Here is a 57671-nt window from a genome sequence, read left to right on the forward strand (position 1 = left end):
CGCAAACGGATCCTTGAGACTACAAACATTTGCTGTCACTGAGCCAGATGCGGGTACGGACACGACTAAAATTAAAACATTTGCTGTGAAGAAGGGAGACCGTTACATTATTAACGGACAAAAAACCTTTATCTCCCGCTTCAACAATACGGATTTAATGCTGTTGCTTGCCCGTACCACGCCACTTGACAAAGTCGAAAAGAAAACCCACGGCATCAGCTTGTTCCTGATTGACACGCGAGAAGTTGGAGACGGCATCGAAGCGACGAAAATCTCTACTATGCTAGGCGGAGATACGAATCAATTGTTCTTCAATGACCTTGAAGTTCCTGAAGAATGCTTGATTGGAGAAGAAGGAAGAGGACTCTACTGCGTTATGGACGGGATGGTCGCTGAGAGAATTCTTGTATCCGGATCCGCGCTTGGCAATGGCAAGTGGTTTATCGACAAAGCAGTCAAGTATGCAAACGAACGCATTGTTTTTGACCGACCAATCGGCAAAAACCAAGGTATCCAATTCCCGATTGCGAAGGCGTATATAGAACTTCGAGCTGCGGAGGCGCTTATGTATGAAGCAGCTACCAAATTTGATAACAATCAGCCAGCTGGTGCGGAAGCAAATATGGCGAAATATCTTTGCTCGGAAGCTGCTTATGATGCTGCTGAAGCTTGTATGCAGACGCACGGCGGCTATGCTGCAACAAACGAGTATCACATTAACCGTAAGTGGATGCAAGCAAGAATGATGAAAATCGCTCCAATCTCTTCCAATCTAATTTTAAGTTATGTAGGCCAGCATGTGTTGAAAATGCCAAGGTCATATTAAGAAGGGAAGGCGATGGTTGTGAGTATATTGAAAGAATCCTATGAAATGTTGAAGGTTGAATTTAAAGGGGAATGTAACGAAATTTTGGTTGTTACGTTAAATCGACCTGAAGTGATGAATGCGATGAATACCAAGATGCTCGAGGAAAGACTTTCTCTGTTTCGCGAGCAGGCCTATAACGAAGATTTAAGGTGTGTTGTTATTACAGGCGCAGGTGATAAAGCGTTCAGCACCGGAGGAGATCTAAAGGAACGCAACGGAATGAGCGACGGCACCTGGAAACGACAGCATCATATAATTGAAGATTTAGTACTGTTGACGCGGGATTTCCCAGTTCCTATCATCTCCGCCGTAGAAGGATATGCGCTTGCCGGAGGGTGTGAAATGGCACTGTCAACCGATTTTATCATTGCTTCGGAAACCGCCATTTTCGGCTTATCGGAAGCTTTGAGAGGTATTTTACCGGGTGGCGGAGGGCTGCAAAATCTGACCCGAGCAATTGGGGTACGCCGAGCCAAAGAACTGATCTATACCGGCCGAAAAATTGATGCGACTTTAGCATATGAATGGGGCATGGTCAACCGAGTCGTTTCCAAAGGAAAGTCGCTGGAAACGGCGCTGGAATTGGCAGCAATGATAGCAGATACTGCTCCGATGGCAGTAAGGGCGGCAAAAACCTCAATTAATCAAGGTTCAGAAACAGACTATCATACAGCATACGCGCTGGATATTGCAGCATATAACTTGTTGGTGTCATCGGAAGACAGGTTAGAGGGAGTGGCGGCTTTTAATGAAAAGCGTAAACCTAGATGGAAAAATCAATAAAGACTTAATGACGAGGCTTACTGTTTTTATTACAGAAACATCTTATCATCAGCTTCCTACAGAACTGGTGGAATTAGCTAAGCGAGCTATTATCGATACGGTTGGGGTGGCTTTGGCAGGATGGGGTGAACCCGCCGTAGAAAAGGCCAAAAAGGTATATGTCTCCCAGGAAGGAGGGCAGGGCGGTGACTCTTCCCTTTGGGGACAGTCAGTGAAAGTGGACTGTGACAAAGCGGCAATCATTAATGGGACTGCCTCCCATGTGTTGGATTATGACGATGCCTCGGTTGGTGTCGTCATCCACCCCAGCGCTCCGATTCTGTCGGCGATAGCCCCTCTTGCCGAGAAGCTTGGCAGTTCGGGTAAGGAGGTCATTACCGCCTATGCTATCGGTACGGAAGTCATGATTCGCATTGGGCAAGTGATGGGGATCGGGCATTACAATCTGGGCTGGCATGCAACTGATACGTTGGGCACAATAGGAGCGGCGGCTGCTTGCTCCTATCTCCTACATTTAAATGCGGAGCAATGCTCTCATGCGATCGCCATCGCTGCATCGATGACTGGAGGGTTACAGAAAAATTTCGGTTCCATGACCAAGTCGCTACACGTAGGATTGGCGGCATCCCACGGAATTCAGTCGACAATGCTTGCTGAACAGGGGTTTACTGGGAATCGTAGCATTTTTGGAAAACGCGGCTTCTTCATGGCGTTTAGCGGTGGGGCTGATGAAGATGAGCTACAGAATGCAATGAACTCTATTCGATTCGGAGATCCTTACGATATGGTAGTGGGACTATCCGTCAAAAAGTTTCCTTGCTGTTTTGGCACACACCGCTTTATCCATGGAGCTCTGGAGCTTAAAGAGGAAAATCAGTTAAGCTTAGATGCTGTAGATGAAATTGTGCTTCGAGCGCAGCCTAGGAGTCTATTGCCCTTGGTTCATTCACGTCCCGTGACAGGATTACAGGGAAAGTTTAGTGCTGAATATACCGTACTTGCGGCGATAGCCGATGGACATGTGAGGTTGAGTAGTTTTGATGACGATCAAGTAGAGCGTACTGACATTCAGAATCTGCTTCCTAAGGTCATTGTGTTGGCAATGAAAGAATCGGAGGAAGACAAGCGACTTAATCGAAGATTGCCAGTACAAATACAAATCAAGACAAAAATTGGTCAAACGTATGAAAAAACGGTTCTTCACGCACCGGGTTCTAAAGAAAACCCACTGAACGAAAAAGAACATCGTGAGAAGTGGATCAGTTGTTTAAGCCATTTTGCTCAGTCCTCAATTAATCATGGCGATATAGAGCAGATTGCTGATGAGCTGTACGATCAAGGTTTACGAATTGACGTCTACACATGCTTCAGTGATTGGATAAACGAGATACACAATCAACTGAAGATGCATCCACCAAAACAAATGATTTGATTCCAATAGGGAATCAAATGAAAGGGGTATCATAATGAAAATTGCATTGTTCAACGAGAATCGCGTGGGTGTAATCGATGGCAGCAATGTGATCGATATTACAGAACTAACTGCTTGGAACAACGAGGCGCCTCAAGCCTCCCTAGTCGAGTTGATGGGGAATTTCGATGATATGAAACCGAAAATCGAAGCAGGCATAGGGTCTTGTCATATTTGTCCGATATCGGATGTGTCGTTACGTGCCCCAGTCCCGAATCCAAGCAAAATTATTGCGGCTCCTATTAATTATATACTGCACAAACAAGAGATGAACACCGCTTTAACTGTAGATAGACTTGGCTTTTTCCTCAAATCACCTTCTTCAATAATTGGGCCGGATCAAACGGTACTGCTGCCGTTTAAAGATCGAAGGGTGGATCATGAAGCGGAAATTGCCTTCGTGGTCGGTAAGGAGGCAAAGGATGTCAAGGCAGAGGATGCGTCTAAGTACATTTTCGGATATCTCGCATTAATGGATATTACGGTTCGCGGCAAGGAAGATAGGCCATGGCGTAAATCCTTCGATACTTTTACTCCAATAGGTCCATGGATTGTAACTGCTGAGGAAGTAGAAAACCCAAATCAACTGCAAATGAATTTGTGGGTCAACGATGAAATTAGACAATCGGCCAACACGAGGGATCTCATTTACGATTGCTACAAATTCTTTGAAGCCGCTTCCAGTGTGATGACGCTGCTTCCGGGAGATATTGTAACGACTGGAACACCCGAAGGAGTGGCGCCAATTACAAAAGGAGATACTGTACGCATACACATTGAAAGAATCGGTGAATTTTCCGTACAGGTAGACTATAAACCAGGCATTTAACTATAGTTGAATACCTAAAGTAGTCATTATAAACAGGTAAAGAGAGAGAACAATTGAAAGTTTAATTATTTGAATATTATGACTATGTAATTTATTAAACCTATTTTTAAAATTATAAACGAGTTTAATATTAATTGAATCTTGTAATGTACGTAATTACGAAAGTGGGGTATTAATATGTCGGAACATAAATTGAAACAACAATGGACACCAGAATTACTAGATTTTCACCAGGAGCTAAATGATAAGAATATGGGACCATTATGGGCTTCTGTATTCAGCTCTTCTCAGCCAACTCCGCGAGCGGTACCATATTTGTGGAAAAAGAAGCTGATTCTCGAAATGCTTGACAAGGCTAAGAAACTGTTGCAGGTAGGGACAGGATCCATTGATCGACGAGCGGTGTACTTAATCAATCCGGGTATGAAGCATTTGGAACCTCACGGATGGGGAGGTGCGACACAAACGCTGTACGCAGCTGTTCAAGCACTTAATCCAGGGGAAGTTGCTCCACCTCATAGGCATATGACTTCAGCACTGCGGTTTATTATGGAAGGCCATGGTGCATCTGGGATTGTGAACGGTGTGAAATATCATTTCGAACCGGGAGACTATGTCATTACGCCGGAGTGGTGCTGGCACGATCACATAAATGAAGGAAACGAAACGGTCCTTTGGATGGACTGTTTAGATATCCCATTCACTTCGGCATTGACAAGCTCCTTCTTCGAGATGCATCCACAGGAGCAGCAGCCAATCGAGTTTCCTGATGATTACGGTACAAAGCGTTATGCGGGAGGGATGGTACGGCCAATTTCCGATCGCAAGCCTTCACCTGCACCGTTAGGACGATATAAATGGGATTTGACGAAACAAGCATTGGATGGACAGAGTGAATTGAAGCCTGATCCATTTGACGGGTTCGCCGTGGAATATATCAATCCGTCCACAGGCAAAGACGCGAATGGAAGAGTCGGATCCAGAATGCAGAAGTTGCCGGTTCATTATAAGGGAAAAGCGCATCGTCATACCCACAGCTCAGTGTATCACGTGCACAAAGGCAGCGGGTATACGGTGATGAATGGTGTTCGTTTTGATTGGGAAGCAGGAGATTTCTTCGCACTGCCAGCTTGGACATGGCATGAGCACGTGAATACATCCGAGACAGAAGAGGCATTTTTGTTCTCTACGAATGATTTACCGATTATGGAGGTCTTTGGTTTTGAACGGGAAGAAGATTATGCAGAACACGGCAGTTATCAGGAGGTCAAATCCGTTTTTGAACCTGATTTCTCTGACGATGTAATCTCAATAGAATAATAGAATCAATATCCAATTCAATAGAAGGGGTGATCATGATGGGAGAAGTAAAAGAGGTTATCGTTGTAGGAGGTGGAATAGGTGGTTTAGCTGCTGCAACCGGAATTGCTAAATTAGGAAAAAAAGTAACGTTACTTGAGCAGGCGCCGAAATTTGGTGAGGTTGGAGCGGGATTGCAGGTGGGTCCGAACGGCTTGCGGGCGCTTGATACTTTAGGAGTCTTGGATGAAGTCTATAAGCTAGCGGTATTCCCTCGCCGTCATGTATTCATGGATGCGCTAAGTGGCAAGGAATTATCAGCCGTCCAATTTGGGGATTCATTCAGTGACCGTTTTGGGTACCCGTACATCGTTATTCATCGTTCTGATTTGCATAGCGTTTTGCTAAAGGCTTGCCAATCTTTAGATAATATTTCGTTCTTAACCAATCACAAATTGGAATTTATTGAAGAATTTGCTGATTATGTTGAATTGCGTTGTGAAAATGGAGAGGTACTACAAGCAGAAACAGTGATTGGAGCGGATGGAATCCGTTCGAAGACACGTGCATTACTAAGCCTAGCCAATCCAGTTGTGTCTCAATATGTAGCTTATCGCTTTACTGTTCCGATGTCGGAAATGACGATCAATATTGATTGGGACGAGAAATTAACGTGGATTGGGCCTGGCATACATTTGGTACAGTATCCGGTACGTCATAAGAGTGTCATTAACCAGGTGGCGGTATTCAAAAGCTATAAATTTAATGAGAACACTGAGGATTGGGGGACTGCAGAGGAACTCATTCAAATGTTTGGCGATAGCTGTTCGACCATTAAAGAATCCTTGAAATTGGCGGAAAACGGATTGGTGACAAAGCTGTTCGATATCGAACCGCTGGAAAAGTGGTCGTCGGAACGCGTTACGCTATTGGGTGATAGTGCTCATGCGATGCTACAATATCTCGCACAAGGGGCTTGTCAAGCTCTTGAAGATGCGGTTTGTTTAACAGAAAAAATGCGTACCAATGGCTCAAATGTAGCGAAAGCGTTAGACGAATATCAACAGGAACGCATCCCAAGAACGGCAGAGGTACAGCGAGGGGCACGAACTTGGGGAGACATTAAGCATGCCGAGGATTCAGTTACAAGGCTTCTAAGAGATACAATCATGCTGAATCGTTCTGCAGATGATTACAAATATTTAGACTGGTTATACAAAGAGAGAACACTTTCAACTGTGTAAAACAATGGATGTAGGTGTTCTATCTCAATTATTACAAAGGCTATATTCCTGTATGCATTCTTGGATATAGCCTTTATGTATACTCTTTCTTAAAGAGAAGTTATTTATAAATTCAAGGGGGTGAGCATACATGAAAGCTAATAAATCGAGGAGTCCCTTGGAGGGAATCCGTATTCTCGATCTGTCAACCGTTATTGCGGCCCCTTATGGTGCTACACTTCTTGGTGACTTTGGTGCAGAAGTCATCAAAGTAGAAATGCCTGATGTCGGTGATCCTCTACGTAATCTAGGACCCTATTATAAAGGAGAAGGATTAAGATGGCCAGGCATGGCTCGTAACAAGAAATCGATTACGTTGGATTTGCACCAGGAAGAGGGCAAGGACATTCTGCGGAAGTTGGTTAGTAAATCTGATATGGTGATTGAAAACTTTCGAACCGGTACACTGGAAAAGTGGGGAATTGGCTATGAAGATTTGAAAAAAATGAATCCTAATTTAGTCATGATCAGAGTAACAGGCTATGGACAGACGGGACCTTATTCACATAAAGCAGGTTTCGGTACACCGGCCACAGCCTTCAGCGGATTTACGTATTTGCATGGCTACCCAGACCGCCCACCAATCAGCCCTTCTTTTTCTTTAACGGACTATGTGACGGGGATTTATGTCGCTTTTGCTGCTGTAACAGCCATGTATCACAGGGATTGCCAAGAGCAAGGATCTGGACAATACGTAGATGTCAGTTTATATGAATCTATGTTCAGGATGATGGAATTTTTGGTGGCTGATTATGATCAGACTGCTACTATCAAAGAAAGATCGCCTGGTTTGAGCGGTCATTCAGCACCAGCAGGGAATTTTTTGACCAAGGACGGACAGTGGGTGATTTTGGTTACGAGCTCCGACAAGACTTTTGAGCGTTTGGCAAAAGCCATGAATCGTGAAGATATGCTGAAGGATGATCGCTATTCTACAAACTCGGTTCGTTTGACTCGATTTGATGAAGTCAATGGAATCGTTTCCGATTGGGTGAAAACGAAAACGAAAGATGAACTACAGAATCTTCTCGACGAGTGCGGCGTGCCGATGAGTCCAATCTACAATATCAAGGATATTTTTGAGGATCCCCAGTACCAAGCAAGAGAAAATATTGTTGAAGTGGAACATCCTAGATTGGGAAAAGTTAAAATTCCTGGAATTGTGCCTAAATTTTCTGAAACACCTGGTTCTATCAGGCAAATCGCTCCGGATTTAGGCGAACATAACAATGAAATTCTTACAAAAATCTTAGAGTTGGACGAAAAAACCATTGCTAATTTAAAAGAGAAAAAAGTGATATAAAGGAGTGTTCTGGTTGGTGAGTGAAGCAGGAGTTACGATTACCGAGGTTTGTCCGAGGGACGGTTTTCAAAGCGTAAGTGAATGGATTCCAACGGAAGAAAAGGTCAGAATCATCAATCGCTTAATTGATTGTGGCTACAAGCAGCTCGAGGTTACCTCTTTTGTCCATCCCAAAGCGATTCCGCAATTGAAAGATGCGGATGAAGTATTGAAACAAATTAAACGTTCCGAGCATGTGAAGATGCGCGCATTGGTTCCGAATACCCGTGGTTTGGAGAGGGCAATTGCAGCGGGTGTGGACAAGGCAAAGCTGATGTTGTCCGCTTCCGATTCCCATAGCATAAGCAATGCAAATTGCAAGACGGAAGAGGCTATCCGGAAGTTTGAACCGCTGATTGACCTCGCAGGAAAAAGCGGTATGAAGGTATCGGGATCGATTTCTGTTGCGTTTGGCTGTCCTTATGAAGGTGAAATTCCGGTTGAACGTCTTGTGATGATATGTGAACGGTATCGTTCCTTAGGCATTCAAGAAATTTCACTGGCGGATACAACGGGTATGGCAAATCCATTAAGAATTAAGAATAATGTTCGCGAATTAAGGCAGAGATTTCCGGACTTTACCTTCTCTCTTCATCTACATAATACAAGAGGTATGGCATTCGCCAATGCCGTGGCTGGATGGGAGGAGGGCATAGTCCACTTTGACAGTTCCGCAGGAGGTTTGGGAGGTTGTCCTTATGCACCCGGCGCGAGTGGCAATATTGCTTCTGAGGATTTGATTCATGGATTTGAGGAAATGGGTATTTGTACCGGAGTCTCCTTAAATAAGGTGTTGGATGCAGCCAAAGAAATACATCAGAGTCTTCCACAATACGTGGACAGCTTCCTTCTGAAAGCTGGAAAATGTTCGGATTTATCCGCCAGCCCAGAGGGGCAACAAAAAATTAAGTCATAGTTAGGGATGAATGGGGGATTACGAGTGTACCAGCAAATGTTAAGTACTGGCCATGGATCATTCCGCATTAACAGTCTGCAGTCATTGGACCAAAGTGGATTAGTGAACGTGCTTGATTTGCCATATACGATGAGGATTTTGCTTGAATCGCTCATGCGAAACCAAAGCAGGTTTGGACTTACAGAAAAGGATTTGATTCAGGTAGCTTCAAGAATGGAATCCAATGAAGCGGTTGTAATCCCTATTGTGCCCACACGGGTTATTATGCAAGATGCATCGGGTGTCCCGGCCTTAGTCGACTTGGTTTCACTTCGGCAAAGATTGATGGAGGAAGGAATCAATCCTAGTAACGTGAATCCTATTATTCCCGTTGATTTGGTAATTGATCATTCGGTTCAAGTTGATCATTTTGGATCAGCATCGGCTTTTTCAAACAATCTTAATATGGAATATGAACGCAACCAGGAAAGGTACGAGTTTTTAAAGTGGGCGCAGCAATCATTTACAGGCTTATCCGTCATCCCGCCGGCGAATGGCATCATCCATCAAGTCAATTTGGAATGCTTGACCAAAGTCGTACAAATAATGAATCGGGATCATGAGAGGTTGGCTCATCCTGAAATGGTAATCGGTACTGATTCTCATTCCACGATGGTGAATGCTTTAGGAGTACTTGGTTGGGGCGTTGGAGGAATTGAAGCAGAAGCGGCGATGTTGGGCATCCCAGTTAGTATGCCAGTACCTGAAGTGGTGGGTGTCGAGATAACTGGTAAACTGAATGAGGGAGTTACGGCGACGGATATTGCCTTGACGATGACCCAGCTTCCTCGACAGCACAATGTCGTTGGTAAATTCGTAGAATTCTTTGGTCCTAGTTTGAAGAGGCTTTCACTCCCGGATAGGGCGACTATATCCAATATGGCGCCAGAATATGGAGCAACTTGCGCCTTTTTTCCGGTTGATGAAGAAACGTTAAAATTCTTACGCATGACGGGCAAGCGAGATGAGGAAGTCGATCTTGTGGAGCGATATTGCAAAGAACAAGGACTGTTTCATATATGCGATCCGAGCGGGAATAGAAAGGCTTATTCCGACCTTTTAATATTTGATTTACAGATGGTAGAAGCGAGCGTTTCGGGTCCACGGCGTCCGCAAGATAGAATGCCGCTTCGTGCGGTGAGGAAATCTTTTCCTAAACCGCTTTCTCCTATCGAGTCTGACGGTATGAATACCGAGAGCGTACCATTGAAAGATGGTTCCATCGTAATTGCAGCGATAACAAGCTGTACAAATACATCAAATCCCTTCAATATGGTCGGCGCAGGACTCCTGGCAAAGAAAGCCGTAGAGTATGGTTTAACCGTGCCTCAAACAATTCAGACGAGTTTGGCACCTGGATCGAAGGCAGTCACAGGGTATTTGCAAAAAGCAGGATTGCAGCCTTATTTAGAAAAATTAGGTTTTTATCATGCTGGTTACGGCTGTGCAGTGTGTGTAGGCAACAGCGGTAACCTGGATAAAGAAGTTGAAAAAGCAATTCAGGATCATGATTTGACAGTTGCAGCGGTATTAAGTGGAAACCGCAATTTTGAAGGACGCATACATGCCTTAGTCAAAGCGAACTATTTGGCCTCTCCTCCTTTAGTTATTGCCTATGCCATCGCAGGTACGATGGACATTGATATGGAGTGCGAACCGTTGGGCCGATCTGCATCGGGCAAAGAGGTCTATCTAAAGGATATTTGGCCAAGTTCTGAGGAAATTGCTAGCCTGGTGGATTCTACGCTTTCATCGGATTTATTTAAAGATGCTTATGAAGGTGTGTTCAGAGGCGACGAGAGATGGCAAGGTCTAGAATATGATGATCAACCGATCTTCAGATGGGATGAGAAATCCACTTACTTTAAAGCATCCCCATTCTTCAAAACGGAGATAGATGAGAAACAACTAGGAGATATTCACCAAGCGAGAGTCTTGTTAATGCTAGGTGATTCCATCACTACGGACCATATTTCGCCTGTCGGTCAGATTCCGTATGAGAGTGCCGCCGGACAGTACCTCGTGGAGCAGGGCGTTGAATCAGTTCATTTTAATTCTTACGGTTCACGCCGAGGAAATCACGAGGTGCTTGTCAGAGGAACCTTCGCTCATCTTAGTCTAAAGAATAAACTGATAGATAAGATAGGTGGTTATACTCTCCATGTCCCAAGCGGGGAGCAAATGGATATTTATTCAGCAGCCATGAGCTATCAGCGGGAAAATACGTCGCTAATCATCTTAGCCGGCAAAGAATATGGAACGGGAAGTGCAAGAGATTGGGCTGCTAAGGGGACCTGCCTTCTCGGGGTTAAGGCGGTCATTGCAGAAAGTTTCGAACGCATTCACCGAAGTAACTTGGTCATGATGGGCATTGTTCCTCTTCAATTTATGCCTGGCGAAAACTATGAATCGTTGAAGCTGACTGGTCTTGAGAGTTATTCCATCATAGGCCTGGGCGAGCAGCTTAGTCCGTTTCAACATGTGAAGGTTGAAGCAATAAGACCGGATGGCGCAAAGAGTTCGTTCCAAACGGTATTGCGTTTGGATACCCACATGGAGATTGAGCTTTATTTGAAGAAGGGTATTTTTCACAGTATTATAAACCAATGGGAAGAGAAATTGGAAGTTTAGCTGGCGTAAAGTTCAAAATGAATGACTATGCCGCGCAACCTCAAAATTAACTCTACAGATAATAAAATCTCTAATTCTAGATTGGTCTTGAAGCAAGTATACCTATTTTTAAAAATCAATTATTTGTCCACACCAGATTAGCTGAAATGTTCTTTACACGCTGGAATATCTAAATATGAAACGGAACGAATCGATTGCTATATAATGTTTTCCTGGATGAAGAATTCCGCAAATGAATGATATATAACGATGAATAAACGCCTAGGTTTTAAGCGTTCAATATATAAATAGGATTGCCCAAAAGACTCCTTGTCGAATAATAGGAACGGGGAGTCACGATCCTATCTCTTAATGGAGATAGGCAGGGAAGAGTTGTTGAGTTTGGAATAAAATAAGAAAAAATTCTACTTCTTATTGATGCTGAAAATTAAAACGATGACGTGAAAATAAGTACAAACTTATATATCCTAAGCTACAGAAGATGCGGATGAGCTGGAGCAAATTAATCCGTATGCTTAGTACAAATTATTAGGGATAAAGGATCTTATATTTCTGAACGAAAAAAAGAAAGATTACTAACTCAGGAAGGGAATTTAATATTACTGGTTGTCCTTTTCGGGCAATCTCAGCTCTCTTCATTAGCCTTTGAATATATCGTGTATCTACTATTATATAGTTTAACTTTCAATTTTAATTAATATCAATCGAAAAAAACACTCTACTGACATTCAAGCCATCATCAGAGCGTCTTCGCTATAGATATATAGATACTTAATAATCATTTGCTGAAATAGGCTTTTATTAATACTTTACTAAACTGCTTTCTTGATTGTTGGCAATCCTTTTTTTGATTGTTGATAATCTTTTTTTTTTCTCGCCAACGATAAAAAAGTTTCATCAATGGCATTATTATAATAAAGATGAAAAGTAGCCTGAACGTTTGGAACATTGAAACAAGCGAGACCTCTGCATGAACCGCATCAGCTAATAATACCATTTGATCTAAACCACCTGGGGCTGTGCTTAGGAAACTTGTAGTGAATGTTGTGTCCAATGCATAAGACATTAGGAAACTTGAGCCAATTGTTAAGGCAATGAGTGCGATTGCACTGAAAATACCGCCTAGGAGTACGCGTACTGGTAGCTTAATCATATGTGGCTTGAGCATGAGACCAATATAGGCGCCGATTAGTAACTGTGAGATATTCATGATGATGCTAGGTACTTGTGGCATGCTCAATGGTGTTGTAAGTTGCAACGTAATAAACAATATAATGGGTGTGATGAAGAATGCAACAGGTAAATGGATGCGTTTCATTAAATGAGAGCAACCCCAAGCAAGTGCTATTAATAGTACTAAACCGATCGTTAGCCTAGCGTCAGTTGATGGCTTGCTCATTACTTGGCCAGCAACGATAAATGGTACGGATACAACGACTAATAATAGCCGAATTACTTGGAAATAAGAAATAACCCCAATTTCTTTCACTTTTTCTTCCTCGGCAAATACGACAATTTGACTTAAACCGCCTGGGATCGCTCCAAGTACAGCGGCTTTCAACGGGATTTTCCCCCATTTGCTCGTTAAGTAGGCGATGCCGATTGAGCCGCCGATTAAAATTGCGTTCAAAGCTATCATATAAAATATAATGGAACCCATCATGCCGAATAAATCGGTGTTAAATTTTACACCGATTGAAGTACCGACAATTACGATACCTAAATCACGCATTTGGTCAGACCATTTTAGCGGACCTTTATAAAAAAATTGAGCTAACATGACGACAACAATTGGGCCAAGCATCCATGGAATAGGGATGTGCAGCAGGCTAAAAGTATAACCGCCAATTAAAGATAAGAGTAACACTTTTAACATCCCTTTCAACAGTAACACCCTTTCCTATAGTAATATTCCTATCTACATTTATTACTTAAGAACCACCAGAGTTCATGATGGTGAATGGCTGGTGGTTTATTATTTATGAATTTGCTAATTCTTTTATTTGTGCTTCACGATCTACGTCATCACGGCGACGGTCCCCCCAGTAGGCAGAGCCGTTTTTTAAATATTCATCATACGTCCATTTCACCGGTTCCCAGTCGGGTTCAAAGATCAAATAGCTGTTTGTAAAGATTTCGAGACGCAAACCACTTCCTGGATCTTTTACGTAAATGTACATGGCTTGAGAAATACCATGTTTACCAGGACCTACGAATTGTACATCAGCCTCGCATAAAATATCAGCGGCACGTAGTAAGTCTTGGGAGTTATCTAACCAATAAGCGATATGATGCATTTCGTTTGGTTCTTTTGATCTTAGTGTGGAAATGATTGCCACGTCATGAACTAAGTTTGTTACGGATAACCAACTTGCTATTTGTACATCATCTGGATTGACGAAATATTCACGTAGCTTGAAGCCTAATGATTCTTGTAAATATTTTACGATCACAGCATTGTCTTGAGATGTTTGTAAGTTTACATGGTCGATGCGGCGTGGTGAAACACCTTTTGCCCAAGATTTATATGTTTGGTTTTTAAGCACCGATTTACGAGATTCATCAGCAGGTGTTTTTTCCATATCGTAATACAGTTCAAAGCGGTGACCACTCGGTAATTCGAAGCGGATTGCCTCACCTTGCGACACTTCTTCTCCTGCTTTTATCCAACGTACTTCTGTTCCAGCATCTTCTAATAATTTCGCGAAAGTTGCGATATCCTCAGGACGTTTTGTACGCCAGCCAATGTGATCGATGTAAGAAGTTTCACCAGCTGTAATGGATAATGTATGGTGTTCGAAGTCGCCCCAAGCGCGTAAGTAATGTACACCATCTACAACTTCTGTTTCTTCCAAGCCGATTGTATCTCGGAAGAACATTAAAGATTTTTCAAGATCTGCTGATACTAAAGCTACGTGTCCTAGTTTTGCAATTTCCGGTGCGTAAAGAAATTTTTCCATTTATATTCACCTCATAGTCTTGTTTTTGTAAATAAAGAGGAAAAGGAAAATAGGATTTCAATCTTTATCCATTTTATTTTCCCATGGCTTTTATTACCCTTGAATATTTGTCTGAACGCCGAATAAGTGTCTGCCGTAGCCTAGTATGCCGTCTTCATATAAAGAAGTAATATGTGTGGCGATTGCCATCAAGTCACGAGTGTGCAGTTCTACTGGATGACCTTTTAATAATGCGTGCCCACCTAAAGTCAGTAGGGCCTTTACACCGATTTGTGTACACTTTTCGATAATCTTAGCACGTATTGCTTTATACTTTGCTCCTTCGTATGGACCACCTTTATCTATTTCCATCATCTTGATATATTCATTTAATAAAGTTTTAGCGGAGAGCATTTCAAGCTTTAACTCCGAAAGGACGCGTTGGCTCGTAGGAGAATCTTTTTCATTTATTCCAGAGAAGCGTACACGGCCGGCTGTATGCTTTTCGAACTCGTCGACCACACGCTCTGCACCACCAACAGCCATCGCCGCGAATCCTACATAGAAGCCTGGGTAGAATGGAGTGTTATAGAATAAGTAGTCTTGATCGAAATCTTCATATGACGGCTGGCTCTTTTCGATTATTTTACTGAAGCGTAAAATCGCATCAGGCTTAACGAAAACATTATCAATGATTAATGTGTTACTGCCTGATCCACGAAGACCAAGGGAATCCCAAGTTTTCACTACTTCCAAGTCAGAAACCTTTAATAAGACGCCGACACGTTCGGGTTTGTCGTTGTCTTCGAATTTCATCATTGCGCCAACGCCAACCCAATCACAGTAATTGATACCGCTTACAAAATTGTATTTGCCGGAAATGATGTAACCGTCATTAACTGGTTCTAATTTACCGATGGGGGCAAATACGTCCGCTACAAAGCCACCTTGGTTAATGACTTCATCACGAATGTGCTTTGGATAGTAGCAAACCCAAGAGTTATGCACGGAGAAGAAGTAGGTTAACCATGCAGCTGATAGGTTATGGTAACCAACTGTGCTTACCATATCAACAAATGTATGCCAATCGAGTTGTGGAAAACCAAACTCTTTCGGTAAAATTAAACGGTGAATGCCTTCCTCGCGGATCATTTCCGCGATGCGAGGGGAAATAGTCGAATTTTGATCTGCTTCGATTGCTTCTAATTCTGCGGCTTCACCGATGCGCTTTGCTTTTTGCATAATTTCTTCATAAAGCCCTTTACTGTCCACTACTGTTACCATTTGATCATTCCTTTCATAAATAGTTTATTGTGCTGTAATGGCTTGATCTTTTTCCACTGCCAAAAAATCAATGACAAGTTTGTTCACGATTTCCGGTTGGTCCGTTTGTGCTTGATGACCGCAGTTTTCTATATATTCAAATGATATATTTGGTAATAATTTTTCAAGTTTATATCCTGTCTCAACTGGTGCAACGGTGTCTTGTTTACCCCAAATGAATAAGCCGGGAATTTTCAATTTTGGTAATGTATCTTTCATGCAGTAACGATCCCAAAGCTTTGGTTCTTCGTTCATCCTCGCTAAGTAGGCATCGAACGCCTGATTTGATTCTTTAACGCCTGGGCGGGTTGCCGCTTGATGACGTAGTTGGATCAGTTCTTCAGGAATGACCGTGTCTTCACTTGAATTACGGTACATGAATTTACGTAGGGATTCTTCTGTATAGTCGTAACCTATCACTTCTAAGAATGACCGCAGTTTTCTTTCAGGTACTTCATGCATCGCTTGATAGATGGTATTACTACCAATGTAAACAACTTTATTTACTTTTTCAGGGTGGTCAATGGCATATTTAGCTGCCACGTAAGCACCTTGTGAATTGCCGATAAGCGATACTTCGTCGAGGCATAATGCTTCAATGAAATCATGCACATGATCCACTAAGCTTTGGTGACCATTTACAGGCCATGCATGAGGGCGGGCATCCGTGAAGCCCATTGAAAGTTGATCTATTGCATATGCTCGGAAGCCGGCTTTTGCTAATGCTGGTAACATAAAACGCCAACCCGCTGCGCCGCATGCTCCAGGTCCTGCGCCATGCAGTAATATCACAGCCGGGCCTTCTGTTCCGGCCCAGGAATAATGTGTACGTACACCGTTCGCCAATATGTAACTATTATGAAACCCTTCAAAAATTGTCATCATTCTACCTCCCTTGAACTGAATGGTTATTTTATCTGTTTTGAGTATACCTACTAATGATTTCAAACGTTATACTGATTTTTATTGAAAGAATAGTGTTAATCTTTAAAATTTATTGAAAAATAAATTTCACTTTTGTAATATGATGAATAGATAGTTAAAGGGGATGTGATTTTATTGAGCGAAATTGCATTTGATTCCAGCGAAACGAAGAATATTTTAATGTCGGCCAATGCCTTCCATACTTTAAAGAACAGTTTGTTTAACAATATTGGTTCTCATAAAACAAAAGGCTTTTTATTTCGCTTTGGTAAAGAGTTCGGGATGGAATCAGCAAGAAAGATGCTTCAAAATAAAGACTCGATGAATCCCGTCGGTAAAAGACATTCACGCTTAGGTCACGTGAAAGATGTAATCTTCATGGGGGAAATTGTACGACATCCAGATGGCACGGTTGAATGCAATGATACGTGGGGACAATGGGTAGAATCATTCGAAGCGGCGTTACACCTAAAAAATTATGGTGTATCAAACGAATGTGTTTGTCATATGTTATGTGGTTTTGCAAGTGGTGCATTGACCTATGAGTATGGTCAATCGATTATTGCCGTTGAGTACAACTGCGTCGCAAAAGGGGATCCGTGCTGTGAGTTTAAAGTGCGCTTGGAGAGTGATTGGTTTGAGGAAGAGGAGGAGCTTATCCACCTTTATCAAAACGACAACATTTTATCTGAACTGGAAATGACATATGATGCACTTTTACACAATAAGCAAGTGCTCGAGAACATTTCATTGTTTCATAGTCAGCTCACGCAAAAAGTAACAGATAAGCATTCGATGGATGAAATTGTTCAGGTTGCGTCTGAGCTGTTGAACATCTCGATATTGATTGAGGATATCCATGGCAATGCGTTAAGCCAATTTGGTTTAACGGAAGAACAGCAACTAGCAATAAAAAAAGATAAGGTAAAGTTATCGCATTTTGACGATAAGTATAATGTTTCGCATTACAAAGGAAAAACATTCAAGAAGTTGACGGCACCTGTTCTTATTAACAAAAGGAATTATGCCACTTGTTCATTTTTTTACTTTGACGAAAAGGATATGGATGAAAACGACCACATATTTTTAGAGCGTATTTCCACAGTCGTAGCTTTGTGTATTTTATATGAGGAAGCGCAGTTTGAAGAGCAACAACGGATGCGTAGTTCGTTATTAGAGCGTTTAATCCATAATCGAAAAATTAAAGATATCGAATCGTACTATAAATTTTTACCGTTCAAATTTCAGCCGCCGTTTTCTACAGGTATTATCAGTGTCAAAAAGAAAAAGAAAAATAAAGACATCATCGACATTCATGACCAGTTGACACAGCTGTCAAAGTTGGCAAAAGAATGGGATTTACCTTGTATTTTTGCTGTACTAGGAGAGGAAATTGCGCTACTCAACTCACTAAATAGCGATAAGCAAGGTTGGAAAAATAAACTCACGAAAATTTTTCAAAAGATGGAGAAGCAAAATACCAATTATAAATATTCGATAGGGCTTAGCGGAATATTTAGTAACTTCAAAGATTTCGAACATTCTCTACAAGAGGCGCGTGTTGCACAGCGCTTTCCAAACGAAAAGTTACTAACGGACTACGAAGATTTAGGTATGCTTGGGGATATTGTAAAGAACATGAGCATGGAGCAACTACATGAAATGGCGAAAAAGACGTTAAAAGAATTATATGATTTTGATGATCCGCGTAAAAAAGAACTGTTGTACACGCTTTACGTCTATTTATTAAATAGCCAGCGCTTAAAAGAAACGATGGACGAGTTGACGTTATCAATCGGTGGTATTCAATATCGGATAAAGCAAATTGAAGAGCAACTGCAAATATCATTGAAAAACGCATCCACAGCAGCTTATACATTATTGGTTATTCAGGTTTTGATTTTGTCGGAGAGTTTAAGTTTTGAGGAATTTGCCAGATGAAGAGTGCCCAACGAAAGTAAGAAAATAGACAGTAGGCCAACTCGAGAAGTGAGTGGAGCTACTGTCTATTTTTGGATGATGTTTTGTTGACTTTTATTGTTCTGGAGCGATGCCTAAGTTCATATTCTCTTCTTCACGACGTGCATCTTCTTTTTCCGTTGCTGTAATTTTCAATTTACGTGTGGCAACTAACACAATCGCAGTAATCACATATAAACTAACTATGACTAAGACCCCTAAGTTGAAGCCGGATCGAACGTCATCGCCTGCTTGTGTAATTAAGTACCCGGTAATCCATGGGCCGATTATTCCAGCCATACTTGAAATGGATAACGAAACACCTGTTACACTACCTACTAGATTTTTTGGAATAATTAATGTTTTGATGGCAGTATTCAACGGTAATAAGCAAGTGTTTATGATTAGGCCCAACCCTAGGAATAAACAGGCTAGAACCGGCGAAGCGACAATTGTAGTCATCGCATAAGAAGCAGCACCAACCAGTAATACTGTAATCAATACACGGTCATAAGATTTGATAAGGCTTTTATTTTTCTTGAATAAGTAGTCAGTGAATTTGCCTACACAAATTGCAAAGACTGTTCCTGAAATGCCCATTGCAGCGAAGATCAACCCCATGAGCTGTGGCTCAAGACCGACGATTTGTGTTAAGTAAGTGGGTGCCCATGTAAGGACCCAAGTTGTAATCCACATGGATACGAAACCAACAACTAAAATTGATAATACATAAGGGTTGAAGAATACTTTAAAAATGTGCTTGAACGGTACTTCCTTGTTGGAGGCTAAACTTTTCACGTCTTCAATGAGGGGTTGTTTTGGCTCGTCTCTCATAAAGAAGAAGAGGATTGCCCATGCAAAGCTTGCCACCCCTAATAATGAGAAAGTATGTTGCCAACCAAAATTGGTGATGCCTTTAACTAAAAGAGGTGCAGCTAAGTACGTACCAACTGTTGTACCAGAAGTCATAATAGCTGCAGCGACGCCACGTTGTGAACTAGTGAACCATCGTGCTAAGTGCACGATGCACAATCCGAGCGTACCACCTTCGAAGAAACCTAAGACCACACGTAATAAAATCAAATGTGATAGCGTTTCTACAAAATAAGCGCTTGCTAATGAAATGGTCCATCCAGTAGCAATCATCATTAATAAATATTTTGTGTTGAAACGATACGTCAATGTCCCTAATACAATACTTCCGACCGCATATGCAGCGAAGAAACTACTTCCTACCAAACCAAACTGATCATAAGATAGATTCAGTTCAGACATAATTGGTTCTGCGGCTAATCCTAAAACTGATTTATCCGTATAATTTAAAACAGATAGTAAGAAAAGAAATGCTAGAACAACCCAACGCATAGTTTATCCCCCTTAAATTCCTTTGTTTTCCGCACCCGTAATTTCACGACTTTTCTAAAAAAATTATGGGTAATATCACACTTTCATATCTCTCAGATGTTTGATAGCGCTTTCAAAAAACAAATAGGATAGTCTCACACCTCCATTATTTTTGTTAGCTCTCATTTCTTTCACCATTATATTTTTGAAAAAATAATAGTGAGTTATGGTAAAAATCGGAAATGGATCTTCCATGAACAGAATTTTATTTGAAAAGAAAGAGATTTACAAGGGGAAAAAAGCATGCAGCTAATTCGTATTTGAGACACAACTAAAAAAATAAACACTAAGTTCACATTCTCAATGAGATGTATTTTAGGGGAGGATGTATTGGTACATCTGAATTTTTTTGAAAAAAATTTCACTGAGAATTACTTTTTTGATTTATGTGAATTTTATTGTTTTTATCTGAATTTTCAATAAAAATCACAATATTAATTTTTAATGGACTCATTTATGATTGAATGAATCAGTTACGAATGGGGGAATTAGGATGGATGATCGTTTATTTAGAGATGCAATGGGCAAGTTTGCTACAGGTGTAACCGTTCTTTTAACAGAAAACGAAGGTGAAACTCATGGAATGACAGCAAATGGCTTCATGTCAATTTCATTGGATCCTAAGCTTGTCTTAATTTCTATCGGACATAAAGCAAAATTCTTGGAGAAGGTTTCACAATCCAGGAAGTATACAGTCAATATTTTAGCAGAAGATCAGGAGCAGCATTCACGTCATTTCGCGGGAAGACCTGGTGAAGCGGTAGAATTCGAAACGTTAGCTGAACTACCGGTATTAAAAGGGGCAATCGCCCAAATTGCTTGTGAAGTCGTATCCGAACATGTAGAAGGTGACCATACATTATTCATTGGTAAAGTAGTTGATTTACGCCTTGAGGATAAAAAACCGTTATTGTTCTTCGGTGGTAAATATCATCAACTGAATGCGGTAGAAACAGTCATTTCATAAAAGGAGATTGATCAATGAGTACACACATGATGGCGGATGCATTGCTAGAAGCAGAACGTACAAAACAACCCATTGCACCATTAACTGAAACCTATGAAAACCTTACGGCTGCTGATGCCTATGCCGTGCAATTGGCGCAAATCCGCCAAAAAACGGATAACGGGGCGACAATAAAGGGGCTTAAAATTGGTTTAACAAGTAAAGCGATGCAAGAAATGTTGAATGTATATACGCCGGATTACGGCTTCATTTTAGATACGATGGTTTACGACGAGGCGGATGGTTTAATGGCTGAGTCCTTCATTCAACCAAAGGTGGAATTCGAAATTGCATTTGTCTTCAACAAGGAGGTAAAAGGACCTGACGTGACGGTGCAGGATGTAATCGATGCCACGGCTTATGTTGTGCCAGCAGTGGAAGTGATCGATAGCCGGATTGCGAATTGGGAAATAAAGTTCGAGGATACAGTCGCGGACAACGGTTCTTCGGCGGGTGCCATTTTAGGTGAAAAACGTACCCTACTTGAAGATATTGAAGACATCACGAATATACCGATGACCGTGCATAAAAATGGTGAATTCTTAGATGAAGCAACGAGCGCGGCCGTGTTAGGCAACCCGCTCCAAGCGGTGGTCTGGTTAGCAAATGAAGTGAGTACATATGGGATCTCCATCGAGCCAGGCATGTTTGTCTTATCAGGAGCCCTATCAAAAGCCGTTACCTTTGAAACAGGCGATAAATTCGAAGTGGACTTCGGCCAGCTCGGAAAAGTAAGCGTTAACATTTCTAAGGGAGTGGTTAAAAAATGACGAAGCTTAAAGTGGGGATTATCGGATCAGGAAATATAGGAACGGACTTAATGTACAAAATCGAGCGCAGTCCCGTATTGGAAATGAGTGTGATGGTAGGCATCGACCCGAATTCCGATGGTTTAAAGCGTGCGAAGAATCGCGGGTGTGAAATTATTTCAAACGGAATTGACGGACTCATGGAACGTCTTGATTTAGTGGATATTGTATATGACGCGACTAGTGCGTATGCACACAAGCATAATAGCGATCGATTAACGGCTGCCAATAAAAAAGTAATTGATTTAACACCAGCTGCAATTGGACCATTTACAGTTCCACCAGTAAATTTAAAAGAGCACCTCGATAAACCGAATGTGAACATGGTCACGTGTGGCGGTCAGGCGACGATTCCCATGATTCATGCCATAAATCGGATAGTGTCCGTAAACTATGCTGAAATTGTCGCGACCATTTCAAGCCTTTCAGCGGGTCCTGGTACACGCGCAAATATCGATGAATTCACCAGTACAACTTCTAAAGCGATCGAAGTGGTAGGCGGTGCGAAAAAAGGGAAGGCCATTATCATTTTGAATCCTGCTGATCCACCAATTATTATGCGGGATACCATCCACGCCTTGGTCGAAGAAGAAGGTCATGAGGAAGCCATCACCAAGTCGATTCACGATATGGTAGCGGAAGTGCAAGCTTACGTACCAGGTTATACATTAAAAGTGTCACCGATTTTCGAAGGTAGGAAAGTATCGGTGTTTGTCGAAGTGAATGGGGCAGCAGACTATCTGCCGGCTTATGCGGGTAATTTGGATATTATGACGGCAGCTGCGGTGCAAGTCGGCAATGAAATGGCTCGTCATTTACAGCGTGGGAAGGAGGAGGTCATCTCATGACATTAAATATTTTAGATGTATCGTTACGTGATGGAAGTCACTCTGTCCGCCATATGTTTACAGAGGAACAAGTACGTGCGGCAGCAAAAGGTTTAAATGCTGCAGGTGTGCGCTATTTTGAAGTATCACATGGAGATGGCTTGGGTGGTTCTTCGTTGCAATATGGTTTGTCAGCAACCGATGAACTGAAACTGATTGAAGTGGCTGTATCAGAATGTACCACTTCAGAAGTTGCTGTATTACTGATTCCTGGAATCGGTACAAAGCAGGACTTGGAAAATGCAGCGAACTTAGGGGCAAAAATGGTCCGTGTAGCAACGCACGTAACAGAAGCCGATGTAGCTGCCCAACATATTGAATTAGCACGCAAACTGGATTTGAAAACAGCTGGCTTCTTAATGATGAGCCATATGGCACCTGTTGAAAAAATTGTAGAGCAGGCAAAACTATTTGAAAGTTACGGAGCAGAGATCGTATATGTAACAGATTCAGCTGGAGCCATGTTACCAAAAGATGTAACCGAGCGAATTACAGCGCTGAAACAATCTTTAAAATGTGATATCGGTTTTCATGCCCATAACAATTTATCGATGGCCATGGCTAATACAGTTGCAGCAGTGGAGGCTGGAGCTACTTATATTGATGGTAGCATGCGGGCATTAGGTGCAGGGGCCGGTAATACACAAACAGAAGTAATGGTAGCCGTTTTAGAAAAACTCGGTTTTGAAACAGGCATTGATTTATATACATTAATGGACACGGCGAATGAAGTAATTGCGCCCATCATGCAACAATCACAAGAGATAACTGGCGGTAGTTTAACCTTAGGGTATGCGGGCGTGTACTCAAGCTTCTTATTGCATGCACAAAAGGCGGCAAAACAATTTGGTATCGACGAACGAGACCTTTTAATGAAAATCGGCCAAATGAAAGCAGTTGGTGGGCAAGAAGATTTAATTTATGAAGTGGCACAAAATCTAGCAAGATAAAAGAAAAAGGAGAGAATCGCAATGAAGGTAATCTATGTGAATGCGAATAATTTACAAGAGATTAAGGAATCCGCTCCCCATGTAGCGATGGCACTTGGTTATTTTGATGGTGTGCATTTAGGACATCAAAAAGTTATTCGAACCGCTAAGGAAAAAGCAAAAGCACAAAAATTATCACTAGCGGTTCTCTCTTTTTTTCCGCATCCTAAAAGTGTGTTATTTTCGGATAAAGAAGTTTCCTATTTAGAGCCACTAGAACAAAAGATTGAGAAACTAGAAAGGCTTGAAGTAGATGTTTTTTATATCGTAGAATTCACAAAGGAATTAGCTAAGGTAGAAGCGAACGATTTTTTAGAAGATTATATTATTGGGTTGAATGCTAAGGAAATCATTTGCGGTTTTGATTACACATATGGGGCAAAAGCTCGTGGTACTGTTCATACACTGGCAACCTATGCAGCAATCCAGCAAGTAGGCCTATCTGTTGTCGAAGAACTAAAGTGGAAGGATCAAAAGATCAGTTCGACCTTGATTCGGAGGTATTTAACAGAACGAAAGCTTAGTGAATTACCAAGGCTATTGGGCCGCTTTTATAAAACGAAATATAGTCAGAAGAATGGTCTACTACCAAATTATTCGTTACCGAACGTAGGCAGCTATAAAATATTGATTGAAGATCAACATTCTATTATTGAGTGTGTTGCGACAGTGAAGTGCAAAAAATATATTCAGATCCATCATGAACTGTCGACACTTCCGAATCTATTAACGATACAATGGGTTGATCATGTTGATCGACTAGAAACAATACCAAGCTGAATACTCCTTAAATCCTGTAGCAGAACCATTACTGAAATTGTTCTGCTTTTAATTTTTTAAAAATGAAGCCCCTCTAAAAATGGATATGGCAAATCTCTCTTCACGGACGACTTTCTTCTATTATATATTAACTCCAAATGCTTCGGATTTTCCCAAAAGAATGGCAGTACTTTCTTTTCGCTCATATACCTGCAAGAATTCCACTGTAGTCCAGTAAACTATCGAATTTAATTTTGTTCATCATGTTTTATATTCCATGTTTATGGAGACTCCATACGGGTAAAAATATAAGAGAGACAGGATACTTACACTTGTAGTAAGGGATGAACAGAATATATACATATACTTTTGGCTAGCATTCTGTTTCGACTTATTAAATAACTTTTTAGGAGTGACTACAACTATGAAAAGAAAAAAATTAGCGATTGGTTTAGTTTCTTTGGCATCAGCATTCGCATTATCCGCATGTAATGATGATAATGAGGAGAAAGATACTGACCAAACACCGAAAACGGAACAAAGTACGGATATAAATACGACTAAAGAGGAAACAAATCATATGGATCATGCTAAAGATTCTTCCAATGAGGCAGAGGTTCCTGATGGTTTGAAAGCTGCGGAGAATCCAAAGTATGAAGTGGGAGATAAAGTAACGATTAAATCAGATCATATGGAAGGCATGGATGGAGCCGAAGCAACAATTGTCGGAGCCTATGATACGACAGCCTATTCCGTTACGTATACACCTACAACAGAAGATAAAAAAGTAGAAGACCATAAATGGGTGATTCATGAAGAAATCAAAGATGCTGGAGAAACGCCGTTAGAACCAGGTACTGAAGTGACTCTTGATACCGATCATATGGAAGGTATGGATGGTGCAAAAGGTGTCATCGAGTCTGCCGATACCACTACAGTATATATGGTTGATTACAAACCTACAGATGGTGGCATTGAAGTGAAAAATCATCAATGGGTAACAGAAAGTGAACTTTCATCTAAATAATAATCCTGAGACGTCAAAAGACCTTATCTCTTTATGAGTAAGGTCTTTTTGACGCTGAAGTTCATTTAATCATCAATGTCCTTCAACAAACATGTCCTGCTAATGCGGTACATGTTTTTTTATTTCTTCTAATTATTAGCCAAGTTTAACTGTTTCCTGGAAGTATTTCATGCACAGTGTTTGAAGGAGAAGACATTCTAAAATGGAGTAAAATGCCCTCGGAGAATTTTCTTTATGTAACCTATAAAAGGCGAAGCAAGTAATGAAAAGGAGTGGTAACCAAGGATATCGTCCAATATTAAAATCTTTATCGTATTCATTTATAACAAAATTTTTTCCACCGAAGCGTTTGCCTAAATCAGACAAATGAAAGTTTTAGTACAGTCTTTTAATCAGGGAAAACTGCCAATCAATTAGGCGGTTTTTATTTTAGCTGATATAAAATATTTTGCATTAAGGAAACATTTTGTTGGAATGGCATAAATTATATAAAGGAGAGGATTCATATGAATTGGACAAATCGTACGCAAAAGAAAATCATTGGATATTCCGCCATGTTCAAGAAGCTTGGAATCATCAATGATGATCAATATAAAGATATTATAAGTACAGTTCAATCAAAGGATTAAGCGGTGGGTTTACCTATAATCGTGGCTTTAACAAGATAAATACCCCATCTTTATTAGCGAGAAAGGTGGGGTGGCTGCGGTTACGATTACAAGAGAGATGGGATATGGTATGGTAGAGGAGGCTTTACATTTACTGGGTGATTATCTACCAAGCGGGAGGTTGAGACAAAATAATGAAGCAAAACTTGTATATACATATGCCCTCATTGGTTCTATTACTTTTCAGTTATATACTTATCGGCATCTTGTTTTTTGTTGTCTATAAAAGACAACAAAATTCGCCAAGGGTTTGGAAATGTTTGCTGGTTATGTTCATCGGAATTTTTTCTTTCAGCATTACTTTTAATCTATCAACTGAAGCGATCAAGGTGCCCATTCTACCAATGGGAGTAGCGCTTTTATATTGGTGGTTGAGAAGAAAGAAGAATACAGAGCGTTGGCCGCGGTATCGTCGCTATGCTTGGTTAGGGTTTTGGGTGAACTTCATCTTTTTTACTTTTTCCTTCTTGAATACGCCGCTTGATCATTTGATGTTCCCAAAAGATGAACCTTCGACATATATGCAGGATGTTGCAAAGGCTTCCTTAATCAACACACACCCAACTGCGAAGAAGGTCACATTGAATAATGAGGTGTTGCAAAAACAGGTGGACGAGATGAAACCAAAGAAAATGATAATTGGTCCCTGGTATTATGAAATCAATGAAAAGAACGGGTATAAAGAACGGTTTCCTTATCTTTTGACAGGAACGGTTCCTGAAAAGGGAAGCGGACTTAAAACAGTCATTTATGTAGAAAGAGATGGAAAGGGTTTCCTCATTACACCGAATAAAGGACGCCAGGTTTACTTCCGGTCGGAAGAATCCGTGTTGTCTGGAGGTGCTGGTAAGAATGACTAAAAAAACGAAAACAATCATCTTAGTGATAGTGATTGTCCTTATTGTGGGAGTCCTTTTGATCATTCAATCCCCAAGAGAACCCGAAGCATTTCTTACGGATAAGCAAGTGATTAAACGGATCAATTCTTTTTTTCCTGAAGCAGAACCCAAGGTCATTCAGGACGTTCTTTATTTAGATGATACTCATGTCTTTGTTCCTTTCATCAATGAAAGCAAAGAATACCGGATGAGTTTCTGGGTTTGGAAGGACAATAAATGGAGGGCGGCTTCCGTGGATAATGGGGGCGAGCCAAAGGCTTGGAACGGAAAAAAAGATTCATTCTTCATGTGGAATCTAGACCCAAAGGATGAAATGTCTGAAATCAAGATGTTTATGATAAAAGATAGGAGTTTCATTGTTTCAGAGGATGAGGCGACCTATGAACCCGGTTTAGAAATGATGCACAGTATCATGGTTGAGGATAAATCCTATGGAGTGGAAAAATACCCAGATAGCTGGCTAACTCTTATGGATCAGTATACAGAAGTACAAAAAGAATCCATTTTTGATGGATACTTTGAGGATAGACAAACATTTAAAATAGGTAATAGATTCTATGGCAAGGATGGTAAGGCAGTTTTTCCTACAGTGCCCACCGATGGAATCGGGTATGGAACAGGGAATGATTATTTGGATGTACCCTTCCTATTGTATCTAGAAGAAAGTGAATTGGAAGGTTCATATTGACAGGGGGCTACCAAGAAATGGGTGGCCTTTGCACGTTGTGTAAAAACTAGTATTCTTATATAGTTAAAGGATGAAAGTTTTATAGAAGGAGTGGCTTAGAGGTGCTGGCATCATGAGTTCGACGGTTTTAGCTTTAATTATATTTCTCATTACGTTAGTGTTGGTCATCTGGCAGCCAAAGGGGCTGGGAATCGGCTGGAGTGCCTGCGGAGGGGCAATCATTGCTCTTTTGTTCGGTGTTGTCTCGTTCCAGGATGTAAGTGATGTGACGCAGATTGTCTGGAATGCGACGTTGACGTTCGTGGCCTTGATTATCATTTCGTTAATATTAGATGAAATAGGTTTCTTTGAATGGGCGGCGCTGCACATGGCCCGTTATGCGGATGGAAAAGGTTTCCGTCTCTTTATTTTGGTTATGGTTCTAGGAGCCATCGTTGCGGCGCTGTTTGCAAATGACGGGGCCGCATTGATCTTGACCCCGATTGTACTTGCGATGGTACGGGCATTGAAGTTCGATGATAGAATGGTGCTGCCATTCATCATGGCTAGTGGATTCATCGCCGATACGACTTCCTTGCCATTTGTCATCAGCAATCTGGTGAACATTGTATCTGCTGACTTCTTCGGAATCAGCTTTGGAGAATATGCCAGCCGGATGATTGTCCCGACATTATTCAGTTTAGGAGCAAGCATTCTCGTGCTCTATTTGTTTTTCAAAAAAGAAATACCAGCAACGTATGACTCCGATCATTTGAAGCGGCCGGCTGATGCGGTAAAAGATCCGCGTATGTTCAAGATTTCCTGGTTCGTCCTTGCTGTTCTGCTTGTTGGTTATTTTTCAAGTGAGTTTATAGGTATACCCGTTTCGTTTGTGGCTGGTGCAATCGCCATCGTTCTTTTGATTTTGGCAAGAAGAAGTCCAGCAGTAAAAATTCGTACGGTCCTTCACGGTGCTCCGTGGAATATTGTCTTCTTCTCGATTGGTATGTATGTGGTCGTATATGGACTACGGAATGTAGGATTGACCAGTCTATTAGCTGACGTCATTAAGGCAACGGCCAATCAGGGCTTGTTTTCGGCGACAATCATCATGGGATTCATTGCAGCGGTTCTTTCTTCGTTCATGAATAATTTGCCGACAGTCATGATTAATGCCCTTGCCATAGCAGAAGTTCCAACAACGGCACCTATTAAGGAAGCTCTGATTTATGCCAATGTCATAGGTTCCGATTTAGGTCCGAAAATCACACCGATTGGATCTTTAGCCACGCTTTTATGGCTTCATGTCTTAAAACTCAAGGGAGTCCGGATCACCTGGGGATATTATTTTAAAGTCGGAATTATTCTGACTGTCCCGACATTATTCATCACTTTGTTTGGATTATATATTTGGCTATTGATTCTTCATTAACGAAACTGCCGGTTTACTGGCAGTTTTTCTTTTTAGTTATCAAAATAATTGGTGAAGGAGTGATTCCTTTGAGATAATAGAATAAATGATTCAAAAAGGAGTTACTTAGATGGCAGAGGATTTTAATATTCCGAGTACCAAGGTGGATGAAATCGACAAAAAAATCATTTCGATACTACATGAAGATGCGCGGATTTCTTATACGGATTTAGCAAAGCAAGTGGAGCTTTCAAGAGTGGCGGTTCAAGCGAGAATCAATCACTTGGTGGAAAAAGGAGTGATCGAACGATTTACTGCCGTCATCAATCCAGCCAAGATAGGTATTCATGTCTCTGCATTTTTCAATGTCGAGGTGGAGCCAAAATATTTGGAATCGGTGGCACAACAATTGGAGAATGAGCCTGCCGTAACAAGTTTGTATCATATGACCGGTCCGAGCAAGCTGCATATGCACGGAATCTTCACGGACAATCAGGAGATGGAGCGCTTTCTTAATGAAAAGCTTTATCCAGTGCCCGGGGTAGTCAGCGTCGATTGCCAACTTCTCATTAAACGGTATAAGAGCCGCATGGGAATGAAGCTTTAAGAAAATATTCCAGTTAAAGAAAAAGATTGTCGAGAAATATATTTATCTCGACAATCTTTTTTTGTGAAGCATAATGTCTACAATTCTATTATCCTTACATTTCTTCCACGATTCCTTTAACCAATCCAACGAATTGTGTTCTCACTTTACTTGCGACTTCAATCACTTCATCATGACTTAATGGTTGATCTAAAATTCCGCATGCCATATTCGTTAAGCAGGATATTCCCAACACTTTCATCTTGGCATGAACGGCTACAATGGCTTCCGGGACGGTTGACATCCCTACAGCATCTGCCCCCAACGTACGAATCATCCGAATTTCTGCTGGTGTTTCATACGCGGGGCCACTCCACCAAGCATAAACGCCCTGTTGTAAGGAAATGTTCTGTTCCTTGGCCACTTTGGAAGCAATGTTACGCAACTCAGGATGATAGGTTTGGGAAAGGTCAGGGAAGCGTGTGCCCAAGTCATCATTATTCGGTCCAATGAGAGGGTTTGTACTGACCAAATTGATGTGGTCCGTAATGAGCATTAAATCCCCTGGATTAAAGTCTGTATTAATAGCGCCACAAGCATTGGTAATGATTAATTGTTCGACCCCCAATGCCTTCATGACACGCACAGGAAAAGTCACTTCATCTAATGTGTAGCCTTCATAATAATGAAAGCGTCCCTTCATGGCCACCACAGTTTTACCCTTCAATTGCCCGATTACCAATTCATTTGCATGGCCGATTGCTTCGGATTTTGCAAAGTGAGGAATTTCGCTATATGGGATTTTAAATGGGTTCTCGATTTCGTCAGCAAGAGATCCTAACCCTGATCCTAAAATCATACCGATCTTTGGCTGATTGTCCGTTTTGCTCATAATAAAATCTCTGGTTTCTAATATATCTTGTAATCTTTGCATGCAACATTCCTCCTCGATAAATGAAAATTCAATCATATGTATTATGATTATTCTGAAAAAATAAATAAAAGCAATACACCATAGTTTACTGGGTTTAATCGCCAATGTAAATACAATAAAAGGAATGTTCCAAAAACATTTAAAAGGTGATTCTATAAAAACTCTTTTTCAATAAGAAACGTTTGCCATGCCAGCCATAAAAAAACCACCTTTGAGGTGGATTTTTTTATATGATCGGGAGGATGAACCCTCCATAGGCAAAGGCGAAAATGATGACGAAGGCAGGGTGAATTTTGAATTTACCTAACGCTAGGAAGGCGATTCCAGCGATGATCAAGGAATGGAGATACCCTATCGACCCGACAGCATCAGCAGCCATATTCCAAGTAAGCAAAAGCATCATGATCGCAATCACTGGCTGAACGAGGAGGGACATGCCTTTCACGATGGGAGACTGCTTGTATTTTCGTAAGATTTTCAATAGATATATCAAGGCCACGGCAGAGGGGATGATGGTGCCCGCCAATGCCGCGAAGAATCCTGGCCATCCATATACATCATAGCCAACATAGGCAGCGATCTTTGTGGCAATCGGTCCTGGAAGGGAGTTCCCGAGCGCAAGCATTTGTGAAAATTCAGTATTGGAGAGCCAGCCGAAGCGGGTGACAATTTGGTCGTACATGAGAGGAATCGAAGCAGGCCCCCCTCCGTAGCCTAGAATGTTCGCTATGAAAAAGGCCAAAAATACAGCTACACCAACCGGGATAAAAAGAGCCCCCATTATGCTGATTCCTCCTTCTTTTCCTGTCTCTTATTTTTAATTCTGCTTCTCAATTTGAAATGAAATGCCCCATATAAAAGGAAGATCATGATCACGATTCCAGGATGTAGGGAAACGACCTGAAGAAGGATGAAGGAAATGGCAAAGAATAAGATGCCAAGTACTTTTCCCAATCCTTTAACGGCCTTTTCGCCAAATTCATACGCCATCTGCCCGAGCATAACTGCAACAACAGGCATAACGGCTGCAATCATATTGCTGATCATCGCAGAATTACTGAGGACATTTATGAAGGCGATCAGAAACACCATGGCAAAGGCCGAAGGTAAAATATGAGCGGCGACACTTACGAGAGCACCTGGCCATCCTTTTAATTTATACCCCAGATAGGCGGCCATCTTTGTGGCAATCGGTCCCGGGAGTGTATTGGCAATGGCCAATGTATCGCCGAATTCATCATCATCAAGCCAACGGTAACGGGAAACGGCCTCGTGGCGAATGAGTGGGATAACCGACGGACCGCCACCGAATCCCAAAATCCCTGTCCGCATCATTCCCACGGTTAATTCTCCATATGGGTTTTTCACTTCGAATCCTCCTATTCAACTAAGAATCATTCATTTCCATGTTTATCTATTAATCATAACAAAATATCTTTCAAAATGCTTGTAAAATCTCATTGGAAGTTTCAAATTGTATGGATGTTTATAGATAAACCAATTTAATTGATAATCTAAATGATAAATATATTTCAATTTGTCTATAAAAAGAAAATATAGATTACGCATTGAGAAGAAAAGGTTTATAATACAAATATAGTTAATTGTCAGAAAAATCAAAATTAAAGGAGCGGCTTTATGACAAAATCAATTATCGGAACGAAGAGCATGGTAGTTAGCCCACATTATTTAGCGTCGATGGCGGGAAATCATATTCTCGAAAAAGGAGGTAATGCCTTTGATGCGGCGGTGGCTGTCAGTGCCTGCTTAGGTGTGGTATATCCGCATATGACGGGCCTTGGCGGTGATACGTTCTGGTTGAACTATGAAAGGAAGGAAGGGAAAATACGTGCCTATAATGGAAGCGGCCGTTCTGGGACCAATGTCAGCCATGAAACTTATGTAGGTGAAGCGGCCATTCCCTTTCGTGGCATAAGGAGTGCCATCACCGTTCCGGGAATGGTAGATAGCTGGGATGCTATATTAAAAGAATTAGGTACTTTAACATTAGCTGAGGTTCTTGTACCGGCCATCGACTATGCGGAAAAGGGTTTTCCGATTACGAAGAACCAAGTGGACTATACAAAGCAGAACTGGAAATGGCTTTCAAGAATGCCAATCACGGCGGATATTTATGCTCCAGGTGGAAGAATTCCAGATGTGGGGGAACGTTTTTACCAAAAAGACTTGGCCCGCAGTTTAACCAAGATTGCTGAGCAGGGACGTGATGTATTTTATCATGGAGAGCTCGCTGAATCGATTGTTACGTATATGAAGGAACAAGGTGGACTGTTAATGGCTGAGGACTTTGCTAACCATGAAGGTAACTGGGTCGAACCGATTTCCACTACCTACCGCGACTATACCATTTATCAAGTTCCGCCCAACTCTCAAGGATTCGTCGGTTTGATGGCATTAAATATTCTAGAGAACTTTGACCTGGAAAACATGGAACACGGTTCTGCCGATTATTATCATGTAATGGCTGAGGCGTTAAAAGCGGGGTTCCGTGATCGAAACGAGGTGTTAACGGATCCTGAATTCTTTGATATACCTCTTGAAAAGTTGCTTGATAAGCAATACGCAGCCAAGCTCGCAACAGCCATTCAACTAGCAAAAGCGGAAAAGGTGACAAGTCCTCCAATGGGCAGTGACACAGCCTATGCTGCCGTCGTGGATAAGGATGGGAATTCCGTTTCTTTCATTCAGAGCCTGTATTTCGAGTTCGGATCGGGTGTCGTTGCCGGGGATACAGGTGTGATTCTTCAAAACCGGGGGTCTTTTTTCTCGCTTGATTCCGACCATGTCAATACATTGGAACCCAACAAGCGATCCTTCCATACATTGATGCCGGCAATGGCCTGTAAGGATGGAATACCTAGCATTATTTACGGAACGCAAGGTGGAGAAGGGCAACCGCAGACGCAGACCGCAATCATTACCCGGATGATTGATTTTGGGATGGATCCGCAATCGGCCATCAATGAGCCGCGTTTTGTCTGGGGCAGGACCTGGGGAGAATCAAGTGAGGCGTTACGTATCGAAAGTCGTGCCGAAAAGGATACCATTAAGGAACTCCAAGGAAAAGGACATCTTGTCGAAGTCGTTGAGGAATTTGACGGAGCGATGGGGCACGCACAGGCCATCCAAATCGATGAGCAAGGTTTCCTTAAAGGTGGAGTCGACCCAAGGGGAGACGGGGCAGCGATCGGATCTTGAGAAGAGTGCGATTTGTAACCCTCGATATAACCTGATTTCAATTCATAAACGTATGGCCCCTGCTATTGGGGCCATACGTTCTTTATTATCCTTTTGATAGGTCACTAGCCATATAGTAATGAGTATTCAATAAAAACTCTCACTCTATGAAATATAAATGGATAAGATTCTGGTCTAGACCCTAGAGATTAAACAACTTTAGTCTAGTGATAAAAGTAATTTAGGTAAATAATACCATGTTAAACTTCGGTAGATACCTTTAAATTTACGTTCCTATCATATCCAAGACGGCAATAGTAAGCTCATTTTCGCTATTTTCCCACTTATACGGAGATTAATGTTGGGAATGTGTCGAAGAGTAAGGGTAAAATGGTTGATTTAATGGAAAATATTTATTGAAAGTTCAGAAGATTATAAACATATAAGACTATATACAACAATATGTAATATTAAGTAATATTATGTAAATACATTCTTTATTGAGAACAAATTAATCTTAATAAAGAATACCCAGGAGTGAATGTGCTCCTAGATTAGTATTGTAAGGTTGCTTCAAGAGTACTCATACGAGTTAGAAAATAAAAGGAAGGAGATTGATTTTACTTAATATTGCGTAGTGGACGACTTGTAACATGAAGATGGATACTAAAGATTTTGAGAAAGTAAAATAGAGATGCGGGGGGAAATGAAGTGGGTATGAAGAAAAAGTTAGGTTTAGGTATTGCATCAGCAGCATTAGGACTATCACTAATTGGTGGGGGTACATATGCTTATTTCAGCGATCAAGAAGTAACGAATAATACATTCGCAGCCGGTACATTGGATTTGTCCATTAATCCACAAACCATCGTCAATCTTGATAATATGAAACCGGGTGACTCGAAAACAACTGAATTTAAATTGACGAATAATGGTTCGTTGAAAATTAAAAACGTCAATCTGAAAACAGCGTATTCGGTTGTCGATGCGAAGGGTGACAACGGTTCAGAAGATTTCGGGAAGCATATCCGAGTGAACTTCTTGTGGAATTGGGACAAAGAGAATGAACCTATTTTTGAGACAACACTGCAAGAATTGAAAAATATGGATCCGGATCTTGTTAAAAAGAGTGTTCTAGACCCTTTCTTTGCAAAAAATGGTGGGCTTGAACCGGGTGCTGAAAACGATCTTTGGGTACAGTTTGAATTTATTGATAATGGAGCAGATCAAAATGTATTACAAGGTGATCAGCTTAAACTAGACTGGACATTTATCGCTAATCAAACCGTTGGTGAAGCTAAGTAAGATTCTCTTATCACTATGAAAATAATTGGCCACTAAATATATGTATGAGGGAGATGGGATAATTGAAAGTAAATAAGAAAATGGCTTCTTCCACTTTAGCTCTTTCCGTTTTTTTAGGGACGTTCGGTACAGGTGGATCACTTGTAGGTGCTCAGGACACTACTAAATATAATGATGAATATAAAACTCCTTCTTTTATCGGTGAAACTTGGTCCGCAAAAGGAAAAAGTGACTTAAGCAAGAGGGAAATCGCCTATTCTTTCCTTAATGAAAATAGTAAGAAGTTTAAACTAAAAGGTGATATGAAAAAAAACTTTAAAGTAATTGAAGAACAAGCTGATAAAGAGTTCGGAACTCATCACTTTAGAATGATTGAACAGTATAAAGGAGTTCCAATATACGGAGCGGATTCTACGATAGCCATTGACGAAAATAATAATGTTACATCGTTCTTCGGTGAAGTTGTGCCTAATCTTGAGAATGAAAATATCAAGACAGAGGTTGCCATTTCTGAAACGGAGGCAATTGAAGTAACAAAACAGGATATTGAAAAGGAAATTGGCAAGGTAGATCAGTACGATGGTGACATTTCCGTTGAACAGTATATTTATGAATTCGATGGAGCTTTCCATAATACTTTTCTAGTTAAAGCTTCTACCATTGACCCTGAGGTTGGATACTGGCATTATTTCGTTGATTCTACTAATGGGAAAATTGTAGATAAATATAATGGTGCCCAAGACGTTACGGCATTTGGTAATGGCGTATTTAATAACAAGCAGATGTTCGAAGCGCAATTTGCTAATGGGGTGTATGGTCTCACTGATGTGACGCGTGGAAAAGGCGTTATCACCAATGATGCAAAGAACGGCAACAGACTAGTAACAAGCCTTCTTAAAATGTTTAAAGATGGTGCTTCTGTAGATGCACATGCAAATGCACAGAAGACATATGATTATTTTAAAGGCACATTTGGTCGTAATTCAGTTGATGATAAGGGCCAACAGTTAATTTCTTCGGTCCATGTGAATAATAATTGGAACAATGCTTCATGGAATGGGAGAACCATGTCATACGGAGATGGTGATGGCATCGCCTATTATAATTTCGCTGGAGGCTTGGACGTTGCTGCGCATGAGATGGCGCATGGTGTGACTGAACATACGGCAAACCTAATCTATCGAAATGAATCCGGGGCCTTAAACGAATCCATGTCCGATATATTTGCTGCAATGGTAGACAGAACTGATGAAGAATGGCTAGTTGGAGAAAAAATCGTTAAGGATGGAAGAAAGGCATTGCGTTCCATGAGTAATCCGGCAGAAATCGTTGACGCTAGAACGGATAGTGGATTTTCTCCAGATCATTGGAGTAAAAGATATACCGGTACTGCAGATAGTGGCGGTGTGCATATCAACAGTAGTATCAATAACAAAGCCTCCTATCTGATTTCAGAGGGTGGAACTCATTATGGAGTTACAGTGAGTGGGGTTGGTCGTGAAGCGACAGAACAAATTTATTACCGCGCCCTTTCTAAATACATGACAGCCAGTTCAAACTTTACAATGATGAGAGAAGCAGCTATTCAGGCTGCAACGGATTTATATGGAGCTAGCTCAAAAGAAGTTAGAGCTGTAAAAGCTGCATATACCGCTGTTGGTGTGAACTAAGGATTTAAAAAGTGGAGGTGTCCCAAAAGTGTTCTTTTGGGCACTTCTTTTATATCAAATATTTTTTGGAATGAATCTTGTACATATGAGTCCTAAGGGAACATACATCCAAATTGAATGAACACATTATTGCCAGTCTGCTCTCTATAGGGAAGCAAGCAATATAAAGAATGAAGCCTAGAAAGAAGGGGTTTCCAATACTAAATAAAAAGGGAAATGGGAAGAGAAAAAAACGATTATGGACATTAACCAAGCTGGTGGCTATATGGTATTTATTTTTAGGAGCAGTGGTGGCTGTTACGGGCCAAACGAATGCCTATTATACCGACAGTGAACTAGTATACCAAGAGATTCAGATTGGGACTTGGGAGATAGCCGAGGACCTGGATTGCTCTAACGCAAAAGAGAATGAAAATCATGAAGAATGTGAAGATGTGAATGAACCAATCGTAGATGAGCCAGATACGAATGAAAAACAGGAGAAAGAAAGTGATCAGCCCGAAACTGAGGAGAATGAAGAGGCAGTGGACTCTGATGAAAAAGTAGATGATTCCAATAAAGACGAAATTGAAAATAAGCCTAAAGAAAACGAGGCTATCGATAAAGAAAAAGAAGAAAGTGAGTTACCGATTGAAAAGGACCCTATTACAGAGGATGAGAACACAGATGGTAAGGTAGATAATAAGTCAGGAGGCGAAGAGTTTGAAAAGAACGCTGAAAGTAATAAGTAATTTGATTACATTCGTACTATTCTTAAACCTAATGGTCATGGTGTTTCTTATCATATCCTCAAAAGCGTCTGGGGGGGAACCCCAAGTTTTTGGGTACCAGCTTAAAACTGTATTGTCTGGTTCGATGGAACCTACCTTTCAAACCGGTTCAGTTATAGCTGTAAAGCCACTAAATTCAGATGAGAAAAAAGTACTGAAAAAAGAGGACATCATCACATTTCAAACAAGTGATGGAATATTAATTACTCATAGGATCACCAAAGTGAACAATAGCGGGGAGCATGTTCTTTACGAAACGAAGGGCGACAATAATAAAACTTCGGATGCAGATCCGATTCTCTCTGATAATGTTGTAGCTTTGTACTCTGGATTTACGATTCCTTATATAGGATATTTCATCGATTTTACTCAATCAAAAGAAGGAGCAGCCCTATTACTTATTGGTCCGGGTTTATTACTCTTAGGGTACTCAGGTTTTTGCATCTATCAAGGGTTGAGAGAAATAGAATCACCCGAAAAACTAGCAGCCAAGAAAAAAATAGTGTAATGGCGTAGGAGCTTGAGAAGGCTAATGAATGAATAAACCATTAGATACCCCCAGCAAAGGGACGGTAAATACGCCTCTTTGCCGGGGGTTTTTTGTAGTATTTCTAAGTCATTAACTTCCTCGGTACACCTGGTAGCCCCATGGCGAGACGAGTAAAGGCACATGATAGTGGGAATCGGGGGATGCTAGGCCGAAGCGGACTGGAACTTGATCCAAAAAGGGAGGGTCGGGCAGGTCGATAGATTGACAACGGAAGTAATCGCCGATATGAAAGACGATCTCATAATTGCCGGTTTTTGCATTTTCCCCGATTAGGAGGGGGGCATCAAGCCGTCCATCTGCATTCGTGGCAGCTGTTTGTAGTAGCTGCCATGTGGAGGAAGATGGTTCGGAATAATATAATTCAATTGTGACGTTTGCAGCGGGTTTCCCATGCGTTAAGTCCAATATATGCGTTGTTATGCCAGACATATATGTCTCCTTATCCCTTGCATTCTTCGGCCAGGGCCGAGACTATTTAGCATTTGATTTTTTCCTGTAAACGTAAGAGCGCGATTCGGTGAATTTCAGATAAGGCCGTTTCGAATTCGTCTTTTTCTGTATGGTGGATCCTCGTTTGCATTGCTTCGTATATCTCATTCTTATCCTTACCGCGTACTGCGAGGATAAAGGGGAACCCGAACTTATCCATATAGCGTTTATTCAATGAAAGGAAATTTTCGTATTCCAAGGCGGTTAAGTCCTTTAATCCGGCTCCACGCTGTTCCTTGATCGAGTCATCGGTCATTTCGACTTTGTCCCCTAGGTTTGGATGCTTCCTTATTAATTCCAGCTTCTTTTCTGTTGAAGCACGATTGACGATGTCGACCATGCATTGGTGAAGAATTAATAAGGTAGAAAATGGCCGAGACGCTGCCGCTTGTTCTGGAATCCAAGGTGAATGTTCGAAAACATCACTTAGAAAGTCTGTGAATTCCTCATTGCTTTTTACTTGTAATATTTCAAGAGTGATCATTTTTTGGACTCCTTTTATACACTTTTTGCTAAGAGCTGTTCCGTTTCGGGCATCACTCTTGAATCTGTTTTTTTCTTGCGGGGAGTTAAAATTAAGTTCAGGATGATGGCTGTCAGGCTACCGGTAATGATTCCGTCACCGACTATAATACGAATTCCCTCAGGAAGGCTTGAGAATAATTCTGGAACAACCGTTGCACCGAGACCCAAGGAGACTGAACAAGCAATTACCAATAAATTCGAGTTGTCGGAAAAATCAACATCGCCCAATATTTTGATTCCTGACGACACAACCATTCCAAACATGACGACGGTAGCTCCACCAAGAACTGCGGTAGGGATCAAGGTAGCGAGTGCCGCAATTTTCGGAACAAGTCCAAGCCCGATTAATATGAAGCCGGCGGCGATAGTAATGGATCGTTTTTTCACGCCCGATAATTGAACCAAGCCGACATTTTGTGCGAATGTGCTATAGGGAAAGGCATTGAAAATTCCTCCTAAGGTGAATGCGAGTCCTTCTCCCCGGTAGCCTCGTACAATATCCTGTTCCTTTAATTCCCGCCCGGTTATTTTCCCAAGGGCTAGGAAGGCACCTGTGGATTCGATAAGGATGACCGCACCCACGAGCAACATTGTCAGGATGGGGGCAATTTCAAAGGTGGGCGTCCCAAAATAGAATGGAGCTGGGACATGAAACCAAGAGGCTTCCATTAAGGTGGAAAAATCCATTTTTCCCGTAAAGGCAGATGCGATGGTTCCAGCGACAATCCCAACCAATACTGAAATGGCGCGGATGAATCCTGTGAAAAAACGATTCATCAGAAGAATGATGGCAAGGACACCAAAGGAGAGCATTAAGTTTTCAGCTGAACCAAATTCTTTGCTGCCTGCACCGCCGGCCATGTTTTTAATGCCGGTAGGAACCAGGGAGAGCCCAATGATGATAACGACTGTCCCCGTGACGACAGGAGGAAATAACTTAAGTAGCTTGCCGAAGATATTGGAGAAAAAAATGATGAATAATCCCGCTGCGATAATCGATCCATATATGGCCGAAATTCCATAATTACTGCCTATGGAAATCATAGGAGTGACCGCTACGAAAGAAGTGCCTAAAACGATTGGCAGCCCAATGCCGAAATATTTATTCTTCCAAGACTGAAGTAACGTGGCGATTCCGCAAGTCAGTAAGTCAATCGCGATAAGGTAAGCGAGCTGTTGAGGAGTAAAGCCAAGAGCTCCTCCGACGATGATAGGAACCAAAATTGCACCGGCATACATCGCAAGGACATGCTGTAGGCCTAATGAGAAGACCTTAGACTTGCCATTTTTTTCATTCATGCTTATAAAACTCCCTTCTTCAAGTCATTGTCAGGTAATATTACGCTTATTTGTTATAATTACTACCATCATAATAAATATTCTGACAATTGTCATTGGTTATTGTAAATAATTTCAAGAAGGGTTTATAGGCAAACTGCATAAAAAGTGGAAGTTGAATTATTAAGTACGATAGGTAAATAATAAATCCCAACTATAAGTCTCTGAAGAAAAGCGTCTCCTTCTGGCTTTATATAGCATATGGATTGAGTAAAGCATATCCATTCTCTTGTACGACTAATTATTTCAATATACAAAATATATTGACAAGTTGATCTTGGCTATATTAGTATATATATAATCATAGATAGACAACGTATTTATACCTGTTGCATGTCTGTAATGGCAGGAGGCACAATAAGTATGTTTCAACAGAATACGATTTATATAGTCGGCGAGTCGAAGACGGCTTCCAATAATCCAATCACACAGCAGTTCAACTGTTTTTTTATCGGGCTTGTCATTGATAGTGATACACATGAAATAGTGGATGTGGAATGTTCGACTACGATATCTCTTACATCTAAGTTCATTCACTCTTTGTTAAAAGGCAAATCCATTCTTCAACCTGATGAGCTAGAGAAGGAAATTGAGAAACGATACTTTGGTTCTTCTCAGAAAGCCCTGACCGTTGCTCTCAGAAATGCAACGATTAAATATCTTCAACTTTATAAGGTGTAGCTGCTTCTTTTGTTAATCGCAAATGAAATCCAGCTGTTAAAGAGTGTTTTCGTGCTCTTTGGCAGCTGGATTTTTTATTAGGGGCAAGTTCGATATAATCGTAGTTTCATATTCTGCTTCTTGGATTTTGCAGAGACGAATACTGAGTTTAGTTGAACGGAATTCCTTTAAATATAAGGAGGTATGGGAAATGATTCAAGATGGTGTGATGTTTGTTTGCTTTTTATTAGCATTTACTGCTGTGATTGCCGTAGCAGAAAAGAAAATAGGGGGAAAGTTCTTTAAGTATGTTCCTGGTATTGTCCTCATTTATATTGGAGCGGCTCTGATGAAAACGTTTGGGGTGTTTTCTAATAGTGAATCGGTCGAAAGTGCATATGGCACCGTTCGTGGCCTTTTGCTTCCTGCCATGCTGATGCTTATGCTGTTGCAATGTGATATGCGAAAAATTATTAGGCTTGGACCAAAAATGCTTTTAACTTTTTTTGCCGCTTCAATAAGCATCATTGGAGGGTTCACTCTTACTTACATATTATTAAATGGTTTTTATGCGGAAGGAACCTGGAAGGCGTTTTCAGCTCTAAGTGCAAGCTGGACAGGCGGATCGGCCAATATGGTGATCCTACAAGGGATATTGGATGTACCTGAAAATATCTTTGGGTATGCCCTGATCATGGATACGGTGAATTACTCCGTTTGGGTCATGTTTTTGTTCTGGCTTGTACCGCTTGCTGGAAAATTCAATATTTGGACCAAAGCGGATATGTCTTTCATTAATCAAATGACTTCTGAGCTTGAGGCGGGTGAAGAATCCAAAACCGAATTTGGATTTGTGGAATTGATTGGTTTCTTGGCACTAGCCTTATTCGTATCGGTAGGGGCAACAAAAATTGGTGAAATCCTGCCGGTATTGGGTGCCGCTGTGAATGCGACAACTTGGACCATCATCATTGCTTCGACCGTAGGTTTGATCCTGGCAGTGACGAAAGTTGGCCGGATTGCGGGATCCATGGAAATCTCCAAAGTCATGCTGTATATCATCATTGGATTAATTGCTTCACATGCTGATTTCTCACAGCTGTTTCAAGCGCCTGTCTATATTTTATCCGGATTTATGATTCTATTCTTTCATGGATTGATCATGGTGATTCTGGCAAAAGTCTTCAAATTGGATCTATTCACCATGGGTGTTGCTTCATTAGCGAATATAGGAGGAGTTGCTTCAGCCCCTATATTGGCAGGTGCATTCAACCGGGCGCTCATACCTGTCGGAATTCTTATGGCCGTTCTAGGTAGTTTGCTGGGTACTTATTTTGGAATTATTACGTCCTATATACTCTCGAGTTTATAAGAAGGGATTGGTATTATGAAGATTGAAAGTTTACAAGTATCGGTGGAAACCTTTCCGCTTATAAAACCATTCAAGACGGCTTTACGTACAGCAACGGAAATTGAAAACATCATGGTTTCCGTTAGGCTGGAAGATGGGACGGAAGGTTTGGGGGCTGCGGCCCCTACGATTGCCATCACAGGTGACTCTACAAAGGGGATCATGACTGTCATTGAAGAGGTGATAGCGCCACATCTAATTGGTCGCGACATTGAGAATATCAATGCGTTGTCACAGCTAGTTCAACTATCCTGTGTAGGTAATACAAGTGCAAAAGCCGCTGTCGAAATCGCCTTATATGATGCAGTCAGCAAACGATGGAAGCTTCCTTTATATCAATATCTTGGCGGTAAATCGAATGTCCTGAAAAATGATATGACAATCAGTGTGGATGCACCTGATGAAATGGCAAAGGCGGCCTTGTCCCTCATCAATGGAGGATTTTCAACGATGAAGATAAAGCTGGGGAAAGACTGGAAAAGTGACGTGGAACGGGTTGCCTGCATACGTGAAGCTGTTGGGGATCAAATCATTATCAGGGTAGACGCAAATCAAGGATGGTCAACAAAACAAGCGATTTCCATCATTCATGAAATCGAGGATAGAAAGTTGAATGTTGATTTGGTGGAACAACCGGTACAAGCGCATGATATCGATGGATTGAAAGAAATAAAAAGATCGGTACAAGTGCCAATCATGGCCGACGAAAGTTTGTTTTCCCCTCGAGATGCCATGAGGCTTCTGAGTGAGCAAGCTGTTGATTTACTTAATATAAAGTTAATGAAAACAGGAGGAATTCGACGGGCACTTCAAATCGCCGATATGGCAGAAGTCGCGGGAGTGGAATGCATGATTGGCAGTATGATGGAATCGACGGTAAGTGTAGCGGCCGCAGCTCATTTGGCAACCGCTCATCCGAATATAACGAAGATTGATCTAGATGCTCCATTATGGATCAAGAATGAACCATTCGAAGGCATTCGATTTATTAAAGATCAACTCATCATAGCAGATGAACCTGGTATAGGAGTTAAGAGGAAATCCTCTATTACTTAATAAAAACAATTCGAAAGGGTGATTAGTTTGAAGAAAAGAAAAGGGTTTATCGTGCTCGTGCTTTCTTTCTTTGCACTCAGTATTTTAGCATTCAGTCCGAATGAAGCCAGCGCAAGCTCAAAGAAGAAAAGTGCTTATGTAGATGTATCTGTTGCGACTCTATGGACGGAGCCGGGCCTACTAAGAACATTAGATGCGCCTTCTGCGTCAAATCCCGTTCAATTGGATGAGTGGATCAATTCTATGAAATACGAAGACAAGCTATGGCTTGTGGGTAATCTGGAAACACAAGCATTATATGGTTCAAAAGTGACCATACTTGAAGAACGCGGGAAATGGGTGAAAGTGGCAGTTGCCAATCAACTGACACCTCGTAACGAGGCAGGTTATCCAGGGTGGATGCCGAAGGGGCAAGTTAAAACTGGAAAAGCCTTTGAGCAACAATTTAAAAAAGGATTTGCTCTTGTAAAAGCCCCTAAGACTTGGCTTTATTCAGATTCGAAACATCGTTCAAAATTCATGGAGATCAGCTTCGATACAAGACTTCCACTTTTACAGGTGAAAAAAGGTAAAGTGAAGGTTATGACACCAAGTAATGGAGCTAAATGGCTAGATAAAAAAGACGTGGCACTCTATCAAGACGAAAAGGATATTCCAGTACCAACGGGTAAGGATATCGTGCAATCAGGAAAAGAATTTTTAGGACTACCTTACTTATGGGCAGGGATGTCCGGTTTTGGATTTGATTGTTCTGGGTTCACCTATACGATGTACCATGCTAATGGGGTAACCATCCCAAGGGACTCTACCGTTCAAGCGCAACAGGGGAAAAAAGTGGAACGGAAAGATCTTAAATCAGGTGATTTACTCTTTTTTGCATATGATGAAGGAAAAGGTAAGGTTCACCATGTCGGAATGTATATTGGTGATGGGAAAATGATCCACTCGCCAAACAGTTCGACGCATGTAAGGATAGATGAAATCAAGACATCGGGATATGGTGAAGAATATGCCGGAGCAAGAAGATATCTAGATTGAGTAACCATGCATGGCGCCTAGTGCTCCAGGGTCAAACAGGAGAAAAAAAGGGTTCGGAATATAATCATTCCGAAACCTTTTTTCTGTTTACTTCATCATGGCAAGTGCAGCATGCTTTTTATCTTGACTAGTATGCATTTTAACCATCGCCAATCTAGCGATAGGTTGGATTACTAAGCTCTCAGCAAGAAATACAATAAAGAAGTTTCTTGGCCAGCTCGAAATAAAGTTGCTGAATGTATCTGAATTAAATCCGTTTCCGATGATACCACCAATGAAAGTCATGCACAATGACATCCCGAATACAGTGAATATAATACGAAATAAGATTTTTGAGTTAAAACTGTCAGTTGGTTGAGTGAATTTCTTCACTAGGTTTTCTGCAATGCGGCCTACAAGGACAGGCTCGATGATCATGGCAATCACAAACATGATTGGCCATATTGTAACAATATCCAGTGCAACTTTTCCATTAAATTCACCCATTACCGTGATAATACTGAAAGTCGACATGAATAAAGAGGTAAGAAAGCATATGATACCTCCGTACAATGCACCTTCCTTACCGTTTCTAGGTAATCTCATTTCGTTCTTCATATTTTACTTCCTTTCAAAAAAGTATTTGAGACGTTCACAACATGCACTAGCTTGTTAAAAGGATTTATCATTCATTCTTTAATAGTTGGGGTAATCCCTTTGAAATCGTTCTTAGGGGTTCACTCGTGTTTTTAGTTAAGCAAAGCATAATTCCACCTTCAATGGTGGCCGTCATCATTAAAGCGAGTGATTGAGCCGTTTGTTCTGAAAAACCGTCTTCCTCTAACTTGTACGTATAAATGTCTTGAATCTTTGTGAAAGAGAGGGCACAGGCATTTCTGACTGGTTCACTCAATGACCCCATTTCGCTAACGATACTGCTAAATGTATAACCGGTAATCATCCCATCTCGATCATATTGATCGGCCAATTTCTCAATCATCGTTTGTGTCGCTAATTGAGTGGTGGGGTGTTGCTGGAAAATTTCTTTCATATCGGAAATAATGATGGCATTCAATGATTGAAGACAAGCGATGAGTAATTGTTCTTTTCCATTCGGAAAGTGGTGATAAAGCGAGCCTTTTGAAATGTTACATTCCTTTAGGATTTCATTTAATCCCACACCCAAATAACCTTTTTTCTGAAAAAGCTTTGTCGCGATTTCGATGATTAGTGATTTTGTGTCCATTCGCAATAAACCTCCTCTAAACCAACCGGTCTGTTTTAAAATATATCAAAATAATTCTTTATAAGTCAAGATATTTATAATTTATAATTTCTAAAAATACTGGTTTTAAATCATTCTGAAAGTTATTTTGTTGAAATTTAATTGTGTTGATCCGTAATTGTCGAACAATAGGAAGAGTGTAAAGGAGAAAGTATAAATCGGTGCTTAACCTTTCTTTTTCATCAGACTCTGTTAAATAATTCAGTTGATATTCGAGTAAATTATGAAAAAAAACGTTCTATTATCAAAATAAGAACATTTGCTTGGATAGGTAAAATGACTTTAAGTGAATTGATAGGAGAGATTAAAAAGTTGAATTCAGCAGAACAACACTGTTTAAAAGAATTCTTTGTCAATTCACTTGGCTCTTTTTCCGCAAGTGAACCTGTATTTCAAGAAGTAACTGAACGAAAAAACAAAGACGGTTATACTTGTATTCGTGCGGTTTGGTAAATATACAGTAAAACTCAGACTGAAAAGTGTTGAACGGCAACGATATCGTTGTAAAGACTGCAAAAAAACTTTTACTGATGTGACTTCTACTCCTCTTTATCGTACCCATAAACCTGACAAATGGTTGGATTTCATTAAATGGATATTCCCTTCGTAAATCAGCAGACCTTGTTGGAGAAGTTCATTTTGTTACTTTCTTGGATATTGTGAAACATCGAAGTGATAATGGCTCTATAAGCAAAATGATAGTGGAAAGTTGTTTATTTCCAATTAATGAAACTTATCGGTCATTAAGAACGTATCAATATTAGTGTTTTGAGTTATTCAACTAACGGAGCTATTTTATGGGGGGGGAAAATGAAAGAGATAACAGGATTGTACATTATTCTAATTGCATTATTTTTTGTGAATCTAACAAATATCACATTGTTTAATGGCGAATGGAACGGTATAGCAATGTGGCTTAGCACAGGGTTATTTATAGCTGGTAATGCCTACTTTTTAATGAGTAGAGATGCCATTAAGAAAAAGAAATAGCGATTATAATAATCTTCATCAACTTAAGAGGACACTAGATGAAGCGGTTAGCGAAAAAAAGGACCTATTTTTGGGTCCTTTTTTCTTCATTATCTTTTATCAACAATATCATTTAACAGAGCCTTTTCTTTAAAGAACCAACCATTTTGAATTAATTTCTAATAAATTTCCTGTGATCCTAATTGCCGGGTCTTTGACCCCAGAATTCTGAATTAATAATGGCAATTTATTGTCGACATACGATTGATGTGAAAGATTGTCACTCCATAATGAAGCTACTAGATACATTTCTTTATGGTTTGGATTTCTACAAAAAATCCCTGCTAACATTCCGGAAGTATCTGTCATACCCTTATTCCACACTTCTTTTTGTGCGTGTTCAAAATTAAATTGTCTATTTAGATCCACATAGCACTCTGCAATTCGAAGGAGATTTCCTTCACGTAATAACCTTGTGAAGTCTATTGAACCTATATCAAACAACTTTTCGAAAATTTTAACTGAGATAGTATGATAAGTATTTTTTTGATTACTGTTCTCGAAAATACCGTCATGATGATATTTCATAAATTTTTCATAAGAATGGTAGTCTTTCCAAAATGAAAGAATCCCTGCTTCAAATGGCTTGTTTTTATCCCAACCACCTATTTGACCTAAAAACCCTTCCGAATTTTTCAATTTACTCCATCTTTCTTGTGCTTTTGAAAAAGAATATTTACTTTCTTTATCTATTTGACATTTAATCCACTTTATTATCATATAAGCTCCTAAAAGTTGCTAATCCTAAATCCGAAAAAACAAGGAAAGTAAAGTTTTTGGTTGACTCTTAGAACAGGTTAGATTTAGTGTGTATTTCGCTCTAAAAATTCCATCCGGTTACCAAAAGGGTCGGAAATGAAGAACCTTTTAACACCGGGGATTCTATCGTCATTCTTGACGTCGATACCGTTCGTGAGTAAATGCTGTTTTAACGCTTCTAAATTTTCTATTGCAAACGCCGGATGTGCCTTTTTGGCTGGATAAAAGGGTTCTTCGATTCCTATATGTATTTGGTGATTCCCGAATTGAAACCACAACCCGCCACGTTTCTTTAATGATTCAGGTTTCTCCACTTCATCCAAACCTAAAGTGTCCTGAAAGAATTTTCTTGCAATATCCTCACTGCCTTTAGGAGCAGCGAGCTGAATGTGGTCAATGGTTTGAAATTTAAATGGCATGTAGAACATTCCCCTCTGTATTCAAATGGGTGGTACCTAATTATCATTTTACTTCCATTGTAATAATAAGGAAATTACGAAGTTGTTATTTATAATAATAAGTCTTACTTATATTTATATATCCTAACGTGCTAATTAAACATGTGATATCGAATTCTCTAACTAGTCAGCAGCGTGTTGATTCTTAAGGCGAGCCGTATTTGCAATGTGGTTTCGGAATCTTTTAAGCTTTTGCCAAGCAGCTCCTCGCACTTCTCTAGTCGGTAGACGACGGTGTTCCGATGGACAAATAGTCTTTTGGCTGTTTCGGATATTTGGCAATGGGTTTCAAGATAGACGGATAAGGTCTGTAGCAATGGTTCCTGTTCCTCGTTGTTGATTTTTGAGAATCCTTTTAATGCGAAGTGGTGAAAGTTCTTTAGGTCTTCTTCGGGAACGATTCGTAGCAATTCCATGATGTCCTTTGTCCGGAATGTCTGGATGTATTCGGGCCTCTTTGATAAGCCACCTTCCTTGAGGGAATCGTTTGCTTCCTTGAAGGCGTTTTTAATCTGAAGAAATTTCGGCGTCAGATGACTGACTCCGAACGATACCGTACAATCGAATTGGTTATTTACCAATTTTTGCAGTGATTGTAGGGAAGTTTCTACATATTGAAGGGAAAGGGTGGCCTCTTCATTCACTTCATATAAAAGAATGCATTTCTTTCCTTTTGTAAAGAGATGGATGGGGAAAGCTGATTCGCGAAGTGCTTCTTCTAAAAACGTGTAGACCGAATCGGCTTTTTCTTGTTGCTGTGTGAAGTTTTTATTTTCTAGCGTTTCGTCAATTTTTCCGACAGCACATATATACGGTTGCTCATTATGTAAGGAGAATTCCTTTGCCCGATTTATAATTTCCTCCTGGGAAGAGAAGCTGCCATCAAGAACATGAAGAAAGAATTCATTCCGTATATTTCGATCGTGTTGTTTGATTGCATGCTCTTTCATTAAAGCGAAGGAGATGACGTTTGTAGCCTGTTCGATCGTCAATGTAATGAGGTTGTCACTAGTCTTAATTTCTCCAGAGATGATTAAATAACCAAATACCTTTTCATCCATATAGATGGGGAAGGTGGTATAGGTTTCTTGATTGGATAAACTTGAAAAAGAGAAAAAGGAAGCTTTGGTTGCTTGGTAGTGCAATCCTTCACGGGCTACTTTTTTGATTATTGAAAAAATTGGAGAGGTGCGATTAGGATGAACGATTGGTTTGAAGTATTGATCAACTAATGCAATGGGAAATTCAATCATCTTGGATAAGTGATCAAGTAATTTCTGAATTCCTTTCCCCCGCATAATTAGGTTGGTAAATTGTTTGTGCGTTTCCATCGCGTACATTAGTTCATTGGCCCGTTGATCTAAAATGGCCCGTAATGTGAGATTGGTGATTTCGCCGAGAGATAAATCTTCGGGAAGATCAATTATGGGTAGTGAGAGTTCATTGGCGAGTTGAAGGATTTCATCCGGTACTTCTTTTAAGTATCGTCGTGTCTTAATGCCAAGTGCGGCGCAACCTTGTTTGGCCATGCTTTCGACGAGCATTTTTAATAATTGTGGCTGGTCTTTTAGGTGATAAGCGGTTGTTACAAGAAATTCATTTGGTTTAAGAAAATGGATGATATCGGGGGCGTCCATCATATTGACCGTATGCACTTCGCATTCTATTCCTGATTCTCCTGCTATCACATGCATCCCGGATAAAAACGGCAAATGTAAAAGTTCGGCTACCTTCATCTCATTACACCTCATTCTTTTATTTTATTTTCTAGATGTGAATTTAACAGGTTAAGACTATGGAGTGATTCTTTTTATCGTTTCATACAATTCCTTTGACATTATTTACAATTTTATCATTTATTTTTGTTGAGATATACAAAATTTTATTTTGATGTAAGGTTTTATAACATCGGTAGTGACATAATATCTGAAAATTGATACTATTTATAAAAGCGAATGAATGTAAAGGGGAGATGAAGAGATGAAGGAAACGACTGTTGCTACTAAAAAGAAAAAAAGAGTGACTCCCTATCCGAAGGAATGCACATTTAGTAAAGAGGATTGGGATGTATTGACTCAGTACTGGTTTCCGGTGGCGGCAGTCGAGGAAGTGACGGAAAAGCCCCTTGGCATTAAGTTGCTGGATGTCCACCTTGTTCTTTACCGTGCGAATGGGAAAATCATTGTGGCAAGAGATCTTTGTTTGCACCGGGGAGTTCCTTTAAGCATGGGGTGGGTGGAAGATGACAATATTGTTTGCCCTTATCATGGATTTAGATACGGACCAGAAGGGGATTGCACGGGAATTCCTGCACATCCCAATGCGAAAATTTCTCCGCGTCTTTGTATTAATATATATCCCACGGTAGAGCGGTATGGCTTGGTTTGGACTTCCATTTCGAGTGATGAAGAGAGTATACCTCCGTTACCTGCTTGGGATGACCTTGAATATCTGAATATTCTGCCTCCTTTCATCGATATTGCGGGGTCAGCAGGGAGACAGATGGAAGGATTCTTGGATGTATCCCACTTTGCCTGGGTCCATTCAGAGAGCTTCGCTGATCGTGATAATCCTATTGTGCCAAGTTATAAAGTGGATAAAACGGAGTATGGCTTACATGTAGAGTATGTAAGTTCGGTCAGTAATTATGGAAAGGACTTGCGACATTTGGAACCCCCTAATTTTAGATGGCTGCGCGTATTTGATGTGTATCCACCTTTAGCGGCGAGGTTGACGGTGCATTTTCCGGAAGGTGGGAAACTATTTATCCTGAATTGTGCTAGTCCAGTTTCGGCGAGGAAAACCAGGATGTTTTCCCCAATGGCACGAAACTTCGACATGGATGCTCCACTTGAAGACACGTATGAATTCAATTTACAGATCTTCAACGAAGATAAGGAGATGGTTGAAAATCAAAAACCAGAGGAGCTGCCATTAGACCTTCAGGAAGAAGCTCATATAGCGGCGGATAAGACCTCAATTTTCTACCGTCAGCTATTGAGGGAGCTGGGGTTGGGCTCAAATTATACAAGTTGAGATGGGAGGGTGCCATTTTTGCGGGCACTCTCGCTTTTTTTTCTCTCGTAGAAAGTCATGATAAATTCGTATGTTAAAAGGGAAGGAAAACTAGTAATCATGCACAAAAATATCTCGGAATTCTAACGGATATGTCAATGAAGTTCACAGCATAAGCAAGTAATATAATCTATATACCATATTTTGTGAAGAATCATAACATATATAACCAGAATAAAAGGAGCGATAGTGTGGCCATTCAAATCGAAAAATTCAAATATGAAAAAGATAATGTTGCGTCCATGATTGAATGGTTGGCTTCATTCGGGTTAACGGAGAACCAGGGAGTAACTCGGTTATTATATTCGAAGGAATGGGTGAAGGCCCAGCATGCATTGAAAAAGGAAATGGAAAGAGTGGGATTGCATACGTATTTTGATAACGTAGGTAACTTGTTTGGAAGATTGGAAGGGACGAATCCGGGAAGTAAAACGATCCTCACGGGCTCGCATATTGATACGGTTGTTGATGGTGGGAAATATGATGGTGCATTTGGGGTAATCGCTAGCTTTCTAGCGGTACAAAGGCTGTATCAAACCTATGGACCTCCACGGAAAACGATAGAAGTCGTTTCCATTTGTGAAGAGGAAGGTAGCCGTTTTCCCTTGACGTTCTGGGGATCGAGGAATATCCAAGGAGTGTATGGCCTCGATCGAGTGATAGGTCTGACCGATTCAGAGGGCTATCCATTTTTGAGCGCCATGAAGGAAGCAGGATTTGACCCTGATACATATGTACCTCCAGTTCGTGATGACATTGAGCGATTCGTCGAAATTCATATTGAACAGGGAATGGTCCTGGAAAAAAATCAAAAATCAATCGGGGTCGTCAGTCATATTGTCGGGCAGCGTCGCTATACGATTAAAGTGCAGGGAGAAAGCAATCATGCGGGAACGACTCCGATGAACTATAGGAAAGATGCCGTCAGTGCCGCTTCGGAATATATTTCTTTTCTAACGAAAAAGGCCAAGGAAATGAATCCTCATTTAGTTGCGACGGTCGGTAGATTGGATGTGTTGCCAAACGTTCCGAACGTCGTGGCCGGTGAGGTAGAGTTCAGTTTAGATATCCGGCATCACCAAGAAGGTATCCTTGATGCATTTTGTGAGGAGATTTTCTCGACCTTTCAATCTCATGCGGATGACGGGGGATTACAGGTGGAAATCTCACAGTGGATGGATGTGTTGCCCATTGAGCTGAATGAGGAGATGAATGCATTGGTTCGGGAAATTGCCGAAGCTAAAAGGATCCCTTATCAAGATATCATAAGCGGTGCGGGGCATGATGCACAGGTATTTGGTTCGTTTTGTCCGACATGTTTAATCTTTGTTCCAAGTCGGGATGGAATCAGCCACTCGCCTAAAGAATTTACGAACGTTCATGATCTAGAAAAGGGAATTGACGTTTTAAGCGAAATATTATATCAATTAGCCTATTAAGAGGAGCTGAGGAAAATGGCATACAAAGAATTATACACACCGAGCAGGACCATCATGACTCCAGGGCCGGTGGAGGTGGATCCGCGAGTTTTACGGGCGATGAGCACTCCGATTTTGGGGCAGTTTGATCCCGCTTTCACGAATATCATGAATGAAGTGATGGAAATGCTTCGTCTCGTATTCCAAACGAAGAATCATTGGGCCTTTCCCATCGATGGTACATCCCGGTCCGGGAATGAAGCAATTCTTTGTAGCATCATTGAACCGGGAGATAAGGTCTTGGTTCCCATTTTCGGGAGGTTCGGTCATTTGTTGGTTGAAATTTGTGAACGATATGGAGCTGAAGTACATACCATCGAATGTCCGTGGGGAGAGGTTTTTGATCCCTTGGATATCATTGCGGAAATCAAGAAAGTTTCGCCGAAGATAACGGCAATCGTCCATGGAGAAACGTCAACAGGCTGCATGCAGCCGCTAGCGGAAATTGGGAAAGCCTGTCGTGAGCTAGGTGTTTTGCTCGTCGTCGATGCGGTTGCGTCAATCGGGGGAACGGATGTAAAGGTGGATGAGTGGTGTATTGATGGTTTGATAGGGGGTACGCAAAAATGCTTGTCCGTCCCTTCAGGAATGGCGCCTATCACCTACAATGAGAGAATTGAGAAAATCATTCAGTCCCGTAAAAAGGTGGAACGAGGAATTGCAACAGAGGAAGATCGTCAAAATATTGCAAGTCATCGCCCCATTACCAGTAATTATTTCGATTTAAGTATGCTGCAGGATTATTGGGGACCACGCCGCTTGAATCACCATACAGAAGCGACTTCCATGATGTATGCATTGCGTGAAGGACTCCGACTTGTGCTGGATGAAGGGTTGGAACGGAGATTCGCCCGTCATAAGCATCATGAAGCGGCACTTGTGGCTGGAATCGAGGCAATGGGCTTGACGCTATTCGGGCACAGGGAAAATAAATTACCATGTGTCACTTGTGTCAAAATTCCAGAAGGGGTGGATGGAGAGCAAGTTCGGTCGATGCTATTGAATGAATTTGGTATCGAAATCGCTTCATCGTTCGGTCCACTTCAAGGAAAAATTTGGAGAATCGGTACGATGGGATTCAGCTGCCGCAAAGAAAATATCCTCTTCGCCCTGTCCTCCTTAGAAGCCGTTCTTATACGCCAAGGGTTCGATGTGAATCGGGGAGAAGCCTTGCAGGCAGCACTCGACATATATGTAGGGGAAACGGAGAACATGATTGGAGCGCAATAAGGACGAGGAAGAAACTCCTGTTTCTATTACAAAATTACTTGAAGGAGGGAAAAAGGTGTCAACATACGACCTCATTATCCGTAATGGCTACGTGGTATTGCCTAATGAAGTGAAGAAAGCTGATGTGGCCATCCAGAATGGCGTAATCATCAAGATTGGAAATCTGCTTGATGATACAGGACTGGAAGAATATGAAGCAGGCAATCAATACGTCTTTCCTGGAATGATCGATGTGCATGTTCATTTCAGTGAACCTGGACGTGCCCATTGGGAAGGGTTTGAAACCGGCTCGCGGATGCTGGCGGCTGGTGGCTGCACGACCTATTTTGATATGCCGTTGAATGGGATCCCTTCGACGATAGATGAAACGGCGCTTCTTGAGAAAGCGAAGGCCGGCGAAGCAAACTCGGTTGTCGATTTCGGGTTATGGGGTGGTCTGGTTCCTGGAAACGTAGAGGAGTTGGAAGGGTTAGCTAATTCAGGGGTCATCGGTTTTAAAGCATTCCTTTCTGCAACGGGCAATGATGAGTTTGAACGAGCGGATGATTTTACCTTGCTTCAAGGTATGAGGGAAATTGCAAGATTGGATAAAATCTTGGCGCTACATGCGGAAAGTGATCACATCACACAATTTTTGAAGCAGGAGAAAGAGGAACAAGGGCTATTCAGTCCTGACGACTATGCGGCGACTCGTCCCCTATTAGCGGAAGCGGAGGCGGTCGAACGGGCTCTGACCTATGCAGAAGTGACAGGATGCCGGCTGCATTTTGTCCATATCAGCAGTAGTTTGGCGATGGAAAAGATAGAAGCCGCCAAGCAGCGCGGTCTGGATATAACGGTTGAAACCTGTCCTCATTATCTATTATTCAATCAAGACACGCTCATCGAGAAAGGTACGGTCGCGAAATGTGCGCCCCCTCTACGTGAGAAGGCCGAACAGGATAAGTTGATTGCTTTATTGATAGAAGGAAGGTTTGATATGATCTCTTCCGATCACTCTCCATGCCCTTACGAATTGAAGGACCCTGCGACGCATAACTTGTTTGAAGCGTGGGGTGGGATAAGTGGTGGGCAATTCTCCTTGCAGACGATGGTCGAACTGGCTATTACATATGAAATACCTTTTCAAAAAGTTGCGGATTGGACAGCTGGTACACCGGCAGAGCGATTTGGTCTCTCTTCAAGAAAGGGACAGATAAAGGAAGGGAAGGATGCAGATATTGCTGTTGTGTCATTAAATGACACGCATACTGTGACCGAAGATAATTTCTTCGCTAAGCATAAGCAAAGTGTCTATATGGGCCACACCTTCCCATGCAAGGTAACCGCCACATTCAAACATGGAAAACTAGTCTATGAAAAGGGTGAAATCAGGCATCAGGGACGGGGAACCTGGCTGAGAAGTATGGCAATTGAACCTTCCATTTAAAAATAGTCGATCTGTGTTCGTTTATTATATAGAGTACATGAAGGTGATTCTGAATTTTTGGAATCATCTTCTTCCTTTTAATTCAATCTAATAACTGTCTATATTAGAAAAATATCCCGGTAATAAAACGTTGACTCTTTATGAACCATTGATATAGGATAACGGTATGAAAAAATGTGTAAAGAGTGTAACTCTACATGTATAATGTCGAAAAACTGTCCTTTTAGAAAACAAAGGGTGCCCGTAAAGAGCGGGGGCATCCTTTTTTATATGTAACTGTTGAAAGAAAGGGGGAAACCTCTATGGAATCTATAATCATGGATATGATAGAAGCGTTTAAATCTTTATCATATTTCGGAGTATTGCTCGCGTTAACATTTGAATTCATCCCTGCCGAAGTTGTTTTACCTCTTGCAGGCTATTGGGTCTATCAAGGTGAAAGGAATATAATCTTGACGATACTGGCCGGTTCGATTGGTGGGGTGACAGGGCCCTTGACACTATATGTACTAGGAAAGTATGGGGGAAGGCCACTTGTATTGAAGTTTGGAAAGTACTTTTTGGTTAAAGATGAGCAATTGAATAAAGCTGAGTACTTCTTCGATAAATATGGAGCAGGAATTGCCTTTTTCGGGAGATTTGTTCCTGGAATCCGTACGGCCATTTCATTACCATGTGGCATTCTGAAGATGAATATTTGGAAATTCATACTCTATACATACTTGGCGATGCTTCCTGTAACCACGATTTATGTATATCTAGGGTATAAGCTTGGGCCACAATGGGAGCAGGCAGGAGCGATATTCGCGCAATATGCGAACTTCTTGCTCATCCCAATCGTCCTGATTGTCATTTGGCTCTTCTTAAAAGCAAAGAAAAGTAAAGCGAAACAATAACAAAGAAGGCGCCGTTTTCAGGCGCCTTGTTTTTATTTAATGTGTTAGCAGCATCCGCCGTAACCGCCGCCGTATCCGCCACCGAAGCCGCCGCCACCGAAGCCCCAACTACAACCAATGATGACTAGTAGGATAAACAAAACAATTAATAAGGCAAAGCCGTTATCGAAACCGCCACCGCACCCATCGTTACATCCATCGTTACATCCGTTATTAAAATTATTACCACCCATTAAATTTCCTCCTCATAACGTTTGTGATTTTCATACCTAGCAAATCATCTTTACTGGGAATACTCCATACTATGTATTCTAGGCCGAAGTGTTTGCTTATTCATTAAAAATGGGCGTCGGTAGATGAGGGGAGATGAGCCCGAATAATTTTTCCCTGATTTTAAAGATGCTATAATATACCATATATAGAGAAGGGGGCTGAACTTCATCGTGAAAGTTGCCATTATTGCGGATATACATGGTAATGCTTCGGCGTTAAAAGCCGTTCTTAGGGAAATTGATGGAAGAAGTGAAATTGAGCAAATTTATTGTTTGGGGGATATGGTCGGAATAGGACCTGATACCAATGAGGTCTTGGATTTGTTATTTTCCAGAAAGAATCTATCGATGATCAGTGGAAATCATGATGAAGCCGTATTAGCCATCATTAAAGGGGAAGAACATCCAACAGGGCATATTCATGTCAAAGAGCACCATGAATGGATCGCAGAAAGGATGGACCCGATATTTATTCCCTCATTGGAAAAACTGCCTCGCACCATGGAAGTTACAATGAATGGCCGTACTCTTTTCTTCACCCATTATCATATGGAACCGGAAAAGCGGAATGTACATATCAGTCAAAATCCCTTTAGCCCAATTGTCGAACCCAATTTGCCTAACTTGGAGTCCCTCTTTAAAAATCGGTCTGAAGATTTAATTGGCTTTGGACACCATCATCCTCTTCACCTCTTTAAGAATGATCAAACGATTTACCTGAATCCCGGATCACTTGGATGTAATAGTGAGCCAACTGCACGGTATAGCATCGTTACGATTGAAGAAAACGGAATTCAGGTCACTCTGGAAAATGCCACGTATGATAATGCGGCATTTCTGTCATCTTATAAAAGACTACAAGTTCCAGAGCATGAGTTCATCATTCGTACCTTTCATGGAAATCAGATGATACAAGCATAAAGGTAATCTCCTCCGGATATGATAAAGGTCAAAATGACAAAGAGGAGGAGAAAAGGTCATGAAGGGTAAAGAACAGGAAAATCATCTTCAGGAACCCGAGAGGACAGACCAACAGCACAGTCTTGTATGCAATGATGAATTATTCAATAAGGACCTGCGTGCGATCGTCGACGATACCATGCAAAGTGAAGGATAATG

At 41.1% G+C, this 57671-nt stretch carries 55 protein-coding genes and 1 pseudogene (1 of these 56 only partly in view); 39 read left to right on the top strand and 17 right to left on the bottom strand.

Annotated features, from left to right (window positions below):
- From ACQKL5_RS16405 to acnA, 9 genes are all read left to right on the top strand, one after another.
- Positions 1-826, top strand: the 3' portion of a protein-coding gene (locus ACQKL5_RS16405; protein WP_427609956.1) for an acyl-CoA dehydrogenase family protein. The gene continues 335 nt to the left of window position 1, outside the view; the window shows 826 of its 1161 coding nt (coding positions 336-1161); the start codon falls outside the window, past its left edge; its stop codon occupies positions 824-826.
- A gap of 12 nt (positions 827-838) precedes the next feature.
- Complete coding sequence (locus ACQKL5_RS16410; protein WP_427609957.1) at positions 839-1651, top strand: enoyl-CoA hydratase/isomerase family protein; 813 nt, start codon at positions 839-841, stop codon at positions 1649-1651.
- On the top strand, positions 1617-3083 hold the full coding sequence (locus ACQKL5_RS16415; protein ID WP_427609958.1) for an MmgE/PrpD family protein: 1467 nt from the start codon (positions 1617-1619) through the stop codon (positions 3081-3083). Before ACQKL5_RS16410 ends, ACQKL5_RS16415 begins: the two co-directional genes overlap by 35 nt.
- A gap of 46 nt (positions 3084-3129) precedes the next feature.
- Entirely contained in the window at positions 3130-3951 is an 822-nt protein-coding gene (locus ACQKL5_RS16420; protein ID WP_427609959.1) for a fumarylacetoacetate hydrolase family protein, read from the top strand.
- 177 nt (positions 3952-4128) lie between these two features.
- Positions 4129-5271: a cupin domain-containing protein gene (locus tag ACQKL5_RS16425; protein ID WP_427609960.1), complete on the top strand. Its 1143-nt coding sequence runs from the start codon at positions 4129-4131 to the stop codon at positions 5269-5271.
- 38 nt (positions 5272-5309) lie between these two features.
- The gene (locus tag ACQKL5_RS16430; protein WP_427609961.1) at positions 5310-6494 is read left to right on the top strand and encodes an FAD-dependent monooxygenase; all 1185 of its coding nucleotides are present in this window, start codon (positions 5310-5312) and stop codon (positions 6492-6494) included.
- Positions 6495-6624: 130 nt separating this feature from the next.
- Positions 6625-7836, top strand: a complete 1212-nt coding sequence (locus ACQKL5_RS16435; protein ID WP_427609962.1) for a CaiB/BaiF CoA transferase family protein — start codon at positions 6625-6627, stop codon at positions 7834-7836.
- Between the two features lie 16 nt (positions 7837-7852).
- Positions 7853-8791 (top strand): hydroxymethylglutaryl-CoA lyase, encoded by a 939-nt coding sequence (locus ACQKL5_RS16440; RefSeq protein ID WP_427609963.1) that lies wholly within the window; start codon positions 7853-7855, stop codon positions 8789-8791.
- Between the two features lie 24 nt (positions 8792-8815).
- Positions 8816-11461, top strand: a complete 2646-nt coding sequence (gene acnA / locus ACQKL5_RS16445; protein WP_427609964.1) for an aconitate hydratase AcnA — start codon at positions 8816-8818, stop codon at positions 11459-11461.
- Between the two features lie 778 nt (positions 11462-12239).
- Here the strand turns inward: acnA and ACQKL5_RS16450 are convergent.
- From ACQKL5_RS16450 to ACQKL5_RS16465, 4 genes are all read right to left on the bottom strand, one after another.
- The gene (locus ACQKL5_RS16450; RefSeq protein WP_427609965.1) at positions 12240-13355 is read right to left on the bottom strand and encodes an AbrB family transcriptional regulator; all 1116 of its coding nucleotides are present in this window, start codon (positions 13353-13355) and stop codon (positions 12240-12242) included.
- An 85-nt stretch (positions 13356-13440) separates the two neighbouring features.
- Entirely contained in the window at positions 13441-14421 is a 981-nt protein-coding gene (locus tag ACQKL5_RS16455) for a VOC family protein (protein ID WP_427609966.1), read from the bottom strand.
- Between the two features lie 93 nt (positions 14422-14514).
- Positions 14515-15684, bottom strand: coding sequence for an acyl-CoA dehydrogenase family protein (locus ACQKL5_RS16460; RefSeq protein WP_427609967.1), 1170 nt, complete (start codon positions 15682-15684; stop codon positions 14515-14517).
- Between the two features lie 24 nt (positions 15685-15708).
- Complete coding sequence (locus tag ACQKL5_RS16465; RefSeq protein WP_427609968.1) at positions 15709-16605, bottom strand: alpha/beta fold hydrolase; 897 nt, start codon at positions 16603-16605, stop codon at positions 15709-15711.
- Between the two features lie 177 nt (positions 16606-16782).
- Here ACQKL5_RS16465 and ACQKL5_RS16470 point away from each other — a divergent pair, with 177 nt between their 5' ends.
- Positions 16783-18588 carry a V4R domain-containing protein gene (locus tag ACQKL5_RS16470; protein WP_427609969.1) on the top strand — a complete coding sequence of 602 codons (1806 nt, stop codon included), beginning with the start codon at positions 16783-16785 and terminating at the stop codon, positions 18586-18588.
- Between the two features lie 93 nt (positions 18589-18681).
- Here the strand turns inward: ACQKL5_RS16470 and ACQKL5_RS16475 are convergent, their stop codons facing one another.
- Positions 18682-19971, bottom strand: a complete 1290-nt coding sequence (locus ACQKL5_RS16475; protein WP_427609970.1) for an MFS transporter — start codon at positions 19969-19971, stop codon at positions 18682-18684.
- A 532-nt stretch (positions 19972-20503) separates the two neighbouring features.
- Here ACQKL5_RS16475 and ACQKL5_RS16480 point away from each other — a divergent pair.
- The 11 genes from ACQKL5_RS16480 (at position 20504) to ACQKL5_RS16530 (ending at position 29739) form a co-directional block, all read left to right on the top strand.
- Complete coding sequence (locus ACQKL5_RS16480) at positions 20504-20977, top strand: flavin reductase family protein (protein WP_427609971.1); 474 nt, start codon at positions 20504-20506, stop codon at positions 20975-20977.
- A 14-nt stretch (positions 20978-20991) separates the two neighbouring features.
- Positions 20992-21786 carry a 2-keto-4-pentenoate hydratase gene (locus ACQKL5_RS16485; RefSeq protein ID WP_427609972.1) on the top strand — a complete coding sequence of 265 codons (795 nt, stop codon included), beginning with the start codon at positions 20992-20994 and terminating at the stop codon, positions 21784-21786.
- The gene (locus tag ACQKL5_RS16490) at positions 21783-22673 is read left to right on the top strand and encodes an acetaldehyde dehydrogenase (acetylating) (protein WP_427609973.1); all 891 of its coding nucleotides are present in this window, start codon (positions 21783-21785) and stop codon (positions 22671-22673) included. Before ACQKL5_RS16485 ends, ACQKL5_RS16490 begins: the two co-directional genes overlap by 4 nt.
- Complete coding sequence (gene dmpG / locus ACQKL5_RS16495; protein WP_427609974.1) at positions 22670-23662, top strand: 4-hydroxy-2-oxovalerate aldolase; 993 nt, start codon at positions 22670-22672, stop codon at positions 23660-23662. The genes ACQKL5_RS16490 and dmpG overlap by 4 nt, the downstream gene beginning before the upstream one ends.
- Positions 23663-23683: 21 nt before the next feature.
- Positions 23684-24481: an adenylyltransferase/cytidyltransferase family protein gene (locus ACQKL5_RS16500; protein WP_427609975.1), complete on the top strand. Its 798-nt coding sequence runs from the start codon at positions 23684-23686 to the stop codon at positions 24479-24481.
- Between the two features lie 403 nt (positions 24482-24884).
- Positions 24885-25487, top strand: a complete 603-nt coding sequence (locus tag ACQKL5_RS16505) for a YdhK family protein (protein ID WP_427609976.1) — start codon at positions 24885-24887, stop codon at positions 25485-25487.
- A 506-nt stretch (positions 25488-25993) separates the two neighbouring features.
- Positions 25994-26116, top strand: a complete 123-nt coding sequence (locus ACQKL5_RS16510) for a hypothetical protein (protein WP_427609977.1) — start codon at positions 25994-25996, stop codon at positions 26114-26116.
- Positions 26117-26424: 308 nt separating this feature from the next.
- Positions 26425-27015 carry a hypothetical protein gene (locus ACQKL5_RS16515; RefSeq protein ID WP_427609978.1) on the top strand — a complete coding sequence of 197 codons (591 nt, stop codon included), beginning with the start codon at positions 26425-26427 and terminating at the stop codon, positions 27013-27015.
- A complete protein-coding gene (locus ACQKL5_RS16520; RefSeq protein WP_427609979.1) occupies positions 27008-27742 on the top strand; it encodes a hypothetical protein in 735 nt (244 codons plus the stop codon). Before ACQKL5_RS16515 ends, ACQKL5_RS16520 begins: the two co-directional genes overlap by 8 nt.
- Positions 27743-27854: 112 nt before the next feature.
- Positions 27855-29153 (top strand): arsenic transporter, encoded by a 1299-nt coding sequence (locus ACQKL5_RS16525; protein ID WP_427609980.1) that lies wholly within the window; start codon positions 27855-27857, stop codon positions 29151-29153.
- Positions 29154-29262: 109 nt separating this feature from the next.
- Positions 29263-29739 (top strand): Lrp/AsnC family transcriptional regulator, encoded by a 477-nt coding sequence (locus tag ACQKL5_RS16530; protein WP_427609981.1) that lies wholly within the window; start codon positions 29263-29265, stop codon positions 29737-29739.
- 94 nt (positions 29740-29833) lie between these two features.
- On the opposite strand, the gene ACQKL5_RS16535 is transcribed toward ACQKL5_RS16530, so the two are convergent.
- The 3 genes from ACQKL5_RS16535 to ACQKL5_RS16545 all read right to left on the bottom strand — a co-directional run bounded on the left by ACQKL5_RS16535 (position 29834) and on the right by ACQKL5_RS16545 (position 32020).
- Positions 29834-30652, bottom strand: coding sequence for a purine-nucleoside phosphorylase (locus ACQKL5_RS16535; protein ID WP_427609982.1), 819 nt, complete (start codon positions 30650-30652; stop codon positions 29834-29836).
- A gap of 226 nt (positions 30653-30878) precedes the next feature.
- Positions 30879-31433, bottom strand: a complete 555-nt coding sequence (locus ACQKL5_RS16540; RefSeq protein ID WP_427609983.1) for a chromate transporter — start codon at positions 31431-31433, stop codon at positions 30879-30881.
- Complete coding sequence (locus tag ACQKL5_RS16545) at positions 31433-32020, bottom strand: chromate transporter (RefSeq protein WP_427609984.1); 588 nt, start codon at positions 32018-32020, stop codon at positions 31433-31435. Before ACQKL5_RS16545 ends, ACQKL5_RS16540 begins: the two co-directional genes overlap by 1 nt.
- 270 nt (positions 32021-32290) lie before the next feature.
- Here ACQKL5_RS16545 and ggt point away from each other — a divergent pair, with 270 nt between their 5' ends.
- The 5 genes from ggt to sipW all read left to right on the top strand — a co-directional run bounded on the left by ggt (position 32291) and on the right by sipW (position 38103).
- Positions 32291-33871: a gamma-glutamyltransferase gene (gene ggt / locus ACQKL5_RS16550; RefSeq protein WP_427609985.1), complete on the top strand. Its 1581-nt coding sequence runs from the start codon at positions 32291-32293 to the stop codon at positions 33869-33871.
- Positions 33872-34561: 690 nt separating this feature from the next.
- A complete protein-coding gene (locus tag ACQKL5_RS16555) occupies positions 34562-35155 on the top strand; it encodes a TasA family protein (RefSeq protein WP_427609986.1) in 594 nt (197 codons plus the stop codon).
- Between the two features lie 80 nt (positions 35156-35235).
- Complete coding sequence (locus ACQKL5_RS16560) at positions 35236-36825, top strand: M4 family metallopeptidase (protein ID WP_427610101.1); 1590 nt, start codon at positions 35236-35238, stop codon at positions 36823-36825.
- A 257-nt stretch (positions 36826-37082) separates the two neighbouring features.
- Positions 37083-37556, top strand: a complete 474-nt coding sequence (locus tag ACQKL5_RS16565; RefSeq protein WP_427609987.1) for a hypothetical protein — start codon at positions 37083-37085, stop codon at positions 37554-37556.
- Positions 37528-38103: a signal peptidase I SipW gene (gene sipW / locus ACQKL5_RS16570; RefSeq protein WP_427609988.1), complete on the top strand. Its 576-nt coding sequence runs from the start codon at positions 37528-37530 to the stop codon at positions 38101-38103. The genes ACQKL5_RS16565 and sipW overlap by 29 nt, the downstream gene beginning before the upstream one ends.
- A gap of 111 nt (positions 38104-38214) precedes the next feature.
- Here the strand turns inward: sipW and uraH are convergent, their stop codons facing one another.
- From uraH to ACQKL5_RS16585, 3 genes are read right to left on the bottom strand one after another with little or no spacing between them, the layout of a single operon-like run.
- On the bottom strand, positions 38215-38574 hold the full coding sequence (gene uraH, locus ACQKL5_RS16575; protein WP_427609989.1) for a hydroxyisourate hydrolase: 360 nt from the start codon (positions 38572-38574) through the stop codon (positions 38215-38217).
- Between the two features lie 46 nt (positions 38575-38620).
- Positions 38621-39118, bottom strand: a complete 498-nt coding sequence (gene uraD / locus ACQKL5_RS16580; protein WP_427609990.1) for a 2-oxo-4-hydroxy-4-carboxy-5-ureidoimidazoline decarboxylase — start codon at positions 39116-39118, stop codon at positions 38621-38623.
- Positions 39119-39132: 14 nt separating this feature from the next.
- Positions 39133-40458 carry a nucleobase:cation symporter-2 family protein gene (locus tag ACQKL5_RS16585; RefSeq protein ID WP_427609991.1) on the bottom strand — a complete coding sequence of 442 codons (1326 nt, stop codon included), beginning with the start codon at positions 40456-40458 and terminating at the stop codon, positions 39133-39135.
- A 402-nt stretch (positions 40459-40860) separates the two neighbouring features.
- On the opposite strand from ACQKL5_RS16585, the gene ACQKL5_RS16590 reads away from it, so the two are divergent.
- The 4 genes from ACQKL5_RS16590 to ACQKL5_RS16605 all read left to right on the top strand — a co-directional run bounded on the left by ACQKL5_RS16590 (position 40861) and on the right by ACQKL5_RS16605 (position 44662).
- Positions 40861-41178 carry a DUF3870 domain-containing protein gene (locus ACQKL5_RS16590; protein ID WP_427609992.1) on the top strand — a complete coding sequence of 106 codons (318 nt, stop codon included), beginning with the start codon at positions 40861-40863 and terminating at the stop codon, positions 41176-41178.
- A 190-nt stretch (positions 41179-41368) separates the two neighbouring features.
- Positions 41369-42529: a DUF819 domain-containing protein gene (locus tag ACQKL5_RS16595; RefSeq protein ID WP_427609993.1), complete on the top strand. Its 1161-nt coding sequence runs from the start codon at positions 41369-41371 to the stop codon at positions 42527-42529.
- 15 nt (positions 42530-42544) lie between these two features.
- Entirely contained in the window at positions 42545-43624 is a 1080-nt protein-coding gene (locus ACQKL5_RS16600; RefSeq protein WP_427609994.1) for a dipeptide epimerase, read from the top strand.
- A gap of 27 nt (positions 43625-43651) precedes the next feature.
- Positions 43652-44662: an NlpC/P60 family protein gene (locus tag ACQKL5_RS16605; protein ID WP_427609995.1), complete on the top strand. Its 1011-nt coding sequence runs from the start codon at positions 43652-43654 to the stop codon at positions 44660-44662.
- Positions 44663-44749: 87 nt separating this feature from the next.
- On the opposite strand, the gene ACQKL5_RS16610 is transcribed toward ACQKL5_RS16605, so the two are convergent.
- Both ACQKL5_RS16610 and ACQKL5_RS16615 read right to left on the bottom strand, forming a co-directional pair.
- Entirely contained in the window at positions 44750-45259 is a 510-nt protein-coding gene (locus ACQKL5_RS16610) for a DUF2798 domain-containing protein (RefSeq protein WP_427609996.1), read from the bottom strand.
- Positions 45260-45326: 67 nt separating this feature from the next.
- Positions 45327-45887, bottom strand: coding sequence for a TetR/AcrR family transcriptional regulator (locus tag ACQKL5_RS16615; RefSeq protein ID WP_427609997.1), 561 nt, complete (start codon positions 45885-45887; stop codon positions 45327-45329).
- A gap of 315 nt (positions 45888-46202) precedes the next feature.
- Here ACQKL5_RS16615 and ACQKL5_RS16620 point away from each other — a divergent pair.
- Positions 46203-46573 (top strand): annotated as a pseudogene (locus ACQKL5_RS16620) (transposase); the annotation flags it as partial.
- 163 nt (positions 46574-46736) lie between these two features.
- Positions 46737-46916, top strand: a complete 180-nt coding sequence (locus tag ACQKL5_RS16625; RefSeq protein ID WP_427609998.1) for a hypothetical protein — start codon at positions 46737-46739, stop codon at positions 46914-46916.
- 129 nt (positions 46917-47045) lie between these two features.
- Here ACQKL5_RS16625 and ACQKL5_RS16630 read toward each other — a convergent pair whose 3' ends face one another.
- From ACQKL5_RS16630 to ACQKL5_RS16640, 3 genes are all read right to left on the bottom strand, one after another.
- Positions 47046-47675, bottom strand: a complete 630-nt coding sequence (locus ACQKL5_RS16630) for a YdbC family protein (protein ID WP_427609999.1) — start codon at positions 47673-47675, stop codon at positions 47046-47048.
- An 83-nt stretch (positions 47676-47758) separates the two neighbouring features.
- A complete protein-coding gene (locus ACQKL5_RS16635; RefSeq protein WP_427610000.1) occupies positions 47759-48133 on the bottom strand; it encodes a VOC family protein in 375 nt (124 codons plus the stop codon).
- A gap of 158 nt (positions 48134-48291) precedes the next feature.
- Entirely contained in the window at positions 48292-49908 is a 1617-nt protein-coding gene (locus ACQKL5_RS16640; RefSeq protein ID WP_427610001.1) for a PucR family transcriptional regulator, read from the bottom strand.
- A gap of 244 nt (positions 49909-50152) precedes the next feature.
- Between ACQKL5_RS16640 and ACQKL5_RS16645 the strand changes: the two genes are divergently transcribed.
- From ACQKL5_RS16645 to ACQKL5_RS16665, 5 genes are all read left to right on the top strand, one after another.
- Positions 50153-51208: a Rieske 2Fe-2S domain-containing protein gene (locus tag ACQKL5_RS16645; protein WP_427610002.1), complete on the top strand. Its 1056-nt coding sequence runs from the start codon at positions 50153-50155 to the stop codon at positions 51206-51208.
- A 230-nt stretch (positions 51209-51438) separates the two neighbouring features.
- The gene (allC, locus tag ACQKL5_RS16650) at positions 51439-52686 is read left to right on the top strand and encodes an allantoate deiminase (protein WP_427610003.1); all 1248 of its coding nucleotides are present in this window, start codon (positions 51439-51441) and stop codon (positions 52684-52686) included.
- A gap of 15 nt (positions 52687-52701) precedes the next feature.
- On the top strand, positions 52702-53955 hold the full coding sequence (locus tag ACQKL5_RS16655; RefSeq protein ID WP_427610004.1) for a pyridoxal-phosphate-dependent aminotransferase family protein: 1254 nt from the start codon (positions 52702-52704) through the stop codon (positions 53953-53955).
- A 55-nt stretch (positions 53956-54010) separates the two neighbouring features.
- Complete coding sequence (locus tag ACQKL5_RS16660) at positions 54011-55384, top strand: allantoinase (protein WP_427610005.1); 1374 nt, start codon at positions 54011-54013, stop codon at positions 55382-55384.
- Between the two features lie 302 nt (positions 55385-55686).
- Positions 55687-56280: a DedA family protein gene (locus ACQKL5_RS16665; protein WP_427610006.1), complete on the top strand. Its 594-nt coding sequence runs from the start codon at positions 55687-55689 to the stop codon at positions 56278-56280.
- Positions 56281-56324: 44 nt separating this feature from the next.
- Here ACQKL5_RS16665 and ACQKL5_RS16670 read toward each other — a convergent pair whose 3' ends face one another.
- Positions 56325-56513, bottom strand: coding sequence for a YjcZ family sporulation protein (locus ACQKL5_RS16670; protein ID WP_427610007.1), 189 nt, complete (start codon positions 56511-56513; stop codon positions 56325-56327).
- Between the two features lie 210 nt (positions 56514-56723).
- On the opposite strand from ACQKL5_RS16670, the gene ACQKL5_RS16675 reads away from it, so the two are divergent.
- Positions 56724-57473 carry a metallophosphoesterase family protein gene (locus ACQKL5_RS16675; protein WP_427610008.1) on the top strand — a complete coding sequence of 250 codons (750 nt, stop codon included), beginning with the start codon at positions 56724-56726 and terminating at the stop codon, positions 57471-57473.
- Between the two features lie 58 nt (positions 57474-57531).
- The gene (locus ACQKL5_RS16680; protein WP_427610009.1) at positions 57532-57669 is read left to right on the top strand and encodes a hypothetical protein; all 138 of its coding nucleotides are present in this window, start codon (positions 57532-57534) and stop codon (positions 57667-57669) included.
- Positions 57670-57671 lie beyond the last annotated feature (2 nt).

This window comes from Peribacillus sp. NPDC097675, from assembly GCF_050277655.1.
Taxonomy (GTDB): domain Bacteria; phylum Bacillota; class Bacilli; order Bacillales; family DSM-1321; genus Peribacillus.

What these genes read in the sequence shown, in the direction of transcription:
- ACQKL5_RS16670 (WP_427610007.1), bottom strand. Translation starts at nt 56,513, where the DNA reads ATGGGTGGTAATAATTTTAATAACGGATGTAACGATGGATGTAACGAT.
- ggt (WP_427609985.1), top strand. Translation starts at nt 32,291, where the DNA reads ATGACAAAATCAATTATCGGAACGAAGAGCATGGTAGTTAGCCCACAT.
- ACQKL5_RS16625 (WP_427609998.1), top strand. Translation starts at nt 46,737, where the DNA reads ATGAAAGAGATAACAGGATTGTACATTATTCTAATTGCATTATTTTTT.
- ACQKL5_RS16455 (WP_427609966.1), bottom strand. Translation starts at nt 14,421, where the DNA reads ATGGAAAAATTTCTTTACGCACCGGAAATTGCAAAACTAGGACACGTA.
- ACQKL5_RS16505 (WP_427609976.1), top strand. Translation starts at nt 24,885, where the DNA reads ATGAAAAGAAAAAAATTAGCGATTGGTTTAGTTTCTTTGGCATCAGCA.
- ACQKL5_RS16515 (WP_427609978.1), top strand. Translation starts at nt 26,425, where the DNA reads ATGTTCATCGGAATTTTTTCTTTCAGCATTACTTTTAATCTATCAACT.
- dmpG (WP_427609974.1), top strand. Translation starts at nt 22,670, where the DNA reads ATGACATTAAATATTTTAGATGTATCGTTACGTGATGGAAGTCACTCT.
- ACQKL5_RS16665 (WP_427610006.1), top strand. Translation starts at nt 55,687, where the DNA reads ATGGAATCTATAATCATGGATATGATAGAAGCGTTTAAATCTTTATCA.
- ACQKL5_RS16630 (WP_427609999.1), bottom strand. Translation starts at nt 47,675, where the DNA reads ATGATAATAAAGTGGATTAAATGTCAAATAGATAAAGAAAGTAAATAT.
- ACQKL5_RS16485 (WP_427609972.1), top strand. Translation starts at nt 20,992, where the DNA reads ATGAGTACACACATGATGGCGGATGCATTGCTAGAAGCAGAACGTACA.
- ACQKL5_RS16410 (WP_427609957.1), top strand. Translation starts at nt 839, where the DNA reads ATGGTTGTGAGTATATTGAAAGAATCCTATGAAATGTTGAAGGTTGAA.
- ACQKL5_RS16600 (WP_427609994.1), top strand. Translation starts at nt 42,545, where the DNA reads ATGAAGATTGAAAGTTTACAAGTATCGGTGGAAACCTTTCCGCTTATA.
- ACQKL5_RS16640 (WP_427610001.1), bottom strand. Translation starts at nt 49,908, where the DNA reads ATGAAGGTAGCCGAACTTTTACATTTGCCGTTTTTATCCGGGATGCAT.
- ACQKL5_RS16595 (WP_427609993.1), top strand. Translation starts at nt 41,369, where the DNA reads ATGATTCAAGATGGTGTGATGTTTGTTTGCTTTTTATTAGCATTTACT.
- ACQKL5_RS16500 (WP_427609975.1), top strand. Translation starts at nt 23,684, where the DNA reads ATGAAGGTAATCTATGTGAATGCGAATAATTTACAAGAGATTAAGGAA.
- ACQKL5_RS16645 (WP_427610002.1), top strand. Translation starts at nt 50,153, where the DNA reads ATGAAGGAAACGACTGTTGCTACTAAAAAGAAAAAAAGAGTGACTCCC.
- uraH (WP_427609989.1), bottom strand. Translation starts at nt 38,574, where the DNA reads ATGTCTGGCATAACAACGCATATATTGGACTTAACGCATGGGAAACCC.
- ACQKL5_RS16415 (WP_427609958.1), top strand. Translation starts at nt 1,617, where the DNA reads ATGAAAAGCGTAAACCTAGATGGAAAAATCAATAAAGACTTAATGACG.
- ACQKL5_RS16655 (WP_427610004.1), top strand. Translation starts at nt 52,702, where the DNA reads ATGGCATACAAAGAATTATACACACCGAGCAGGACCATCATGACTCCA.
- ACQKL5_RS16535 (WP_427609982.1), bottom strand. Translation starts at nt 30,652, where the DNA reads ATGCAAAGATTACAAGATATATTAGAAACCAGAGATTTTATTATGAGC.
- ACQKL5_RS16475 (WP_427609970.1), bottom strand. Translation starts at nt 19,971, where the DNA reads ATGCGTTGGGTTGTTCTAGCATTTCTTTTCTTACTATCTGTTTTAAAT.
- ACQKL5_RS16510 (WP_427609977.1), top strand. Translation starts at nt 25,994, where the DNA reads ATGAATTGGACAAATCGTACGCAAAAGAAAATCATTGGATATTCCGCC.
- ACQKL5_RS16525 (WP_427609980.1), top strand. Translation starts at nt 27,855, where the DNA reads ATGAGTTCGACGGTTTTAGCTTTAATTATATTTCTCATTACGTTAGTG.
- ACQKL5_RS16615 (WP_427609997.1), bottom strand. Translation starts at nt 45,887, where the DNA reads ATGGACACAAAATCACTAATCATCGAAATCGCGACAAAGCTTTTTCAG.
- ACQKL5_RS16635 (WP_427610000.1), bottom strand. Translation starts at nt 48,133, where the DNA reads ATGCCATTTAAATTTCAAACCATTGACCACATTCAGCTCGCTGCTCCT.
- ACQKL5_RS16680 (WP_427610009.1), top strand. Translation starts at nt 57,532, where the DNA reads ATGAAGGGTAAAGAACAGGAAAATCATCTTCAGGAACCCGAGAGGACA.
- ACQKL5_RS16480 (WP_427609971.1), top strand. Translation starts at nt 20,504, where the DNA reads ATGGATGATCGTTTATTTAGAGATGCAATGGGCAAGTTTGCTACAGGT.
- ACQKL5_RS16490 (WP_427609973.1), top strand. Translation starts at nt 21,783, where the DNA reads ATGACGAAGCTTAAAGTGGGGATTATCGGATCAGGAAATATAGGAACG.
- ACQKL5_RS16560 (WP_427610101.1), top strand. Translation starts at nt 35,236, where the DNA reads ATGGCTTCTTCCACTTTAGCTCTTTCCGTTTTTTTAGGGACGTTCGGT.
- ACQKL5_RS16520 (WP_427609979.1), top strand. Translation starts at nt 27,008, where the DNA reads ATGACTAAAAAAACGAAAACAATCATCTTAGTGATAGTGATTGTCCTT.
- ACQKL5_RS16460 (WP_427609967.1), bottom strand. Translation starts at nt 15,684, where the DNA reads ATGGTAACAGTAGTGGACAGTAAAGGGCTTTATGAAGAAATTATGCAA.
- ACQKL5_RS16435 (WP_427609962.1), top strand. Translation starts at nt 6,625, where the DNA reads ATGAAAGCTAATAAATCGAGGAGTCCCTTGGAGGGAATCCGTATTCTC.
- ACQKL5_RS16465 (WP_427609968.1), bottom strand. Translation starts at nt 16,605, where the DNA reads ATGACAATTTTTGAAGGGTTTCATAATAGTTACATATTGGCGAACGGT.
- ACQKL5_RS16530 (WP_427609981.1), top strand. Translation starts at nt 29,263, where the DNA reads ATGGCAGAGGATTTTAATATTCCGAGTACCAAGGTGGATGAAATCGAC.
- ACQKL5_RS16590 (WP_427609992.1), top strand. Translation starts at nt 40,861, where the DNA reads ATGTTTCAACAGAATACGATTTATATAGTCGGCGAGTCGAAGACGGCT.
- ACQKL5_RS16430 (WP_427609961.1), top strand. Translation starts at nt 5,310, where the DNA reads ATGGGAGAAGTAAAAGAGGTTATCGTTGTAGGAGGTGGAATAGGTGGT.
- ACQKL5_RS16610 (WP_427609996.1), bottom strand. Translation starts at nt 45,259, where the DNA reads ATGAAGAACGAAATGAGATTACCTAGAAACGGTAAGGAAGGTGCATTG.
- ACQKL5_RS16585 (WP_427609991.1), bottom strand. Translation starts at nt 40,458, where the DNA reads ATGAATGAAAAAAATGGCAAGTCTAAGGTCTTCTCATTAGGCCTACAG.
- ACQKL5_RS16425 (WP_427609960.1), top strand. Translation starts at nt 4,129, where the DNA reads ATGTCGGAACATAAATTGAAACAACAATGGACACCAGAATTACTAGAT.
- ACQKL5_RS16540 (WP_427609983.1), bottom strand. Translation starts at nt 31,433, where the DNA reads ATGGGGGCTCTTTTTATCCCGGTTGGTGTAGCTGTATTTTTGGCCTTT.
- uraD (WP_427609990.1), bottom strand. Translation starts at nt 39,118, where the DNA reads ATGATCACTCTTGAAATATTACAAGTAAAAAGCAATGAGGAATTCACA.